Raw genomic sequence first — 57,671 nt, forward strand, 5'->3', positions numbered from 1 at the left:
GATGATATATATTTCGAGAATTTAAATGTAATAGTTCAAAATGGAAAGACTAAAAAATTTATAAAATCATCCTTAGGAAAAGACAGCGGTGGATATGACCCTACAATATTTTTAGGGGATTTTAATGGAGATAAAATGCCAGATATATTTGTAAAAATGCCAACTGGTGGAAGTGGTGGATTTATCGACTATTCCATTATAAATTTTAAAGGAAATAGTCCAAGTGTGCTTTGGGATAGCAAAAAAAATGGCAGTGAAATAGATTTAACAGGTAAGTTTGAAGATAACTTTATGGCAAGTCTAAGTAGTAAAAGATTAAATAAAACCATTCAAATTGATTTATCTCCTAATAAAGAGCAGTATATAGAATTAAATATATATGATAAAGATGGGAAATTGAAAGAAAATATTGAACCATGGATGAATGGATTGGGTGAACTAACCCCAGTAGACACGGATAAAGATGGGATATATGAACTAATTGGTTCTCAACGCATTGTGGGAACATGTAATGCAGATACACTTGGGTATTTACAATCAGAGTGGAAATGGGATGGCAAAAATATAAAATTAGAGGCTGATAAAGTAAAGTTCCAACGTATTTTCACTCAAACGGAGGGCGATGTTAATGGTGATGGAATAAAAGAGTTTATTAGCTTAACAGGCATTTCAGATCTTAATTTACCAGGTTTTTATGTAGATAATATATGTCTTGAGGTTTATGATTCTAAAACTAACAAAACTATGCAAATTCCTGTTAGCAAAAACAATTCTGGATATACTCCAACAATAGTTGTAGCTGATTTAAATAATGATAAAGCCGAAGAATTACTTATTACTATTCCAAGTGGCGGAAGTGGTGGTATGAAATCATTTAGTTTAATATCACTAAAAGATAATAAGGTTACTAATTTACTTGATCAAGAGAAGTTTAACTATGGTTTAGAGTATGACGTTGAATTTAAAGATGGGTTCAAAGTTGATGTTAATGTTAAAGAAAGTAATAAAACCTATTCATTAGATATAAGTAGTATGAAAGATGTCTATATAGATTTAAATGTATACAATAAAAATGGAAAGCTTATGCAGAACACTTCTGGTATGAGAAATCCAATAAGTAATGTTGAGGTTAAAGCTACCCCTGGTAAATGTCAATTAATAAGCTCTCAAAGGGTAATTGGAACAAGTAATGCTGAAACACTTGGATATGTTAAGGGAACATGGGATATACAAGAGGATGGAGTTAAACTTGTTAATGTTGAAGTTGTAAATCCTTAAGCATACAATATCTTAAAAAGGTTATTTAAAAAATTGAATGTTTAAGAACATTCTAGAAGAAAATACTCTCATCTTTATAAGTGGGAGTATTTTTTTCTAAAGTCGTTAATGTTATAGCATGGAAGATGATGATTTAATAAATGCTATGTAAAGTGGCTAGGAAATACACACTAAATAGTGTATCGCAAAGGAGAGACCTACCAATGAAAAAGAAATACTTAATAGCAACAGTTATTTTCATAGCAATATCTTTATTTAGTTATAATAAGGTTAATGTAGTTAATGCACAATAAGCAACAACAGCAATTACATTACAAGAGGGAAAGCTAGAGGATTCACTTAACACAGCTACTACTGCAAAATATACAGGAAAGGGCGTTAAAATAGCCATACTAGATACAGGCATAGATATAAATCATGCTGATCTAAAAGGCAAAATAATAGGCGGTTATGATTTTGTAGAAAATAAACCTATATATATGGATGGTGATGATAGAAGAGGACATGGTACTCATGTAGCTGGAATTGCAGCAGCAAATGGAGAGATGAAGGGCATAGCATCAGAAGCTTCATTACTAATTTATCGTGTAGTTACAAAAGATAAAGAGCAACACTACAAAAATATAGTAGAAGCTATTAAAAAAGCAGTACATGATGGAGCACAAGTAATAAACATTTCATCTAGGGTAGATAACTATACTCCTGGTGATGCTTTAGATATTGAAATTAAAAAAGCAAAGGAAAAAGGTATTATTGTTGTAAAATCTAATGGAAATACTGGGCCTGAACTTTGGACAACATCTGATTTAGCATGCTCACCAGATGTTATATCTGTAGGAAATGCTACGCTGCCATCTAAACAACCTATATTTAAAGATGGCAATCAAGAAGTTTTATTAAAGATTGGAAATGATACTTTAATTTTTTCGGAAAAGGGTAAAAGTGGTTACGTGGAGAAATTTCCAGAGCAAGGTAAGGTTACTTATTTAGGAAAAATATCTAAAGAAAATATAGAGAAAACTGACTTAAAAAAGAAGATAGTGATAATGAATACCACTGAACAATATTTAAATGAAAAAGATATAGAAATGATGGAACTAGTAACAAAACTTAAAGCTTCTGGAGCTTCAGGTTTAATTATAACTGGGATAGATAGTGATGATAATGTTTGGTCTTTTTTATACGAAGGATTACCTATAGCCTTTGTAAAATCAAAAGATGTAGAAAGTTTTAATAACATAATACATTCAAAAAATCCTGAATTAGCTAATAAATTATATCAGGAAATATTTGTTGAAAGTTCAAGAGGACCTAGTAAAAATAATATGATACTTAAGCCAGATATTTCAGCACCAGGTACAAGAATATTAAGTACTACGCCTTATTTAATACATGATATTGGTTATATATACAATACAGGTACAAGCATGGCAGCACCATATATAACAGGCGCCATAGCACTTATAAAGCAAGCACACAGTAATTGGGGATTTGATGAGATAAAAGCAGCTATAACAAATAATGCAAATATATTAAAAGATGAACAGGATAAGTATATTTCACTTTTAAGTCAAGGAGCAGGAGTTGTAAATATAGAAAAAGCAATAAACTCAGATACCTTTATAATTTCTGATAATTTAAGTTTTCCTCTATTAACTAAAGGTGTAAAAGAAAAAGCTTATGAGATAAAATTAAAAAACTTATCAAATGAAACTAAGGAATATAATATATCTGTAGAAAAGTTTAGCGAATTCAAAGGAATAGATATAAATATACCTTCAACTATTAATGCTACATCAGGTTCTTTGGAAAAGGGTTTAATGAATGTGAAAATAGATGAAGAAACTCCAGAGGGAATTTATGAAGGTATATTATGGTTTAAAAATAATGATGATGAAAAGCATGTACCTTTTATAATATTAGTAAACCAAAAGTAGATTCAAGTTGCATTACGGAAGATAGACAAATTCAATTAGGGTGGAATGAAATCGCACTAAACTCAGGGGGAGAAGGCTTCCTTTCAGCCTTCGTAATATTATCAAGTCTTTTATCCTACATGAGACGCGACGAAACAGATATATTTGCAAGCAATGAATATGGAAAAGTTCTCATAATGGATAATCCCTTTGCTCAGACTAATGCAGAGCACTTACTAAAACCTCTTATGGATATAGCTAAGAAAAGTAACACACAGCTTATTTGTTTGTCTGGACTCGGAGGAGAATCTGTATTAAATAGATTTGACAATATATATGTGCTGGATTTAGTACCATCAAAGCTTAAAAGTGGGTTGAAATATTTAAAATCAGAGCATATAAAAGGGGAAGAATATATAGAAACTATTGTTGCTTCAAGATTTAAATTAGAAGAAGAAGTAGCCATTGATCAAATGGAACTTTTTTAAAGAAGCTGATTGAAATTAATCATTGACAATAATAATAGCAACCAATATAATGTAACAAATGGAAAATTTATAAATACTATGAAAAGAAGAGTAAGTTTTGGAAGAAGTTATAGCGAGCCAATGATGGTGTGAGATTGGTATGGAAACCTTAACCGAAAAACATCTCGGAGTATCCAACTGAAAGCAATGATCTAAAAAGCAAGTAGGTGGGGACGGTATCACACCGTTATAAGTGAGCAGTATCGAATAATGTTCCGTACTGCAGCGTGAGTGATTATTTTGATAATAATTTAGGTGGTACCACGGAAGTTAAACCTTTCGTCCTATAGTAGGATGAAAGGTTTTTTTGTTTTTTGAAATATAAGAGGAGGAGTTATAATGAAATTAAAAAAAGGAGATTTAATTGGTATTTTTTCACCATCATCACCTATAACATACACTTGTCCTAAAAGATTTGAAAGATCAAAGAAGTATTTAGAAAATAAGGGATTTAAAATAGTTGAAGGAAGTTTAACGGGAAAATGTGATTTTTATCGATCAGGAAGTATTAAAGAAAGGTCGGATGAATTAAACAGTCTAATTAGAAATCCTGATATAAAATGCATTATGGCTACTATCGGAGGTATGAATTCAAATTCGATTCTTCCATATATAGATTATGAAGCATTTAAAAGAAATCCTAAAATAATAATAGGATATTCAGATGTTACTGCAATTTTACTTGGCGTATATGCAAAAACAGGAATAAACACTTATTACGGGCCTGCACTAGTAGCATCCTTTGGAGAATTATCTCCTTTTGTTGATTGGACTTATAATTATTTTAAAGAAATCACTGCAGATGAAATAAAATTTCCTTATGATTTAGAGATTCCAGAATATTGGACAGATGAATGTATTAATTGGGAAACACAAGATAGAAGCAAAGAAAAAAGAGAAAACCAATGGATTACGGTTTATGAGGGTACTGTTAGGGGGAGAGTAATTGGCGGTAATTTAAATACAATACAAGGTATATGGGGCAGTGAATATATGCCAAAAATAGAAGATGGGGATATACTTTTTATAGAGGATTCATTAAAAGACGCAGCAACAATAGAAAGAAGTTTTTCCTTTTTAGAAGTAAACGGTATTTTTGATAAGATATCTGGAATAATCCTTGGTAAGCATGAATTATTCGATGATTTGAAAACGGGTAGAAAACCATATGAAATTCTTTTAGAAGTATTAGGTGATAGAAAAATGCCATTTATTGCGGATTTTGATTGTTGCCATACACACCCTATGATAACTTTGCCTATAGGATGTGAAATAGAGCTTGATGCCACAAATAAAAAAGTAACTATTATTGGCGAATGGTAAAAACAATATTTAAAGACTTAGAAAAATATAAGAGGGGGGTTTTAGAATGAGTGAGATAGTAAAAGGATATTATGATGAAAATGCACAATGTGAATGGGAGAGATTAGATCATCCATATAGAAAAGTAGAGTTTCTAAGTACACTTTATCTTATAGATAAGTACTTTCCTAAAGTTGGGAAGCTTTGTGATATAGGCCGTGGACCAGGAAGATATTCTATTGAAATGCTTAAAAAGGGATACGATGTAACTTTATTTGAGTTATCAAGTGAAGAACTTAAAATTGCTGAGGAAAAGATCAAAGTAGAAGGATTAAAAGCTGAGGAGTTTATTTGTGACACAGCGTTAAATATTCATAGATTAGAAGATAAGAAATATAATGGAATGCTTATAATGGGACCAATGTATCATCTTTATAAGAAAGAAGATAGATTAAAGGTGTTAAAGGAAGCTAGAAAGAAATTAACTGATGATGGAGTAGCACTTATTTCTTACATTAACTCAATAGGAACTTTGAAAGCAGGACTTACTGAATTCTATGAGACCTTTGAGAAAATTGACAATGTATATAACTATTTAGGCGAACAAGTATTTGATGAAACAGAAAGCTTTACAGAGGTATATTTTACAACTCCAGAAGCTGCGTTAAGAGAAATAGAGGAAGCTGGTTTTCAAATTGTAAGCTATGGTGGGGCAGAAAGCTTCTTAAGTGGGTTACATCTTCCACTTAAAAAGGTTTATGAAGAAAACAGATTGGTTTATGATAATTTCGTTAAGGTTGCTGTAGAGAAATGTGAGCTTCCGCAATATAGAGGTGCAACTGAGCATTTAAATATAATAGTTAGGACTAAAAAATAAAAATAGTAAAAAAAATTAATGTTTATAGATTATAATAAATATAGTGAACTTTTTACTGGATATTTACGTTAAAGGATTACTAGAGGTGATTATTATTGGATGAACTAGAGCTTATTAATAAAGCTAAGAGTGGAAATAAAAGCGCATTAAATACCCTTTTGAAAGATAATCTTAATATTTTAAAAGGGTACGTCGTTAAAATGGTAGGAGACCCGCACTTAGCACAGGATATTATTCAGGATGCATTGCTTAAAGCGGTGCTAAATATAAATAGATTCGAGCCTAGAGCAAAATTTTCTACTTGGTTAATAAAAATAGCTACGAATGTTTATCGGGATCATTTAAGAAAGAATAAATCCTATGAGTTAATAGAGGTAGGTTTAGCTGATAAGGGCAAGCGAGTAGTGGATATTGTAATATCAAATTATGAATATCAAGAAATAGTGAAAATAATTTTAGAACTACCTTATGAGAAAAGAGCTGTATTTATTTTAAAGCACTACTATGGCTATAAATATGAAGAAATATCAGAAATTATGGGATGTCGCCTTGGGACAGTTCGGTCTAGGCTTCATAATGCAGTAAAATATATAATAAAAGAAATTGAGAGAAAGGAGATTTTATAAATGGTGGATTCTGATAAAATTAAAAACTCTTTGATTGATGAATTTTATAATGAAGAACAGAGAAAATTTGATGAAAACGCAAAGTATAGTGATGAATATATAGATTTTAAAAATAAGCTAAATTCTGCCGCTGAGAAAATGGATGTGCTAAACGACGATGTATTCGATTTTGATATAGATATATTAAGCATAATAGAGCAAGGGGAGTGTATAAGAGAAAATAGTAAGAATAAAAAAGAATTCTTTTTGTTTATATTATTATCAACTATAATCCTTTCTTTAGGTGCCATAGCCATTATCAAAATAGGTCCTAAGATACTTATTATTTCACAGATTATTATAGTTACCATTGCTCCTTGGATAATAATACCTGTACTAGTAATCAAAAGAAAGAGAAGTGAAGCTTAATGGTGCCTTCAAATAATTTGTTAATTATACTATTAGCAATAGCTATTCCTATCTTATTAATACAGGGAGCTTGGGTGTTTCGTGATGCAAGAAAACGAAAAGAAAAATATTATTGGCTTTGGGGAATTTTTGCACTGATGAATACACCAGGTAATCTTCTTATTTATCTATTAGTAACACGAGTAATATTAAACAATAAAAAGAAAAGTTAGTTGCTAATTTCTTAGCGACTAACTTTTCTTTTATCTATATACAAATTCCGTTTTTTTCTTATTTTTTGCCACAAGTATATAAGAAATTTTCCAATCCTTAATTGTTCGCCTACATAGTTTGCCACCCACATGAAAATTTTAACAATTAATATATATATGAATAAAAAAATCAAGAAGTATAATGCATTAACAATATAATCCATAAATCCTCCTTATCAGTAATCAACGGTTATTGCTGTACATAATTTTACAATGTCAACTAATTATATACATTTAATTATACCATAATTACCATGGTTTGATAACTTATGAAATACATTGAAATTTATAATTTTTAGTTAAATTCAGCTAAACCGTTCATCAGTTTAATTTGCATACTCATATGTATCACTCCAAATAGGGAATCCCTTTTCATCATGCTTAAAATATATATTTTTCGAAAATAAAATGAACTTTTTGATGGTAATTACGTTAAAGCTATGAAAATACAAAAAGGAGGTACAGTATATGTTTGAAGGAATGGCTTTAATAGAGATAATAAAATTATTTGCACCTATAATTATACTAGAGATAGTTCTTGTAGGTTTCTGCTTGTATAGATTAACACGAGATAGAGTGAATTTTTTACCAAAGTGGGCATGGGCTTTAATTATAATTTTTATTCAAATAATAGGTGGAATAGCTTTTTTATTAATAGGAAGAGAGCGTGAATAAGATGCTTAAAGTGGTAAATATCAACAAAAAATACGGAAAATTTGAAGTTTTAAAGGACATATCCTTTGAAATAAAAAAAGGAACCATATACGGATTTCTAGGTCCTAATGGAGCAGGAAAATCTACTATTATGAATATACTTTCAGGGTTAATTGATTTCAATGGTGGAGAGATATATTTGGATGGAGAAGATTTTAAAAAGAATAAAAGAAGATTATTAAAAAAGGTGGGATACCTTCCACAAAATCCTGTGTTTTATAATTACATGAATGCTAATGAATATCTGCACTTTATTGGTGAAATATCTGATATGACAGAGAAAAATATAAGGATTAGAACTATAGAGATTTTAGACATTGTAAAGCTTAGTTCGGCAGCAAAGAAAAAAATAGGACAGTATTCAGGTGGAATGAAACAGCGGCTAGGTATTGCAGTGGCACTATTTAATAAGCCAGAAATAGTTTTTTTAGATGAACCAACAGCTGCATTAGATCCTGAGGGAAGAATGGAAATACTAGAGTTTATTAAAGCCTTGAAGTCAGAAGGAACTACCGTTTTTATGTCCACTCATATTTTGAGTGATATAGAAAGAATTTGTGACCAGGTAAGTATTTTGGATAAGGGGCAAATACTCATATCTGATAATTTAGAGAATTTAAAGAGTAAGTATATTCAACCTATATTTGATATTGAGTTTGAAAAACGCTGTGTAAATTTGGACAAAATCCTTTTAGACCTCAAGTGGGTAAAAAGTGTTTCAATAGAGGAAAATAAGGCTTCTATATATGTTAATAATTTATATATTGCTAAATCTGAACTTTTAAAAGCTCTTGTTCAGGGAGAAAATACTATTTTATCTTATAAACTCAGAAAAAGTAATCTTGAAGATATTTTTATAAGGCTGGTGAATGAAAATGACAACATTTAAGGCTTATTTTAAGAAAGAAATAATGGAATCTAAAAGACAATACAAATATATAATACTTGCTGTAGGAATTATTGCATTTGCTATAATAAACCCATTTATGTTAAAGCTACTTCCTAAAATATTGGAACAACAATTAAAAGGAGATTTAAGTTCGCTTATCGTTGCTTCTCCTAAGGCTGCAATTAATGATTACATTAATAGTCTTTTTCAAATTGGAACCTTATTCATTATATTTACCTTGGGAAGTAATTTAAATGAGGAAATAAATGAAGAAAAATTTGTTTTTCCATATTCTAAGGGAAGTGTGCCAGCTGGCATAGTGCTGGCTAAAATAATTCATTATACTATTGTGATAACCCTACTCACCTTCATAGGATTTTTAACTTGTGCTTATTATGGAAGCATTTTGTTTAAGGGAGAAAATGTGGAACTTTCAGGTATTATGAGTTCAGCTCTTTTAATGTCAGTATATTATTTTTTCAATATTGCATTAGTAACACTTTTAAGTAGCTTAGTGAGAAAAGGTGTAACAGCAGGTTTTATAACTGTTATGATAACTTTCACAAGCACTGCTTTTGTAAATTTAAATTCAATTGGAAAGTTTATGCCATACAAGTTAGTAGAGGGGGCAAATTCATTTTCATTAGAAAATTATTCTTATACTATAGCATTTTCAATTATCTGCAGCATACTCTTTATAATAGCTACTATTTTTAACATGAACAAAGTTGAGGTAATATAATTAAAGGTTGTGAAAAAATAGATTTAACAAGTTTTACTCTTCTTAGTTTTTATTAAATATTGACATTAATGTAAAAATTAATTATAATATTTATAGAGCACCTAGTTAATTAAAAGTAGAGCAAAGAGAATACCTATTAATAATTGTTATGTTACCTAAAACAAAAAGGATATCAAAACAAGGGGGTATATATTATGCCAGATAAGGGTAAAAGTAAAAGTGCTTCAACTAAGAATAATGGCAAGAAAAGTGACAAAAAAGACCAGAAAAACAAAGGACCTAAAAAATAAAAAAAATCCTGAGCTCAATAGAGTTCAGGATTTTTTGTTTCTTAATAGTGAATATGGTTGGAATTATATAAGGCATCCTTAATAAAATACTAAAATTATCATTAAATTTACAAAATATAAAATAAAAATGGTTGTAATAAATCAAATTTAAAATCATAATTAGAAAGAGGCTTAGTAAAAAATATAATAAACACTAATTTATGGTTACTTACATAAAAATAGAATAAATCAGAGGAAATTGTAAACTACTGTAGAATATAGCTGAGTGATATGTTTTAGTAAAACATATAAAGGAGTTGAATCTTATTAGCATGGATATTAAGTATAAAGAAATTAATGATTTAAAAGAGGAGATAGAGATAATTCTTTCTATTAAAGATGAACTATCAAATGAAGAAATAAAAAACTTTGTAGATTCCTTTCCTTCATTAACAGAAAAAGAAATAAGAGGAAAAATTGCTGAAATAACTAATAATAATGAATATTTAATAGGGGAAGTAAATATAGAAGAGCAGTTTGAAGAAAATCAAATCAATATACGAAATAAGGAATTTGAAAAATGTGAGACAACTGAGTTTGAAGCAATAAAAAATCACGGTGAAATAAAAGAAGCAGAAGCTCAGCAAATTATAATAAATACAATCCAAGAGAGTGAACAGGAAAATGAAAGATTAATAGAAACGGTAGAGGAATTAAATTCTACGTTAATGGACATAGCAGCCATAGTGGGTGAGGTTAAGCATAATCAATTGTGCTTGCAATGGCAATGGCCAGAAAAAGCAAATAAGATTAAGGTAGTTTATAGAGGAGATAGCTTTGCTAAAAGTGCGGAGGATTCATCAGCAGTTGCTAGTGTAATAAAAAGAGAAAAAGGTGAAAGTACAGGAACATTTGTTATTGACAGGATACCAGAAGGGAACTATTATTTTACTATTTATGTTATGGCAGAAATGCATGATAAGATTTTTTATTCAGAAGGCAAGAGGCGACTTATGGTCAGTAAAAAACCTATTGAAATATATTATAATTTGAAGATAAAAAGAAGTTTACTAGGCAAACTTAAATCAGCAGAAATTATGTTTAGTATGGAAGGGAATGAGGAAATTAAAATACCGGCTATTACGGTAATAGGTAAAAAAGGCAATATGCCAATTCAAAAATCAGATGGTGATGATATATGTACTTTTAATGAGGTGGTAATAACTAAAAATAAACCCTGCGTTTTTGAATTTCCTTTAGAGTCTATAAAAAACAATATGTACATAAAGCTGTTTGTGATGAATGATAAAGAAAGTACAAGGTATAGGATAATATCACCAGCTAGAGAAAAACTTTATTTTAAATAATTGTTATCTACTAGATGGAACTACTAGGAGGCATGAAATATGAGCTTATTAAAAAAATCTACCTATATATGTCCATTTTGTTTTACAGAACATAAATTAAGCGAAGTGAATTTTATATGTAAAAATGAACCGAATAAATGTGAGAATGCGAAAAAAGAAATTGTAATGGTTCCAGCCCCTAATGAGGGGAAAAATATTATGCCAAAGGACATGGTGTGCGATTCATGTGGAGAGAACACAAATGTTAAGGTTTGCCCTACATGCAATGCAGAACTTCCCTACACTATAGGTGAATATAAAGATTTGATTTTTGCAGTAATTGGTGCTAAGGAGGCAGGGAAGAGCCATTATATTGCAGTGCTTATAGATAAAATAATGAACGAAATTGGTGCCGCATTTAATTGTAGTTTGCAAGCCATTAATGATGCTACTATAACGAGATATCGTAATGATTTTTATTATCCAGTATTTAGAAGTAAAGAAATAATCAAGGTTACACATTCAGCTAAGACAGATACTTCAGTTAGTCAGCCACTTATATATACTTTAGCCTTTAGAGAGACAAGCATCTTTGGTGGTCTTTTAAAAAGCAAGAGAATTAGTAATGTGGTGACAATAGCTTTTTTTGATACCGCAGGAGAGGATTTGGATGAAGAAGACACTATGAAGTCGGTAAATAAGTATATATATAATTCCTCTGGTATTATTTTTTTACTAGATCCACTTCAACTTACTAATGTGAGAGATTCTCTTCCAAAGGGAACCCATTTGCCAGAACAGAATACTGAAATTGAGGATTTGCTTTCAAGAACAGCCAATCTTATAAGACGTGCAAAGAATAAGAAAATGACTCAACTTATAGATATACCAGTGGCAGTGGCATTTTCAAAAATGGATGCAGTAGAGTCCTTACTAGATTCATCTAGTTGTATTAACTATCCCAGTAAACATATAGGTGCAGGTAAATTCCATATTGCAGATTTTGAGGATGTAAATGGTTCAATGGAATCACTTGTAAGAAGTTGGGGTGGAGAAAATTTTGCTAATCAGCTTAGTTCAAATTTTAAGGATTTTGCTTATTTTGGAATAACTGCCTTAGGATGTAGCCCAGACAGTAATAGTATTAAAAATTTAAGACCTAATAGAGTTGAAGACCCATTTTTATGGTTACTTTGGAAACATAAGCTTATAAAATCAGAAAAGAGAAAGTGAGGTTAAGTACATGAAAGTGCAGCAATTGTATTATACCTCATGTAGAAAAGGACTTTCCTCAGGAATGGGATTTCAAACCTACTCCGTATCTGAGGGCGTTACAGAGGCTGAAAAAAAGGAAATAGAGAGTTACTGTATGTATGTTCCACCTAGTAATCTTCCTAGCCAACCGACTAAAGATGAAATAGATAAGTTATTTCCAATAGCTTTCTCATATTTTATTCTAGAAAATGGTAAAAAAGCGGTCTGCCAAGCTAAATATACAGGAAAAGACTATAGTGGACGCTTTGGAAATTATTTTTGTCATGTTTTATTGTTTGAAAAGGGAGAGATGACTTTTCACCCTATACAGTTATATGGCTCAGAGGTTTTTAAAAAGCAGTTAACGGACAGAGAAGAAAATGCCCAGGAAATAGAGTCTTTGAAAGTATTACAGCAGCTACCTTTATTTGATTTTATAACGTTAGAGAGTGTATCAGAATTTCTAAAAGGAGTTTCCGTTATAAAAAGGAGCAAGAGCTTTAAAAATATGATGGATGCAGTTATTGCGTATCACAAAGAACATAAGAAAATCATTTTTTGCGATACTAATGAGAATAATGCTTACTGGATAGCTGCAGCTCAAATGTGTCTTCCTTTAAAGCTTTCTCAATTGTTAACTTTTACTACTTATAGTAATGATTGTGAAAATACAAATTACGTTATTTGCGGTTCTTCAGCAGAAGGAACTAAAACAAATTTTAAGGATTGTAATAATATTTATAAGTATAATGCATTTGATTTTATAAATGGACATAGTAGCGATTTGAATCATGACTTCAAATTTTCCAAATTAGCACAGGTAGGGCTTTCAATATCAAAAGATAGTCTGTTACCATTTATAGATTTTATAGATAAATTTGATTATGACGTGTTAGATGAAGAAATAGATGCTTGTTTATATCTTTACAATATGGCGAAAAAAGGTATTGAAAAAATGGATACAGATAGCATAATAAAAGGAATAGACTTTGTTAATAACTATGGTTCCATAGAGACATATAAGCAACTTTTTATACAGATAGAACCTATGCTTAAAAAAATAAGTGGAGAAGTAGATATGCATAGTGCTGAGGTTATTTCAAAATTTTTATTTAATATAGCAATAAGAACAAAAAATGAAATTTATATAAAGAATGCCTTTGAGTTCTTTTTTGATGCTCTTTATTTTATGGTGGTAGATAGAGAAAATATTAAATTAGAAGAAATTATAGAATTACACGACAAAATTAGAGCTATAAATAGTAATAAGATAGATGAGTTTATAACGTATTCCTTTGATTCTTATAGAATAGATGAATTGTACATTTATATGGAAGGTGCAAAGGCAAGACATGCTCAGTTTTATTTATATACACTGTTTGGAAATTTCATTTTTTACAGTTATAGGGTAGGTAATCTTATAAGTTGGGAAAGCGTAATTAAAAATACTGCACTAGTGAAATTTATTGATAGATGTATTGAAATTTTAAGTTTTAATAAAGATGAAATGAAATATATAACTAAGTCTATTTACAAGAATGAGGAGTACTTTTCAAATTTTATGATTATGTGTTATAAAAATGCTGTAATAAGTGGGAGTAATGAAAAAGAAAGAATAGTGCTGCAACTTTTAAAGGAAGCGAAACAAGATAATGAGGAAGCTTGGTTTTTGAAAATTAGAAATAGTTTAAATGAACTAGATGGTGGTGAAGAGCTACTATTTAGAGATTTTGTGTATGAACTTAATTATGCACAGGATAAGAGTAAATATTTTTGGGATTATTGCGAATCGTTTTTTAATAGAACACCTATACATAAAGGGCAATATTTTTCCAAAGCTGCTATGGAATTCTTGAACAATTTAGAAAATAGTGTGGAAATTTCAAATGAATCCTTTGAAATTCTTAAATTTATATTAAATAACTGCTTAAAAACTACTATAGATGAATCTTTATTATATAATTTAATTAACAACTTTGAAAAGCAATTAGGATCAACTTATCCAGAAGAAGAGACTGCAATAATAATTCCAGCTATAATGGATCTTAAAAAATCAAGAGATATTGTAACCCAGCCAGATGTTACAGGGCTTATTTCTTTTGGAATGAACCTTGAGAAGGGCACAAATGTAATAAAAACAGTGTGCGGAAAAGTTAAATTGAACTTTGAATATATAGACAGGCATACATACAAAAAATATTTATGTTGGTATCTATCTAATATATACATGAATGGCGTAAATGAAGATTTAAAAGTGGATTATAAAAGAATAACTGATGCTATTTGCCTAGGAATGTATGAAGAAATATATTATGAATCTTTATTAAAAACCTTAGAGGAGATATTAAATGAGGGCAAAATTTATAAACTTTTCTTAAAGGAAAACAAATTAGAAGGATATAAAGTGTTTTTTCATTTTATAATTTATGTTTTCAGAAATGTAGATGATTTTCCAAAGTATATAATTGACTATATTACTAATAAAACAATTAATATTTTAAGTAATAGATCCCTGCGAGAAATGAAAAAATATGAAAATTATATGAGTGATGTGATCAGTAGAATGAGAAACAAATCAATGATAAGCAGACCATGGAATAGTATACGCAAAAAAGTTAATGAGGATAGAGGAGATTCTATATTTCAAAGAGGAATAAACAAGTTTATTGGTAAATAAGAAAACATAGCTAAAATAGGGGGGACTGGGATTGGAGTTTTTTAATGGTATAGTGAGATTTATTTACAAAGGAATAGTCTATCCTCCTAAGTTTATTTTATTCAAAATTATATATTTTATAGAAAAAAAATTAATTAGTAAAAATTTGTCGGATATATGTGAAAAGTGTTATGAAAAGGTGACATTGCCCTATTATGTCTGTCCAAGTTGCAATAATAGATATGCGGCGCTTATGCCTGCTTTTAAGCATATTTTCTATTTTAAATGTATTTGCGGTAATAAGTTGCCACTAACTGTACTAAGTGGAAAAAATAAATTAAAAACCCTTTGTAGAAAGTGCAAAAATGAAGCTAAAATGAATAAGGTTAAAAAAATATGTATACCCATTATTGGAACAAACTCATCAATAAAAGAAAATTTTATATACAATATGCTTGATACTATAGAGTGGAAATTTCAGAAGCCGCCTTTTAAAGCCTATGTATCAACACCAAAAACTCAAAAGTTCTTTTTGGGAAAAAACAAAAAAAAACCTTCAAGACAAATTTATATCTTTGATACTAATGCGAGTGATTTAGTCTTAAGTGATAATTTGAAAAAGTATGGATACTTTAATTATTATGATGGAATAGTATTTATAATTAACGGTGAAGAGTTTATAAGTTTAGATATAGAGGTCGAAAACAACTTAACTTCCAATGACATACTAGATATATTTATTTTAAATCTTCACAAAAATTTTGGGATTAAGCCTGGAGAAATAATTAATAAGCCAATAGCGTTTATAATTAATAAGTCTATTAGCATAAGCCGCCCTGGGTATATTGAAGAAAAATTTAAGTTTAAAATTGAAAATAATTTTAGTGATTATAGAATTTTTTTAATAGATGATTCTAATTTAACAAGGAGAAGTGAAAATAAAGCGAGCTTTGATGAAGCAGAAGTATTTCAATGGATTTTAGGTGAGGTGGATAATAAAATACATAACAATATTTGTAAATATAATTGTTAATAAATGTATTTATTGGTAAATAGGCTTTTATTAAGAAGGAGTTGAACAAAATGAATCATAATAAAAAAACTAATAGATTAATAGCGTTTATAGTAGTGTTACTACTTCAAATATCCTGTTCCCTAAGTGTCTTGGCTAAATCTAGTGGTGTTTCAAATTTAGATGTGATTTTTGTTTTAGATGCTAGTGGGTCAATGAAAGCCAGTGATCCGCATGAAATCAGAACAGAAGCTATTAAAATGTTCCTTGATATGTGTGAAGTAGATGGAAACAAAGTCGGTCTTGTGGCTTATTCCGATAATATTGTTAGAGAGCACAATTTGGGTGACATGAACTCAGCAGCGGATAAAGACAGTATAAAGAGCATGACTAATGCTATACCTTTTGGACAAAAAACAGATACAGGAATGGGTTTAAAAGAAGCTGTAAACCTTATGGAAAGTGGACATGAACCCACTCATAAGCCAATTATTATTCTTTTATCAGATGGTAAAAATGATCCGGCAAGAAGTATGGAGAAATCTTTAAAGGATTTAAATGATGCTACAAGTAGTGCGAAAGCTAAGGGGTATCCTATATACACTATAGGATTAAACTATGATGGCACTGTAGATAAATCACAATTACAAAGTATTTCAGATAAAACCAAGGGTAAAACTTATATAACTAATAAAGCAGAGGATCTTACACAGATATTAACAGATATTTATGCGGATAATTCAAAAATTAAGGTTCAAAATGGTGGAAGCATTATTGCCAGTGGTGGATTTCAAGACGTAAAGTTAAACATCCCCAATGCTAATGTACTAGAAGCTAATGTATCTATGCTATCGGACACGCCAATTGAAGTAAAACTAGTAAATCCAAAGGGCACAGAGGTACCTATTCCTTCAAATGATATAATTTTTACTTCTTCTAATAAGTATTCTATGTTAAAAATAGTAAAGCCCATACAAGGAGATTGGATGCTCAAAGTTAAGGGAATTAGTGGAGATAAAATAAATATCAGCTACATTTTTAATTATGATATTGAGCTAAAGGCTAAATTTAATCCAGTAGCACCTAAAACAGGAGAGGATATGAATATAGAAGCTTATTTTCTAGGTAATGGACAAGTTATTGATGACAATGAGCTTTATAAAGATATGAAAGCTAAACTAGTAGTTAAAAATTTAAAAAGCGGAGCTATTAAAGAATTTCCACTTCAAAACAATAATCATTTATTTAGTGGGAAATATACCTTGTCAGATAATGACAAATATGAAGTTAAGGTAAGGGTTGATGGAAAGAGTGTTTATAGAGAAACTTCTCCCACAACAATTGGAGGAGGAACTACAGTAAAACCTTCTAATAATACTCAGGCGCAAAAACCAGTGGGAAGTGATAATAAAAAAAACACAGTGGGTATTATTTTTGCAGTAGTAGGTATCATTGCCTTAATTATAATAGCAATAGTAATAGTACTGCAAAAGAAAAATAAGGCAGCTGGCTTTGGTAGGGTGATGTTTCAAATTAGAGATGAAAACACTGGTGAAGTATCAGCTCCTCAACATAGAAGTTTGCACACCTATAATGGAAAATTTAGTCTTTATGATGTATTAGGGCTTAAAGAGGAGTTCTCAGAGGTGCAGAACTTAAAATTTCACTTTAAGAAGGATGACAGCATTGAGGTATCAAATAATTCACAGTGCAGTATTCAAAAATCTGGTAGAGTTTTATCAAAGGATATTAAGACAAAGTTATATAATGGCGAAAGAATTGTAGTACTTTTAAATAAATCATCTAAAAGTATAATTATAGAGTTCTATAGCAACTGATTTTCGGAAAATTGAGAACTTAAAATTGAAAGCGAGGAAATTAATATGAATGCAAATATAAGAGAGCATATACAAGAACTAAATGTAATGACTGGTGGGGGAATCATTAGTGATAAAATACGTGTAGATACCATTGAAAATCCTATGCTTATCATAGGACTTGGTGGTACGGGTATAGATGCAATGCTAAGATTAAAATATCAAATAAATAGAAGGTTTAAATTACCTGAAGATTCCTTAACAAAGGTAAGAAAAGAGAAGCCTGACAAAATAGAATTTTTAGGTTTTGAAACAAATATGCAGGAAAAAAACAAGAAGTATAAGGGTATTGGATTAGACCCTCAAAGTGAATTGGTAATGTTATCTAATTCAGAAATTGGAGCTATTTTAAGTGATAGAAAAGTTATGGACCCATGTATTTCACAGTGGTTATCTCCAGAACTTAATATATCTGATGGAATGAAAGGTGCTTGTGGGGTTAGGCAAGCTGGAAGACTATTACTTTTCACAAAGATAAATGAAGTTGTTGAAAGTATAGAGAAAAAAATAAATACTATTATGAAGGATAGTAAAGAAAAACTATATGTATTTATGCTTACAGGTATTTCCGGGGGAACAGGAAGTGGATGTTTCCTTGACATTGCATACATAGTCCGCGGAATAATGGAAAGAAAATTTGGTGGCTATGGCATAGATAGAGTAAATACTTTAAGCTATTTGTTTACCCCGGATGTTAATATATCTAAGGGCCTTGGAATGCACGAGAGAAATTATATTATGAAAAATGGATATGCTGCATTAAAAGAATTAGATTATTTAATGAATATTTCAGAGCGAGGAGATAGGTTTAAGCAGAAGTATAAAAGTGCTTTAGAAGTTGATTCAGGGGTTCCACCTTTTGATCTATGCCACTTGATTTCCGCTACGAATAAAGAGGGTAAACTATTAAGCAATGCTTATGATTACTGCATGAATGTTACTGCAGAAAATATAACAAATTTTATGGCTAGTGAGGAAAGGCAAGCTGGGCAGGAGTTTGCTATTCATGATTATATAAGTAACATAGAACAAAACATTAAGAATATGGAAAAGCCTTATTCAGCAAATTATAAATATAACATTATAGGAGCATCTTCAGCAGTTTTGCCTATTGAAGAAATAACTACTTATCTTGCATATAAAGTTTTTGAAAAAATGGATGTAATGTTTGAAAAATCACCAACAGAGCAGGATGTGGATCAGTTCATTAGAATAGTGAAGCTAGATAAAGATTCCGTAGAGGCCAGGTTTGAACGTGAAAATTTAGGTAGACAACCAATTTCAGGTTATAAAAACAGAGATAAGTATGATTTTGCAAATGTTATTAAAAAAGAAGCAGTAAATATGGATGAAGAGCTTAGTGAATACTTAAGGGATATTTGTGATGAATATTTGAAGGTGAAAAGACAGTACCCTGGTGAAATCTCTGTAGTATTAAAGCTGCAGATAGATAGAATTTTTGAAGATGCAGCTAAAGGACCTTTTTATGCTTCAAGGATGTTATTTTCAAATGAAGGCTTTAGTATGGTAAAAACTCTAGAGGTTATAAAAGAATCATTAGTAGAAAAGCATAGAAGATTACCGGATAACATTAAAAACCTTAGAGAGGATGCGGGGGACAAATTTGATGCAGCAAAAAAGACTATTTTATTTACAAAAGAATCAAAGAAAAATGATTATATTGAGGCTAAAATAGAGGAGTACTATGCAAGGTCAGAAGAAGAGAGAACTTTGAAGATGATAGAATTCTATCAGTATGCTATTGAAATTATAAGCAATTCAAATAATAAAATATATAAAGTGTATACTGAAATTTTAAATGAATTAAACAAAGTACTTAGGGATGATGGTAATATTCTTATTAAAGGTGAGGAAGTGGAAATCAATAGAGGGAAGACCTATTATTGGAATCTTATTAATGTGCCAGATGTGGTGAAAACTATAGATAAAATGGTTTCTGATGAGGATACAAATGATTTAATAAGAAGGTTTACAAATAAGCTTTTAACAGAATCTCAAAAATGGATTGATGAGCAGCATATGGATATAGTAGGTTCTATATCAAACTTTGTATCAGAGGAGTTCGGCGATATAATAACAAAATCTATGGAAGATTTTTTAGTTATGAAGTATGGAGAAGAAAAATCTATTGAAAGATTAATTCAAACGGAAATTGCACCAAGACTAGATGAGGATGCAATACCAGTATTTCAGCTTCAGGATGCAGGTGGCTCACTAATTTTCCCATCTTGGAATATGGTCTCAGTGCCAGCTAAAACTCCAAGAATATATAAAGGAATTAAGGAATATAAGGAAAGTAGTACATTAGGGCATTCTGTAAACATTAAGAGGAGCAAGGTATCAAATAAAATATTTTGGTTAAATACAGAAAATGGAGTGCCATTATATGCTTATACCTCAATAAGACAATATGAAAAAATTTATGAGGAATCTATTTTTACTAAAGAGGGAATAGGCAGACATCTTATTCAAACAAGGGATATTAATTGGACATATTTGCCTTCGCCTATCCCTGAAAAATCTTGGGGAACTAGTTATCATAATGAAAGAATTAAAAAATATAATGGTGAAATAAGACTGGTTTTTGATAAAGCTAGGGAGTATGGCTGTATAGAGCGTGTATCTGAGATAACAAATTCACAGTATAAGGTCATTGTCACCAAAGAATTTAATATAGAAAAATTCTTATTAAATTACGATTTAGCTATTGAAGAAGACAAAACTCCCAATATGGCTGAAATAAGAAAATGCATTGTAGAACTTAGAAAATTAATGGAGAACAAATTAGAAAACATTGAGGACTATGATTTACAAATGTATTACATTTTTGATAGTAGGGATGAAGAGGTTGCAAAGGAAAACTTAATAAGAAGCCCAAGATTAATAGAGCTTTTAAAAGCTGAAATAGAAAAATATGCAGCTATAGAGGAGCAGATAAATAAGCTTGGAAACTTTATTTATGATAACGATAAAAAAACCAAATTAATAGATAACTTTATCCAAGCTATGTATACAGAAACTATTTGTAAAAAGGGTATTGTGTATATGTATGATAAAGATGCAGATGAAAGGACAGAAATAGAGCCCTTTGTTAACCTAATGAAGCAAAAGCAATACCCTGAATACTCAATTTATAATAAGTATTGTGAAATCGATGAAAAGCATAGAATGGTTATTGAAGCTAAGTCTGATAAAAGATTAGCGGATTTATCTATGGAAGAGGGAACTACTACATTGTACAGTAGAATAAAATGCATGATTGAGACTTATAGCAAGGCTATTGAAGAGTTAGATTACAGAAGGTATGAAATAGAGAATGGCCAGGATATGTATAGTTTCTATGTTAATACTTATGATAAACTTAAAGAGATTAGGGTTAACTTAGAATAATTGTCCTCTGTCAACTGTCAATTAAATTGTGAAGCAATTTATACTAGTTATACAAAGGTGGTGAGTTTAGGAAATGGAAAATATCTTGAAAGAATATGCAGATGGATATTGTTTAAGTACAGATAATACAGTGTACAGAGAAGATGAACAGAAAATTGCCAGCAGTCCAGTAGTTTTTGTTTTTATTGGAGATAAGAGTAATGAAGGGTTAAAGTCTGTATATGAGGATGTAAATAAAAAATGGGATAACAGTAAAGGCATAATGTTTTTCAATGTATATAATGAAGAAAAATTTCAAGCTGAAAATGTTTTTAATTTTAAGGTTCAAGTTGATAGTTTAGATATAGAAGATAAAAAAGCCCTTAGATACGATATAAGTGATAATTTTTATAACAGTGAGAAGGGACTTACAGCCTTAAATGAAGAAATAATGAAGATGAAAAATAATCTTTTAGATTGTGGTAAGCTTTTTAGTTCCTTTGAGAGGGTAAATATTTCTGTGGTAAGTAGAGCGGATGATGCTATGAATATTTTGGTGGCGGAAATAAGTTTATTAATAAAAAGTAAGCTTTCACAGCATTTTAGAATTGTTTTAGCAGATTTCTATGGTTTACTCGTAGAAAAAACCCAGGAGGACTCATTTTTTGATGCTGCCTTAGCCTTTAGCTTTTTCAAGGAGCTTTCATATATGCAAAAAAGTGATTTCATTTTTAAAGAAGATATAGAGGTTTTTGGAGGTGACAGGAAACTTCCTGTTATTAGTGAAAACAAACCTATATTTGATTTAGTATATTTGCTTAGCGATACTAATGAAAAAGGTATAATTTCTAGTGGAAGTCTGCAAGATAATTACGAAATTATTTCCTATATAAATCTTATAAAAAATAGAAATGTGAATATAGATACTTATTATGATATGGAAAATCAATACTATGATAATGCTAGGTTCAAAAAAAATATTTCAAGGGAGAATGGGAGTTTTACTTTAGTTACTGCAGGACTCGCAAAGGTCAAAAGGCCTAATAATACAGTTGCTCTTATGGCTGTAAACCAATTTTATGATGAGCTAATAAATAAAATAAAGCAGTATTCAAATAAAAACAAAGAGAATCTGCTGGCAGTTTTTATGTTAGATGAAGAAAGTTTAGATTTAAAAGCTAGTAGTATGTTACCAGAAGGCAGCGGGGTAGAGGATATGAGGGGACTTATGACTGTAAGTTCCAAAATTTCAGTTTCAAAACTTGCGAAACTTACATTAAGGGAAGCTGAGGAAATGCTTTATGGGAATAGTTGTGAGCATTTTTTTAATGAGAATTTTGAAAAAGTTATTTATGAAAAATTTAAAAATATAAGTCTTAACAAGGAAATAAGGGGCATTGTTAAGCTTTTATTGGAAGATAAAAGATCTGGGTTATATGGCACATATAGTTTGACAGAGCCTTTAGAAGCTCTGCAGGACATAAGGCTTAAGTGTGTGGATATAGATAAAAGTATTGAAGCTATAAATCAGGAAATCTATGAAATATATAGTAAAAGAGTTCAGGTACCTTCGCTTTTCAAAAGTTTATTTTCTTCAAATGCTGTTCTAGATGATATTAAAAAAGATTTATTTAAAGGAGTGTATGGAAATAAGCTATGCATACTAAAACTTAAGATAGCTCAAAGTATCCTTAGAAAAAGCGAAGAAATTATTATTAGTGTTCATGAAGAGCTTGCGGAAAAAATTAATTATATTGAAAGTATCAAGAACTGTATTGAGGATTATACAAATAATGATATTAAACAGCAGAATGAGTATATAGCACAAAATATAAAAGAATATTATAGGATTATAATTAAGAAAATAGTAAATAAATTATCAGAGAGTTATGGAGATGAGTTTTATTTTCAAGAAAAATTTTTAGGTGATATAAATCAGTCTAGGAATGATAAAGTGCAGTTTATTAAAAAACTATGTGAGGTTTGTAATAAATACATTTTATGCGAAGCTGAATTTTCAAAATCCTTTGAGGATGAGTTAAATGAAAGAGCTAATGTATCTATAGAGTTCATAGATAACAGTGTATTATCCAAGGATGAATTGTACAAAAGGCTCTACGGTATATTGGAGGAAAACTCCACTGTAAAAGCTTATATTATGAATTATAATGTAAACAAATATGAAGAAAAATATTTCTTTGGTGACTACAGTAGCGATTTTATTAAATATGCCTTTAATGTAGATAGGGAGGGTAGAAGCTACAATATAGGTTATGTTCATGAAAAAAGAGCTAGTGGGATAGAGAAGCTTAATTTAATGGGTGGATTTACTTTAGGAGATGTAATGTATATTAAAAACTCTGCAAGATATTATGATTCTTGCATAGATAATGGGTATAAGCTTCATAGAATAGATGCATTATTACTTCCGGATATTTAGGTTTAAAAGGGGGATTTTTTGTGAAGGATAAGAGAATTAACGGACTGATGATTTTAATGAGTGGGGCAGGGGGGATTTTAGGATTTATATTTAGCGAGCTATTATTAAATACTTATAAATATAGCTTCCCTCAAAGTATACTCATGGGATTATATTTTGGAATTATAGCTTTCTTTGCAGGGCTTATGTGTATTATTGCAGAGGCTATCCATCCAAGACTTAATGGTTATAATTGGAAAAATAATTATTTAAAAACTTCTTTAAAGTTTTTAGTACCTTGCACCTTTGTACTTTTATTTATAGTTGGTGTATTATTTCAATTTATTTATAGCTTTAATATTAACAATAAAAAGGTTAATGATATATTACTTTTAATCGACACTTCAGAAAGTATGAAAAGTACAGATTCCAATAATGATAGATTTGAGGCAACAAAAAATCTTATTAAAAATATGAATGAGGAAAAAAGATTTTCCATTTACACCTTTGATGATAAAGTTTTAGAAATATTTCCAATGACTAAAGCTACAGATAAAACTAAAGAAGTAGCTTTGGAAAAGCTAGAATCTCTAAAAACTCCTAAGGGGCAGACAAATATGAAGGCCGCGTTAGATACTGCTTTAAAGGAAATACAAAGAACGACGCAAGTTGATAGGAATGCCATTGTATTATTGTTATCTGATGGAGAGGATAGCTTTGATTTAAATAAAAACTTTGAAGAAGCTATAAAACCTTTTCAGGATAATAAAATTTCTGTTTATACTGTAGGCATGGCTAAGGATAATAATTTGAAAATGCTAAAGAAAATATCTAATGAAACTAACGGAAATTATTACAGTGTTTCTGAAAGTAAATATTTAAAGGATATTTTCAGCAAAATTTATAAGTATAGAGATCAAAGGTTACTGGTAGATAAAAGAAACGGCTTATTTGATAGTATTAAATTTTATGTAGTAATGAGAATAATATTTATAACCCTTATAGGAGCTGTTATTTCAACAGCAATAAGTTTTATGTTTGATAATAAATATCTTTTAAAAGGCTTTATTATAGGTGGACTAGTAGGTGGGCTCACCGCAGGAATTGTTTTAGAAGTGGGTTTTAGGTTTATACCCTGGGCTGGAACTATTCATAGGCTAATTGCAGCTGTAATGCTAACAACTATATTCACTTTATTTTCAGTATCTGTAGATGTAAAAGACAAAAAAACTGGGTTTTTTAAAGGTGTGAATTCAAGAATTGATTATGATTCATATTCACAGAATGAAAAAGGCAGTAATACGTTTGGGGTGTAGTTGACAGAGGACAATTGACAATGGGCAGTTAAGGGGATTTTTTCAGTGGGAAAAATTAAATTATGCCTGAAGGTATTAAAAATGAAATAAACGCATTTTTAAAATCAGGTATATAGGTAGGAGTTTTGCTATGAGAATGAGAAATTTAGATGGATTAGAACAAGGTATAAAAGTTGTAAAATGTGAAATAGAGAAAGGGAAATTTGTTATAAAATGGGAGTGGGCTAAGGGTTGCGATATAGTATATATTTTCAAGTCTAAAGCGTTAGATGAGGTAGGTATAGAAGCTATAACTAAGGAAAATGTAAAGATATTTACTAGAGAAGAGTATAGAGAGTTCAATGGTTATGTTGAGAGTATAAGGGAAATTAATCAATATAAATTTATGGTTTTTAAAGCGGAGCAAATTAATGATGAACTTACCCTTGTAAAACAGCAGGATGGAGAAAATGAAGTAATTGTTTGTACAGGAAAGCCAGATGTTTTTTATGAGATTATAGAACGCACGTCCTTATTTAGTAAAAATAAAAAGGTGAAAATGAGAATAATTTGTGATGCACATTTTAAAAAAGATGTGCTGTGTTATGTAAAAAAACAGGGAAACTATCCTATAAATAAGGATGATGGAATAAAATTTGATTTTATAGGGGACTTTCATCCAGGGGTAAATGAAATGCCCAGTATAGAAGTTAGCAGGAATGAATTTGTTAAGATTTTCATAAAGGATGTTAATAGGTATGGAAGCGCATATAATTTGAGGGAAAAGTAAAAGAAAGTTCATTGGTGGCTATAAAAGGGAGGTGAGCACCTGATTTTTATAGGTCAGGTACTATATGGGTATTTTTGATATTTTAGGACTAGGAAATAAAGATAGAGAAACAAAAAAAAATAATTCGAAAAAGTCTAAAGAAAAACATAATACATTTGATATAAAATGTCCATTTTGTTTTAAAACTTTTAATAATGAGGATGTTCATTTTAGGGTAAGTCATGATCAGGATGGAGATCCAGAGTATGAAAAACAGATTGATGAGATTTTAAATGAATATAATAGAAGGATTGGTAAAGCCACCTTAGGAGAAATAAATGCTATTATTAGAGCATCAGATTTGCCAGAAAAAAACAAGACCAAGGTTGATAATGCTATTATTGAAGTAAGAGATAACTATGATAAGGTTACAGCGGAGAGACTATGCCCATATTGTCATAATCTTCTCCCTATAACTTCAGGCAGAGGGGATACAAAAATCATTTCAGTGATAGGAGCGTCACAAGCAGGAAAGTCCGTTTATATGACTTGCCTTTTATACCATCTTGAACGTCACATTGCGGAAAAGTTTAAAGCCGCGGTTATACCTGGAAGCTCAGAGTATAATGAAGATATAAAAAAAAACCAGAGGATAATATTTGAATTTAATAAGATGTTAGAGCCTACACCAAAACAACATATGGATCCATTGATTGAAACTTTTAAGTTTAAAGATGATACTAAAAAGCCAATAACTTTTGTGTTTTATGATGTGCCGGGCGAAGGTATGACGGATAAAGATTATATGGACAAGCACGGAGAACACATTCAAAATTCTGATGGCATTATATTTCTTATAGACCCATTGCAAATGAGAGCGTTAAGGAAAAAAATTAATTTAGCAAATGGAGCAAAAGGTGATTTCACAGATAAATATCAAGAGCCTAAAGAAATTCTTGTGTATTTATTTGAAAATTTTATATCTAAGCAGGAAAAAACAATAACAGATATACCCACAGCTGTAGTGGTTACTAAAAGTGATATGCTAGTTAGTTTAAATGATGAAGAGTATATAAGTGCCAGTAGTAACATATTTAGAAATTATAATCATGAGGGCATCTTTAATCTAAATGAATTTGAAAATATTGATGGTGAAATCAGAAGGTTTTTAACTAAAGTAGACACACCTTTTAAAGGTGCCATGGATGCGTGTTTTAAAAATACAGGTTTTTTTGCAGTGTCTTCTTTAGGTCGTAATCCAGAAAAGAGTAAAATTAATAGCAACTTTACTATATCACCTTTAAGAATAGAGGAGCCTTTTCTATGGCTTTTATATCAAATGGGTTATATTAATGAAGGAAGGGATTAGTATGATTCAGCAACATTATTATACAAGAGACAAAAAAGGATTATACAGTGATACTCCAGGATATGATACTATTGCAAAAAGTAAGGGATTAGAAGATAAGTTAATAAAGGGGGTGCTTCATGACTATTGTTTTTATGAAGCACCTTTTGAACTTATACAGGAAGAAAATTTAAATAGGTATCCTAAAGCACTTATGTGTATTAATATACCATCTAGAGAAATGGTAATTGGATGTTCAAGTTTCGTCGGCAAAGACTATACGGGTGAAAGAAACCGATATTTCACCCATAATTATGTAGTAAGTGAAGTTCAGAAGGAATTTTATATAAGAAATCCTGAAAGAATTTTTCAGGCAGCATTTAAAATGCCAGTTTTTATTTGTGATTTACTACTTACTGATGAGCATGGACTGAGTAAAACTTTTTTAGATGAGATAATTGATATACCCATATACAAACAAAGCCATGAATTTTTCGCAAAGGATCAGTTTTTTAAGGAATTAAATATACAAAAGGGTACTTATAAGAAGATTTTAAGTGCTTGCTTTGACTCAGTTTTAAATAACAGGAAAATATATATATTGCTTAAAGTACCTGCACAGCAATTATCAAAATATTCAAAACAGCTAATGGAGTATATATATATAGGGCTTCCATATGTGGTTAGAAGAAAATTTGGGTTTATAACTTATGTGAAAGATTCAAAAAGTAAGGAATACATAAATCTTCAGTTTGTGGGCAAGGATGGAATAAGAAAAGCTGATGTAGAGAAATCTTTCGCATATGTTTTTGATTTTCAAGAGGGAAGACATTTAAATGTAATGAAATTAGAAAATGAAAATGCATATTTAGATTTTGTTTGGGATAATCTAGAAAACTTGCAAGTATTGAATGGATTTTTTAGTAAAAGTGATAAATATATTAAAGAAAATCAGCTAGGTCAAGTGGTTAGCTTGAAAGAATATAATCAAATATTCACAGCTAATTTTGAAAATATATTGGAATATGAGTTAAATAAATCTGAAGAAAACAATATAGTGCAAATTGAAAATAACATACCACAAAAATTTGAAGTATGGAACCTAGGGGCTAAAGAAAAAGAAATTGATAGGAATATCTTAAAAGATATAGATCTTGCTGAGATATCTAAGAGGCAAATAAAGAGTTTCATTATGGAAGAAAAATATAAAAATAATGATACATACATGATGGTATATTATCTTCAGAGAATATTAGCAAGTAGTGTAGATAGGGAAACTAGTCTTAGTGAAAGAAAGATTTGTGAGATTTCCCTTAAAATAATAACGGAAGGTTATGAAGTGCCTCCTATACTTTTGAAAGTAAAAGAGAGAATACAATATTTTTATGAAAAGGAAATTACGAGAGAAACCTTTAGAAAAATTATGGTTGGTTTCATAGAGTGTAATTTTCATAATACATTGGACTACATTCCTGAAAAAAAAGATGCTTTCTCTGAAGATTTTTATATAAATTACAACTTTCAGCAACTCTTTGATTATTTATTCAACCATGGTGGGATAGAGAAGGTCAGAGATTATATAGTATGGGTAGTTAATGATTTTTCAAAGTTACAGGAAAAAGAAGTGTGCTTTAGTTTTTTTGAAGCTTTGAAAAGCTACATAAATAAGTATGATAATAATTTCTTTAAGGATAAAAATTTTAGAAGGCAATTATTGCAATGTGATAGTGAGGTTATAATTGATAGGATTCGGGGTTTAGAGTTAGATATGTGTGGAGGGCTAAAGAAGATTATATTAGGACTTAAAAAATAAGAAGAGCTAATATAAAAAAATCTTAGAGAAAAAACGATGCAAAATTATTTTTTAAATGGTATAATTTACAAATAAAACAATCTATATTAATGAATACTTTGGGGGGATATTTATGACAACCAGCATGCTGAAGATTATTGCATGTGTTTTAATGTTAATTGACCATATGGGGGCGGCACTTTTCCCAGAGGCCATAATTATGAGAATGATAGGAAGATTATCTTTTCCTATATTTGCTTATTTAATTGCTATAGGATATTCTAAAACTAATTCATTTTCTAAATATGTATACAGACTGTTGATATTTGCAGCTGTATCTCAGATACCATTTTCATTGGCCTTTGGTGAAGGGCTTAGTATACATAGTTTTTCTGATTTTTTAAGATTTTTTGTAGGAAGTCCATCGCCTCATTTAAATATTTTCTTCACTTTAGTAATTGGATTAATAGCAATACGTGTTTTGGATAAAGGAGAATCTACAATTGGTAAAATAATAGCTATATCAGCATTAGGTATAACAGCGCAAGCGTTTAGTACAGATTATGGGATATATGGAGTTGCTATGATCGTTGTATTTTATATTTTTAGAGAAAGTAAAATTAAAACGGTTATTTCTCAAACCACTGTATTTATATTATTTTATGCATCACAAATTTTATTTGCGATCTCGAGGTATCCTGGTATATCAATTAAGCTTATTTGGTTTAATCAAGCATTATCGATACTAGCATTAGTTTTTATATTTAGCTATAACGGTGAGAAGGGTAAAAATTTAAAATACTTGTTTTATGCTTTTTACCCAGTACATTTATTAGTAATAGGATTAATAAAAAATTTTATGTAGTGAATATTGTTTTTTTATTAAAAGCAAGTAATACGTAAAATGAATTTAAAGAAACCGATATTTTTTTAGTGGAGATAAACAAAGTATTTAAGATGTCAGGAGGTACAAGGAGCATGAACTGGAAAATAAAAAAGTTTAATGAGTTAACCGGTGAAGAAATGTATGATATTTTGAAAATTAGAAATGAAGTTTTTGTTGTAGAGCAAAAATGTATTTATCAAGATTGTGATGGTAAAGATAAAGAATCTTACCATTTATATGCAACAGAAAACGGAGAAATTATTGTATATTTAAGGATTTTAGAAAAAGGTGTCGCTTATAGTGAGATATCTATAGGAAGAGTGTTAACGAATGTGAATTATCGTAGGAGCGGCTTAGCAAAACAAATGATGCAAAAGGCAATAGAATTTATCGAAAACCATCTGAATGAAAATACAATAAAAATTTCTGCACAAGAATATTTATTGGATTTTTATTCGAGTTTGGGATTTGTACAAGTTAGTAATGTGTATTTAGAAGATGATATTCCACATGTAGAAATGATATATAAAAATAAATAAATGGAGGGCGTTATTATTTATGGAGGAATTAGTGAAAGAAAAACTAGATAGACTAATAGATTTATTTCAACAAGTATCATCAGAATATAAATGGGAAGAATCTTTAACCAATCATTTTACAGCATTGACTCATACATTAAATAACAGAAATTTTGATAAAGAGAAGATTGAAGATGTGAGGGCGCATATTAAAAAAACAACTGGGGTGTTTTCTAATTATAGAGGTACTTCTAAGATAATTTTATCAGCATTACTTGCATGTCAATATGATAATCCAAAATATGAATTTGATAAAATGCTAAATTATGATAAAAAAATGAGAGAGGAAGGATTTAAGAATAATATGTATTTACCCATAGCTAATTATGCTCTTTTAGCTACTTGTAGTGAAGAAATGGTAGAAACAAGAATAAATAAAGCCAAAGAGATATATAGTGAAATGAAAAACAATCATCCATGGTTAACTGGTGGAGACGATTACCCGCTTTCTATACTTTTAGCCAATTCAGATGCCTCAGTTAGTAGTATCATAGAGAATATAGAAGAGTGCTATAAATTATTGAATGAAAATGGGTTTGGAAAAAATAATGGGCTTCAATTTTTATCTCATATACTTAGTTTCCAAAAAGAGGAGAATAAAGTTAAGGTTTTAAGATGTAAAGAAATATTTGATAAGTTAAAAGAAAATAAAATGAAGGTTTATTCTACTGGGTATGCAGTAATAGGATTCTTAGCTATACTTGGCGAAAGAGGGTATGAGGCAGTAGATCAAGTTATTGACGTTGTAAAAGTTCTTAAGTCTACTAAAAAGTATAAATGGTTAACCAAAGAAACACATTTATATACTGCTGCTGCTTTGGTTAGTGATGTATATATTCAGAATATAAAAGGCCAAAAGGATCTTATTCAAACAGCTATTGGAATTTCTATTGAAGCACTAATCGCAGCACAAACTGTAGCTCTCATAGCAGCGGCTAGTAGCACTGCAGCTATTGCAGGAGCATCCACTTCATCTTGATAATCAACAATTAGAAAAGTATATATTATTACAAGTGCATTTATCGATCCTAAGTAATTATAAACAAATGCAATTTACATAATATATACTTTTTTTTTTGTTTATTAATGTTTAGTAGGTAATTCATCTAGTGTTTTTAGCTCATATCCTTGGCTTTTCCACTGCGTAATTACATCATCTAATATTTCAGCATTGGTTTTTGATACTGCATGTAGTAACATAATTCCACCATTGTGGGTTCGTTGCATAATACGTTTTTTGGCACTTTCATGTGACGGTTGTTTATTAGTAAGCCAATCCATATAAGCGAAACTCCAAAATATAGTTTTATAACCATAGTCTTGAGTATATTTCAAGGATAGCTCACTATATTTCCCCATTGGAGGTCTAAAATATTTGGACATTTTTTTCCCCGTTATATTTTCATATTCCACTTCTACATCAGATAATTCTCTATTGAATTTTTCCACGTCTACTATTGATGCCATTGAAGGATGATGAGAACTATGGTTGCATACTAAGTGTCCTTCATCAACCATCCTTTTAATTAATTCTGGGTTAGAAGTAATATAGGGTTTTACAACGAAAAAAGCCGCTTTCACATTATGTTTTTTTAAAACATCTAAAATTGGAGCAGTATATCCTGCTTCATATCCTTCATCAAAAGTTAAATATAGTATCTTATTTGACGTATCTCCTAGATAAAAAGACTCATAGTCTGATATGATTTTAGTGGTTTCTTTAGGCCCCTCGGGTGGAGTATTGTCATTACGAGGCTGGAAATACCAATTATATTCTTTAGTACTTAAACCATTGAAAGGTTCATTATTACTAAAGACGTTTTTGAAAAAATTTATTAAAGTAGGTGTTTTTGAATTATCTTTGTTATGATATTGAATATATTGATTTTTAGAATCTATAATTGAACTACATCTTAATTCTTTGCTGTAAACAGTAGTTGATAAACAGCTAACTGTAAGCATTGAAGAAAGAATAATACTCAATAGTTTTGATTTCACACTAATCACCCCTAATTAATCCTATTTACAAAAGTTTTTAAATTGTTCTTCAACTTAGTATGCTCACTAGGTGTGTGTAGATATTCAAAAATTATATCAGGTATTATAGGGAGTTTTTAAAAATATTTCCAATAAAACATTTACAATACATTTTAAATAGTAAAATTTAAGGTATAATATAGTATGTCTACAACAGTGGAGGTGACGAGATGGAATTAACTTTAGAGCAAAAGAGAATGATTCATAGCAAACCATCAAGATATAGTACAATTAGAGGGATCCAAGGTTCAGGTAAAACAACTGCGTCCATTTATAGAAGTCTTTATCTAAAAAACAACTATTGTTTATATGAAGAGGATAAAATATTAATGTTAACGTCTAAGGATGAAGACATAAATTATATTGAAGACATATATAGAAGGGTAGAAAAAGAAACTAGGTTAGATTATTTAACTCTATTTTCTAATAGTGAGAAAAAATTTAGGGTGGTTACATTAGAGAGTATTTTACATGAATATTTTTTAGAATATAAAAGCAAATATAAATTAAAAAATGAACAAATAATAAGTAATGATAAGAAAAATAACATTATGAAAAAATGTATATTGGAGATTAAAGGTATTTATCCAACTCTAAGGATATTACATACTAATTATGTTGAATTTTTCATTGGAGAAGTAAAGTGGATGAAAAGTTGCAATTATTTAACAAGTGATTCCTATTTACAATCCAATAGAACAGGAAAAAAATGTGAAAAAGGAAAAGGTCCACAAACAATTCTTAAAAATTCCACTGCTAGAAAAGCAATATTTCAGCTTATGATTACCTATAATGAAAAGCTTAGATTAGAGGATTTAGTGGATGATGAAGATATTAATATATACGCGTTGCAAATGGCACAAACCATTACAAAAGACAAGTATTGTCATATTATAGTTGACAAAAGTAACAACTTGACTAAGGTACAAGTAGATTTTATTAATGCATTATTTAAAAAGAAATCATATTCTAACATGATGTTCCTTGTTGATATAGATGCGCCTCACAATACTAATTCTTGGATAGTAAAGGGAAAAAGAATTAATGCTAAACCTCTAGGAGAAAAAACGATAACTCATTTATTTAAAAATAAATATAAAACGCAACAAATTCTTCAAAGAAAACATGTGGAAATAAAGAGCACAAATTTAGACATTCAATCACTGGAAAATTTTCAATTTTGTGATTTAAGGCATAGTAGATCCTATGAATTTATGAGGGACTATAGTAGAATATCAGATATTCTAGTAAATGATGAAAAAGGTGATTACGAGTATATAAATGAGGAATTATTGGAACTAACTGTATATAGTGATATAGCAGCAGGAGAGCCAATACTTATCAATTCTGAAATGGAAGGAAAGTTTTACCTTCCAAGGTACTGGTTAAAGGGAGTGAAAAATGCCTTCATTTTAAAAGTTAAAGGAGACAGTATGATTGGTGCTAATATTAACAATGGAGATTATGTAATAATAAGGCAGGAACATGCTGCAAATAATAAGGATATTGTAGCAGTTGATATAGGTGGGAATGCTACTTTAAAGAGGCTTTCTATAGAAAAAGATAGAATATTACTTATGCCAGAAAATGAAAAATACAAGCCTATTGTAATAGATAGCGAAGATACATACATTATAGGTACAGCTATAGGAATTATTAAGCATAAAAATTAATTTTTCTGGAAGGAGTTAAGTAGAAATGAAAATATTTTTTATTTCAGACATACATGGTTCACTTTTCTTTTTAAAAAAGGCGTTAGAACTTTATAAAGAAGAAGGAGCTAGCTATATAATAATGCTAGGAGACGCATTATATCATGGACCAAGAAACCCATTGCCAGAGGAGTACAAACCTCAGGAAGTAGCAAACCTCTTAAATGAATATAAAGACAAGATAATAGCCGTTAGAGGAAACTGTGATAGTGAAGTGGATCAAATGCTCATAGAATATCCTATGATGGCTGATTATTCTATAATATTGTACAATAACAGAAGATTATTTTTGACACATGGGCACATATATAATGAGGATAATCTGCCGAATTTAAATGAAAATGATGTTTTGGTACATGGTCACACGCATCTGCCTGTAGCTAAAAAACATAATAAAATATATGTATTAAATCCAGGATCCCTATCATTACCTAAGGAAAACAGCCCTAATTCTTATGCAATACTTCAAGATGATTTATTCCAAATAAAGGATTTAGAGGGAAATGTTATAAAAGAAATAAATTTTTAAAAAATAACGTCTCAGGGAGACCTGGGGCATTAATACTTTTGAACCAGAAAAGGTGAAAGCTATACTTCTTTCCTCTTTTCATTTAAATATAATAAGTACATACAAGCGGAAGCTAAGATCCCAAAGAAAAATACAAGGAGCCATGCGGAGTTTACTTGTCTATTTCTAATAAAGAAACCCATCATAAAGGGTCCAATGGCAAAACCTGTGCCAGTAATTAAGGGTATAACTGCATTAAATCTACCTCTATGGGACATAGGTGTATGATTTGCAATATATACTCCAGAATTAGTGGCAGATAGTATTTCACCAATTGTCCATATAATTGTAGAAATAACAAAGAGCGTAAATGTTTTTGCGAAAAATAACATTCCAAAGCCTATAGAGAAAAATAAACCAGCTAAGGTAACATTAAATATAGGTCTAAATTTTTTTGTTACAGTTGCTATAATTGTGGTCATAGTTACTACTACTAGTCCATTAATAGCCATTATAGAGCCATAAAGCTTTGGACCATCGATACTGAAAAGTTTCCTCATTTGCATTGGTGTAATGAAACCAAATTGAGAATACATAAATGAATAAATCATTGAAACTGTGGCAAAGGCTATAAGATAAGGCCTTCTTAAGAGCACACTTAGTAAGCTTCCTTCTTGAGCTTTTTCATTTTCATTATATAAGGCAGTATTGACTGTATTTCTAGACTTTGATTTAGTGGGAAGTGTCTCCTCTACAAATACAGAAACTAGTATTAGGGATAATATGGTTGTAGCAGCATCACCTATAAATAGAATTTTTAAATGATTATTGTATAAAAAGCCTGCGATTAGTGGTCCGAGAGAAAAGCCTATATTAATTCCTAAATATAAAAGAGAGTATGCAGCTTTTCTATTTTGTGTATTTGTTAAATCTGCCATCATAGCACTATTTGCTGGTTGAGCAGCTCCACCAAAAAAGGATGATAGAATTAGCAGATATGGTATTGTTAAAGATTTACCGAGAAAGGCACAAGGAATAAGGCAGAGGGCTGCCAAACCTTGAAAAATAATAATAATTTTTTTTCTGCCAATATGATCTGATAACTTTCCGCCGATTAATGAACCGGGGATAGAAGAAAAAGCCGCCATCATTAAAAATAAACCTACAGTTTCAGTTCCGAGACCTAAGTTGATGGTAAGAAATAGTGTTAGAAAAGGATGAACAAAACTACCCATACTGTTAATAATTCTAGCAAAAAATACAACATAAATACTTCTAGGAAGACCGGAATAAGTTTTTAAAATATTTGAATTTCTCATTAGTTCCCCCTTGCTTTTTCAATTTTATAAGTTATAGTATTTTTTGAAATACAATCACATACATTTTACTAAAATTTTATAAAAATTTCCAGTAATAATAACAAATTTTTATAAAAATAAAAGGATAACCCTTAGGCTATCCATAGTTTCTTTAATATAGAAATTAATACTTTTCATTTTTAATTTATTTTCTAAGAAAAAAGCTGAATTTATCTTTTTCGTCAACTGAAATAGATATATTTCGTTTATGGAGTATATTACCATATTCTTGAATTTGACCATCACCTATATTGGCATAATCAGTCTTGCCCTCTTCTACCCAACCCATAAACACGTAAGCGTGGGAAGGGACACCAGGCTTTTTAGCCACATCTGTGGTGAAACATATATCTCCTTTTTCTAATTTAGTAAAGTCAGTATTTTTTTTGAAGCCCAATGAAGTTAAATCCGCCATCAACTGTTTAACAGTGGATGTTTCTTTCGGGATAGCAATTTCATTTGATCTTAAAATTTCTGATAAGAGATATACAGTTACTCCTGTTTTGCTCCCTTTGTTTAATAGGATTGCTTTTTCTAGGGTAGATGTTCTATTTGCTTCTACACCTAAATAGTCAAAAATTTTCTCTTGGGATGTAATAGGTTTAACGGTGCCAACAGTACTTTTTGTAACGTTTTTTTTGGCAACTATGTCTGTTTTAGGCTTCATGAAAGAGGTGTTCATTAATATAGAAAACACAATTATAGCGGCTATAACTATAAAAAGTCCTAAAACAATTAAATTGTTCTTTAATTCATTTTTGTCTGCGAGTTCATGCATTTCTTTTATGTACTTTTGACTTTCACCATGAGCTTTTAACTGAGTGGATTCACTAGATTTAGTTTTATGCGTTTCTAAATTGTCGGTTGAATATAAATTATTTATACTCTCACTAGTGTCTTTTTCCGGTCGTTTATCATTATCCATAATTTCCTGCTTTCAAATATAGGTAGATATATTATGATTTAACCTATATTGTTGCAGCACCTCCCTTTGATTATATATTGGTTATATTAAAGCTTAAATTTTAATAGTTATTTAAGAAGAAACAGTTCATAATTATTTGCATCTCCTGCTTTTTTCCTCTTTTATTATAACATATGACAAGGTATTTTAGTGCTGTTTGTAAGAGTTTAAAATAATTTAATATTTTGTGAAATATATTACAGTTATTGTGGTTATAAATTTATTATAATTGTTGATTTATCTTATTAATATCTTCTAGGGTATTGTTTAGCACAAGACTGTAGTATAATATATTTAACAATGAATAAGTGGGGGATGAACAATGACTGTAAAAATAGTAACTGATAGTACATCGTATATAAGTCAGGAGTTAACAATAAAATATGATATTTCTGTAGCTTCATTAAGTGTTATTTTTGAAAATGAGGAATTTAAAGAAATCCATATTAAAAATGAAACTTTTTACGAAAAACTTGATAAAAGCACAAGTATTCCCACTTCATCACAACCATCATTAGATGAAATGTACAACATCCTAGAAAAGCTCGTAAAAGATAATATTGAAGTTGTTGGAGTTTTCCTATCGTCAGAGATGAGTGGAACATATTCAAATGCATGCCTTGCAAAAAATATGATTCTAGAAAATTATCCAAATGCATTAATAGAGATTATAGATTCTAGATCTAATTGTATGCAACTTGGATTTGCAGCATTAATAGGGGCTATTGCAGCACAAGAGGGAAAATCAATAGATGAAGTGGTTTGTATAGTAAAAGACAATATAAAAAGAAGCAGATTTCTGTTTATACCTGATACTTTAGAGTATCTAAAAAAAGGTGGTAGAATAGGTGGTGCAAGTGCACTGCTGGGTACTATCTTTCAAATTAAACCTATTCTCACTGTAGTTGATGGGAAAACAGAATTGTTTAATAAGGTGCGGACTAAAAAACGTGCAATACAAACTATGATTGATAAGTTTAATGAAGATATAAGTTCACATGGTCTTGGCGAAGTAATGATCCATCACATAAATGATGTGGAGGGTGCACAGGCTTTTGCAAAAACAGTTGAAGAATGTATAGGTAAGAAAATAGACATAGCTCCAATTGGGCCTGTAATAGGAACTCATGTTGGACCTGGTGCGTTAGGTATTGTATATTATACAAAGACAGATTTATAATTCGTTAAGGAAAGCCGTACTGTGAATTCGCAGTACGGCTTTCCTTATTAGATAGCTCAATACTTTTCTGAGTATATTTCTCTTAAAGTCGTTAATGTTTCAAGTAAATGTTGAACATGGAAGTTAAATACTATATTTATATCGTTATTTATGTAAGATTTACTAAGTATACTTTTATGGAGCAGTTCGTTTATGTTAAAGAGATTACTTTCATTAAAATAGCAATTACAAGTCGAATTGGTGAATATCATAGAGTTTAGTATAACTAGGTGATTATAAGCAGTTTTTGAAGTATCTATAACACTATTAATTTTGTAAACATGTTGTTTTTCAGCGTTTTCACTCTGTATTTCACTTAAATATGAGTCTAGTGATTTTTCCAATTTGGATATTTGAAGATTTAAATTAGAAAGATTAATATCCCCATTGAAATCAAATATATCTTTAGAATATGTGAAAATATTAAGGATTAAAATTTTTCCGTCTTTATGTAAGTTATCTAAAAATTTAGGATGGAATATAAGATAGTTTACTAAAACTGATACAAATATACCTAGAAAAGTTTCTATAACTCTATTGAAACTATAAACTAGGGGGGTGCCTTCTTTAAGATTCGTCATTATTGCTAAAAAAACTACACAGGCAATGATAATAGAATTTTTTCTATTAAGAAGGTTCAATGAATAAATTACAAATACTATCCCAATGCTACTAAGGAATACATTGTTAGGACTTATAAGTGCGAAGGTTAATCCCCAAATTGCTCCTATAATAGTACCAATCATCCTATTTTTACCTGTAGTAAAAGAATTGTGAACAGTACTTTGCATTGTTATTACCGCAGCAATACATGCATAAAAGGGAAATGTACTATGAAAAGCCCTCAATATTATTATACATATAAAAACTGAAATTGCTGTTTTTATATTTCTCATTCCGATTCTTTGCATTCTGTTGCCTCCTGGTTATTCTTTGGGGTAGATATGTTATTGTTAATTATAAATAATGTTAGTGTCAACTACTATGTTATCAAATATGAATAAATTTGCAACTAAAAATTATATTTATGCATTGACAAATTACAAAATTTAAATTAAACTAAGAAGAAATTATAAACGATATAAAAAAAGAAGTACACTTTTAAGTTAGTCCTGTGAGGCTAGGAAGGAGTATAGATGATTATGCCATATTTTTTTTGCTTTGCCAATTTTGAATTTCATACTGTTAAATATAACACAGTTATTAGTATTCGCAATAAAACTGTAAATATGTTTTCTATTCCGTTAATAAATATTATCAATATATTAATAAGGATAACAAAAAGATTATTTGAATAATCTTTTTGTTATCCTTTATTTTTGTATAAGTATGTTTTGATATTTTAAAAAAATGATTTTGATGTAGGAGGTTTTAAGATGAAAGGCAAATTGATTTTAGAGAATGGAATAATATTTGAGGGTAATATATTTGGGTATTTAAAAGAAAGCGTAGGGGAAGTGGTTTTTAATACAGGTATGACTGGATATGAAGAGATTTTAACAGATCCATCCTATTATGGCCAAATAGTAACTATGACCTATCCGCTCATTGGCAATTACGGAATTAATTTAGAAGATGTAGAGTCGAAGGCGCCAAAGGTCAGGGGCTTTATTGTTAGGGAAAAATGCGATTACCCCAATAATTTTAGATGCGAAATGGATTTAGAAGGGTATTTTAAACAAAATAAAATAATAGGGCTAGAAGGCATTGATACAAGAGCATTGACAAAAATACTTAGAAATAAGGGAACTATGAAAGGTATTATTACTACGAAGGAATTATCACAAAGTGAAATAAAGCAAAAGCTCGCGGCGTCTAATAATAACGATGCTGTAATGAAGGTTACTACAAAAAAATGTTACACGATTGAAGGCGCGGGGCGACATGTAGCTATCATAGATTTTGGAATAAAAGAAAATATTCTACGCTGCTTTATGCAAAGAAATTGCAAATTAACAATATTTCCTGCGGTTACACCTGCAAACGAAATATTAAAGGTTAATCCAGATTTAATATTTTTATCAAATGGACCTGGAGACCCGGAAGATTTAAAAGGAGTAATTAAAGAGTTAAAAGAAATTATCGGTAAAAAACCTATAGTTGGGATATGCCTAGGTCATCAACTTTTAGCATTAGCCCTTGGAGGAAAAACTGAAAAACTTAAATTTGGTCATAGAGGGTGTAATCACCCTGTAAAAGATATAGAAGAAAATAAGGTTTATATTACATCACAAAACCATGGATATTATGTAAGCAAACTGCCGAAGAATATGGAAATTACTCATGTTAGTGTAAATGATGGCACTATAGAAGGTATGAAGCATAAGACTATGCCGATATTTTCTGTACAGTTCCATCCGGAAGCTAGTCCGGGACCTAAGGATATAGAAGCTATTTTTGACAAATTTCTTTCGACGATATAGCTTGGTAATGAAATTAGAAAGCATAAGCTATGGGGAGAAGTAGATGAAATTTGGGATGCACAAATAGATTAAATAAAAGATTACTTAGAGGAGGATTTATATGCCGTTAGATAAAAGCATTAAAAAAGTATTAGTGGTTGGATCGGGGCCAATAATAATTGGACAGGCTGCCGAATTTGATTATTCCGGAACACAAGCTTGCCAAGCATTAAAAGAGGAAGGTGTAGAAGTTGTACTTGTAAATAGTAATCCAGCAACAATAATGACAGATAAAGAAGTTGCAGACATTGTTTATATAGAACCGTTAACCATAGAATTTTTAGAAAAAATTATTGATAAGGAAAGACCAGATAGTTTACTTGCGGGTATGGGAGGGCAAACTGGCTTGAATTTAGCTGTGGAATTAGCTGATAATGGTATTTTAGATAAATATAATGTGAGAGTAATAGGAACCTCTATAGAAGCCATAAAAAAAGGTGAGGATAGAGAAATCTTTAGAAATCTTATGCAAGAGATTAATCAGCCAGTCGTGGAAAGTGCAATTGTTACAGACATGGAAGAAGGATTAATATTCGCGGGCCAAATAGGATATCCTGTAATTGTAAGACCTGCCTATACACTAGGTGGGAGTGGTGGAGGAATTGCTGAAAGCGAAGAGGAACTAACTGAGATATTAGAACTAGGATTGCAATTAAGCTCTATCGGACAGGTTCTTATAGAAAAGAGCATTAAGGGATGGAAAGAGATAGAATATGAGGTTATGAGGGATGGCAGAGGTAATTGTATTTGTGTATGTAGCATGGAAAATATAGATCCTGTAGGAATTCATACTGGAGATAGTATTGTTGTAGCGCCAAGCCAAACTCTTTCGGATAAAGAATACCAAATGCTTAGAAGCGCATCCATTGATATTATAAACAATGTAGGTATAGAAGGTGGATGCAATGTCCAACTTGCTCTCCATCCCAAAAGCTTTGAGTATGCAGTTATAGAAATAAACCCCAGGGTAAGTAGATCCTCTGCACTAGCCTCAAAGGCAACTGGCTATCCAATTGCAAAAGTAGCAGCGAAGATAGCGCTAGGATATGCACTAGACGAGATAAAAAATGCAGTCACACAAAAAACATATGCGTGTTTTGAACCTTCGCTAGATTATGTGGTAGTTAAAATTCCTAAGTGGCCTTTTGATAAGTTTCAGGGAGCGAATAGAGTTTTAGGTACAAAGATGATGGCTACAGGGGAGATAATGGCAATTGGAAGTAATTTTGAAGCAGCTCTATTGAAAGGAATCCGCTCTTTGGAGATTGGAAAGTATTCATTACAATATGAATCCCTATCACTAAAAAGTCTGCAAGAATTAAAGGAAAGAGTCATGGCGCCTGACGATGAGAGGATATTTTATTTAGCTGAAATGCTGAGACGTGATTATATGGTGGATAAGGTTTCAGAAATTACAGGCATGGATAAATTCTTTGTAAATAAAATTAAGTGGATAGTAAAAGAAGAGGAAAAAATAAAAAATTCCACCTTAGGAGATATGAACAAAGATTGGTTACAGTTATTAAAGAAAAAAGGATACTCTGATAAAGGGATCGCAGATTTATTAGGGGTTAAACCAAATGTAGTTTATGAACTGAGAACTATATGGAACATTAAACCTGTCTATAAAATGGTGGATACCTGTGGAGGCGAATTTGAAGCTTTGTCGCCTTATTATTACTCAACCTATGATGAATATGATGAGGTTGAGGTAAGTGATAGAAGGAAGGTTATGGTAATAGGTTCAGGGCCTATAAGAATAGGGCAGGGGATTGAGTTTGATTACGCATCTGTTCATAGTGTAATTGCACTTAGAAAGCTAGGAATTGAGACCATAATAGTAAATAATAACCCAGAAACAGTAAGTACTGATTTTAATATTTCAGATAAATTATATTTTGAACCATTAACAGAAGAAGAAGTGCTAAACATTGTTGAAAAAGAAAAACCGGATGGGGTTATACTTCAATTCGGAGGTCAAACTGCTATTAATCTTGCTGAATTTCTAAGAGAAAAAAATATACCTATTTATGGAACTAAGCCTGAGCAAATAGATGCAGCGGAGGATAGAGAAAAGTTCGATGCATTACTCGAAAGATTAGATATTAATAGACCAATGGGAAAAGCAGTTTGGAATTTAAAAGAAGGATTAAAAGAGGCTAAAATCATAGGTTATCCAGTTTTGGTTAGACCCTCCTATGTATTAGGCGGTCAGGGAATGGAAATAGCTTATGCAGAAGAGGAAATGGAACATTATTTAGTGAATGCCTTTGAAAAAGATAAGAAAAATCCTGTTTTAATAGATAGATACTTATTAGGTAGAGAGATAGAAGTTGATGCTATTTGTGACGGGAAGGAAATATTAATACCAGGTATTATGGAACATCTAGAGAGAGCAGGAGTTCACTCTGGAGATAGTATTACTATATATCCAAGTCAAAATATATCAGCGCATATAAAAGAAAAAATATTACAATACACTAAGAAAATAGCAATAGGACTAGAAGTAATAGGTATGATTAATATTCAATTTATAGAATTTAAAGATAAATTATATATAATAGAGGTTAATCCAAGAGCTAGCCGTACTGTTCCCTACATTAGCAAGGTTAGCAAAGTGCCGATAGTAGAGCTGGCAACAAGGGTTATGCTAGGAGAAAAACTAGCGGATTTGGGGTATGGTATTGGAGTTTATAAGGAGGCGAAATTAGTATCAGTTAAAGTTCCGGTATTCTCTACTCAAAAACTTCCAGAGGTTGAGGTGTGTCTCGGACCTGAAATGAGATCCACCGGAGAAGTGTTAGGAATAGGAAGAAATTTTGAAGAGGCATTATATAAAGGATTTATTTCGTCGGGAATGAAAATTAAAAAAGTTAAAGGCACTATATTGGCTACTATAAATCCCCAGGATTATGAAGAGTTTTTGTCTATAGCTAAGGCTTTTAATGAACTTAAGTATAAATTTATAGCAACAGAGGGAACAGCTAAGCTATTAAAAGACAATGGCATCCACGCCATAGAGGTTAAGAAAATCACTGAAGGAATCCCGAATATTGTAGATGTAATAAAGAGTAGAAAGGTTGATTTAGTAATAAATACCCCTACTAAGGGAAATGATTCTAAAACGGATGGCTTTAGGATTAGAAGAACCGCTATTGAGAATAACGTTTCAGTTATTACTTCATTAGATACTGCAAAGGCAATAGTAGAACTTATGAAGAAAAACATTATTAGTGAAAATTTAGAAGTGTTTAATATTGTAAATTAGTATAAAAAGTAATTATAAATAGAACACGTAATAGGTATTCTAACACCTGCTACGTGTTCTTTTTCTTAAGGCAATACCATAAAAGTAGATAATTTAGCGACTTGCTGTTCAAATTTTTATATTACCTTTAACTTTTTATAATAACTAAAAGTCAGTAAAATCAATTATCTTAGTGAGTTTTTATTGTTTTTATTGCATAATTATTATATAAATATGAATATATATTAAGAAAAAGTATTGCATTATTATATGAATCGGTATATAATAAATAAAAACAAGCGAGTTAAATCAATGGTAAAAGTAAAAAAATAAGTAAAAGAGAGAAAATGTGTAATATATTCATTATACATATACATGCATAAATATTCACATATTAATTATATTATTAATGGGGGAGTGGTACAAATGAAAAAATTCATGTCAATTGTATTAACAGTTACTATGGCAGGTTCATTACTTGTAGGATGCGGTCAAAAACAGGAAAAACTTAATTCACTACAAGCAGTTCAAAAGGCAGGTATCCTAACTATAGGAACAGATGATTCGTATCCGCCAATGGAATTTAGAGATTCCAAAAACAACTTAGTAGGGTTTGATGTAGATTTGGCAAATGAAATAGGGAAAAAATTAGGAGTAAAAATAGAGTATACTACTACAGATTTTAATGGAATACTTTTAGCTCTTAACTCATCAAGGTTTAATATTATACTTGCAGCTCTCAGTATTACGGATAAGAGAAAAGAAAGTATAGATTTCTCAGACAGTTATTTAATGGGGGGTCAAGTTATTGCTATAAAACAAGGGAATACATCAATAAAAAATTTGGAAGACTTAAAGGGTAAAATAGTAGCTTGTCAGCTAGGGTCTACAGGAGATGCTGCAGCTACCGCAATAAAGGGATTAAAAGAAATTAAAAAGTATGACAAAATTACAGAAGCCTTTCAAGAGTTATCATCTAAAAGAGTAGATGCAGTAGTTATGGATGCTCAAGTTGGTGGATATTATGTATCAAAAAAACCAGGCGAATTTGTGGTTTTAAAGGACAGAATCAGCGAAGAGCCTATAGGAATTGGATTTAATAAGGAAGATAAGGAATTAAAAGTAGCTGTGCAAAAGGCCCTTAATGAACTTAAATCAGATGGAACGCTATCGAAGCTTTCACAAAAATGGTTTGGATTTGACGCATATAAGAAATAACTAGGAGGACAACAATGGATATAAATATTTTAAAGGATATGTTTCCCGTGCTATTAAAAGGAAGTTTAATAACATTGGAACTCACTCTTATATCAGTAGTATTTGGAAGTCTAATAGGCATGGTTACAGCCATGTTAAAGCTTTCTAAAAATAAGTTAATGGGTACTTTAGCAGGGTTTTATACCTGGCTCTTTAGAGGAACGCCTATGCTGCTTCAATTATGGTTTTTCTATTTTGGATTGCCCTTTGTAGGTATTAAGTTTACAGCCTTTCAAGCAGCAATAATAGGACTTAGTTTAAATTCAGGGGCTTACATGGCAGAAATAATAAGAGGTGGAATACTTTCAGTAGATAAAGGGCAGTTTGAGGCTTGCAAGTCTCTCGGGTTCACTTACTTTGATACTATGAAAAGAGTAGTATTACCTCAAACCTTTAAAATAATAATTCCATCTGTAGGTAATGAGTTTATAACAATGCTTAAGGATACCTCACTAGTGGCTACAATAACTATGGTGGAGGTTATGAGGTCAGCGCAACTTTTATATGCCTCAAGCTTTAGACCACTAGAAGCTTTCTTTATAGCAGGATGTTTATATCTTTTTATGACAACAATTTTTACTACAGCATTTTCATACTATGAAAAAAGACTGTCAGTATATTAATAGAGGTGATATGGATTGTATATGATAGAGACTAAAAATTTAACTAAAAAATTCGGAAATTTAACAGTGTTTGAAGGTTTAAATGTGCAGGTTAAAAAAGGAGAAGTACTAGTTATAATAGGACCTTCTGGTTCGGGGAAAAGTACGTTTTTAAGATGTTTAAATCATCTTGAAGAGCCTGATGGGGGAGAGGTTTTTATTGAAGGCGAAAAGTTGGATGTAAAAAATAAAAAACATATGAGAAATACTATTGAAAAAGTAGGGATGGTATTCCAAAACTTTAATCTGTTTCATCATATGACCGTACTCCAAAACGTAATTGAGGCTCCAATTACTGTTAAGCGTGAAGCTCGCGAAGAAGTACTAAAAAGAGCCACTGGAATTATTGAAAAGGTGGGTCTTAGTGAAAAATTAGAGAATTATCCATCAAAATTATCAGGAGGACAAAAGCAAAGAGTAGCTATAGCAAGAGCCTTAGCTATGAACCCTGACATAATGCTATTTGATGAACCTACTTCATCCCTAGACCCAGAGCTCGTTGGAGAGGTTTTAGGAGTAATGAAGGATCTTGCGAAAGAGGGAATGACTATGGTGGTTGTAACCCATGAAATGGGATTTGCAAAGGAAGTAGCAGACAGAGTCATTTTCATGGATGGAGGAAAAATAGTAGAAGAGGGAACACCAGAACAATTTTTTACTGCTCCTAAAAAGCAGCGAACAAAAGAGTTCTTAAATAAAATACTTTAGATAAAATTAATACATAATCGAAAGGGGAAATAAAAATGGAAAAAATAATTAAAGAAAAAGTGGTTTTAGCGTATTCAGGAGGACTGGATACATCTATAATAATAGCTTGGCTTAAAGAAAACTACGATATGGATGTTATTGCAGCTTGCATTAATGTTGGTCAAGAAGATGATATGAAGGCAATTGAGAAAAAGGCTTTAAGCTCAGGAGCAGAAAAAATTTATATTGAGAATGTAACAGCGCAGTTCATAAAAGATTACGTATTTAAAGGAGTTAAAGCAAATGCTACATATGAAGGAAAGTATTTATTAGGTACAGCTTTTGCAAGACCATTGATAGCTAAAAAACTTGTAGAAATCGCTCATAAAGAAGGCGCAAAATATATATGCCACGGATGTACCGGTAAGGGAAATGATCAAGTTAGATTTGAAGTGGGCATAGCAGCTATAGATCCTTCAATAAAGATTATTGCTCCTTGGAGAATTTGGGATATAAAATCAAGAGAAGATGCTATAGATTATGCGAATGCTCGAGGTATAGAAACAGCGGTAACTAAAGAGAAAATATATTCGGTGGATCAGAATTTATGGCATGCAAGTCATGAAGGTGGAGATATTGAAGATTTTAAAAATGATCATAAAAGAGATATGTATCTTATGGTTACACCTCCAGAACAAGCTCCAGATGAGGCTACATTTGTAGAAGTATATTTTGAAAAGGGAATTGCGAAAAAAATAGATGGTATTGAATTAGAGCCAATAGATATAGTAACAGTATTAAATAAAATTGGTGGAGAAAATGGAATAGGTATCGTAGATTTAGTAGAAAATAGACTTGTGGGAATGAAATCAAGAGGAATATATGAAACTCCTGGTGGAACTGTTCTTTATGCAGCTCATAAAGAATTAGAAGAAATAACCATAGATAAAGATACACTACACTTTAAATATATAGTAGCACAGAAATATGGAGAGCTCGTTTATGATGGACTTTGGTTTACCACTATGAGAGAAGCACTTGATGCATTTATAGATAAGACTCAAGAAACTGTAACAGGTAGTGTTAAATTAAAACTTTACAAAGGAAATATCATGGTAGCAAGTAAAGAATCACCAAATGCCCTTTATGATGAAAGTATATCTTCCTTTGGTTCAAGCACACTATATGATCATAAAGATGCAGAAGGCTTTATAAACTTATTTTCATTGCCAAGCAAAATCAAAGCGTATAAACATTTAAATAATTATTAAGGAAAATTACAAAATTTATAGAAGGTTAGCAGGTGATATATATGAAACTTTGGGGTGGAAGATTTATTGAAAAAGAAAGCAGGCTTATGGAGGACTTTAATAGTTCTCTAAGCTTTGATAAAGAATTGTATTATGAAGATATAATGGGTAGTATTGCTCATGTTAAAATGCTTGCTGAATGTAGTATTTTAACACATGAAGAAAGCATAACTATAGTTGAGGGTCTAAACTCAATTCTCTCAGATATTGAAGCAGGTAAATTAAAAATTGAAGGTGATTATGAAGATATTCACAGTTTTATGGAAATACAACTTACAAAATTAATAGGGGACGTAGGTAAAAAGCTTCATACAGCAAGAAGTAGAAATGACCAGGTTGCAGTAGATATGAGATTATATTCAAAATATAAGGCAAAAGAGGTTATTGAAAATTTAAATAGCATTTTGTCTACTATAGAAAAAATAGGAAATGAAAATCCTGTTATAATGCCAGGATATACACATCTACAAAGAGCCCAACCGGTGACATTTAAACAACATATTATGGCATACTATAATATGCTGAGTCGTGACGTGAAAAGGCTTATAAACGCCATTGATATTATGGATGAAAATCCTCTTGGATGCTGCGCTCTAGCAGGCACCACTTATGATACGGATAGAGCTTATACAACGAGTGAACTTGGTTTTAAAAAACCTGTAGATAATTTTATGGATGGAGTAAGTGATAGAGATTATTTATTAGAACTTTTATCCAACTTTTCTATAATAATGATGCATCTTAGTAGACTAAGCGAAGAATTAATTTTGTGGAGTAGTAAAGAATTTAATTTTATTGAAATTAGCGATGAATTTTCTACAGGTAGTAGTATTATGCCACAGAAAAGAAATCCAGATGCAGCAGAGCTAATAAGAGGAAAAACTGGAAGAGTGTATGGAGATTTAATGAGCTTACTTACTACTATGAAAGGCATCCCACTGGCTTACAATAAAGATATGCAAGAAGATAAGGAGCCCTTCTTTGATGGAGCTGACACAGTTTTAAAATGCATAAAGATTATGAACGGAATGCTAAGTAGCCTTACAATTAAAAAGGATAATATGTATAATGCAGTTAAAACAGGTTTTTTAAATGCTACGGAGGCTGCAGATTACCTTGTAAATAAGGGAGTAGCTTTTAGAGACGCCCATGGAATTATTGGTGCTATAGTTCTACATTGTGAAAAAGAACATAAGACTATAGAAAACTTAACACTAGAAGAGTTGAAGGACTTTAGCGATTTATTTGCGCAAGATGTATATGAATTTATAGATTATGAGAATACCTTGAGTCGTGGCATAAAAAAAGAGATGTAGTAACAGCCTTAAGGTTTGCAAATAGATACCTTTAACTAAAAAACACGTAACAGGTGTCCCCCACCAGTTACGTGTTTTTTTTAGTAGTTAAAATCACTAAGACAATTTTTAATTCCACCTACAGTTTCAGGTAAATGAATACCATACTTTTTTAAGTTATTATTACTTATTCGAAGGTCTCTTGGATGGTCCTTATACCTATCAGTATCTTTTTCTAAATAGTTATCTACTTTATGATTTAAGTCAAGTCCTTTTAATATGAACAAAGCTATATCATAAGTGCTTAAATCATTTTCACTTCCAGTGTGATAAGTTCCATAGGGAATATCAAAAATTTTATGAAAGTTTTCTATTAAATCATAAACATAAGTCATTCCTCTAAATTCATTTACGGGCAATTTCATTCTCTTATCTTTTAAAACAGAGGATACAACATTCCATAAAATATTAGAGCTTACCCTGCAATTTTTTTCTGGAAATCCAAACATCCAAGTGAGTCTTAATATCCATAGTTCATCTATAATTCCTTTTAATTCATCTTCAGCTTGGAGTTTATGTTTTCCGTAAACTGTATTGGGAGTTGGAATGTGATTTTCATTATAGGGACCTGATTCGATGTTTCCATTAAAAATCTGTTCAGAACTTAAATATACTAATTTAGATTTTGTTAAACTACAGGCTTTAGCAATGTTAATTGAACCTTTAACATTTATTTTATAAGATAGATCTGGATTTTTTTCGCATAAACCTGTATCAGCAATTGCAGCAGTATGAAGTACATAATCAGGTTTAAAGTTTTGAATTATTTCTAAGCACTTACGCTCATCTGTTATATCTAAGTTGCTATGGGTTAATGGAAGTATCTCGTATTTATTTTTATAATAGGTATAGAACCTTGATGCAAAAAAACCATTAGCACCAGTTAATAATATTTTTTTCATTTATAGCACCTCATTTTTTCATTATAATATATAATATCATAAAATTTAAGGTGTTGTTAATAATTATCCTTATTTGTAAGAATTACTTCTAAGGAGCGAATGTTTTCTAAAATTGTTCTCCCAATCTTTAAGAAATTCTTTTGCGCAAAATTCACCAGAATCATATAAATCCATGATTTTTTTATTAGAAATATTAAAATCTGTGGTTTTAATATCGAGAGTATTAATTTTTACAGTTCGTAGATAATCCATCTCCCTTATATGAATATCATCCTGTGCTTCTAGCATAGTCTCAATAATTGAACTGGTGAAATTTAAGATATTTGTTATTTTATGTTCTCGTAAATCTTTGTTTCCGCCTAGTTTAAAACCGATGGTTGGCCAGCGAGGAATTCCATTTACATCAAAAATCCAAACAGGGTAATTGCTTAGAACCCCGCCATCAACAATTAGAAACTTTTTATTAGAATTTACATCATGTAAGTTTATAGGTTGAAAAAAATAGGGAATAGATATGCTCATTCTTACTGCCAAGCTCACTTGGAGTTCATCAGGGTTTATACCATAGTCAGCAATATCCTCTGGTAATATCAACATTTTTCCATTGCTGATATCTGTTGCTATTATATGGAGTTTGTATTTTCTTTTATACTTGTTATTATTTAAAAGGATGCCTTTTTCTTCTGGGATAATCAAATCACCGAAGGTTACTTTTTTTCCATTTTCGTGGTTGATTTTTTTTGAAAGAATTTCATCAAGCCAGTTTTTCAAATAATCGCCCTTATAAATCCCTTTTTTAAAAAGTAGATTGAATGTATTAGACAATATTGGGATATTAAAATTATTTTTATCAGCTATTTTTTTATAGTCTAGTTGTAGCATTAATTTTTTTATATCTTCAGTGCAGTAACCCACTGCAAGTAGCGAAGCTACAATAGATCCAGCAGAGGTTCCTGAAATATTTTTCCATTCATATCCATTATTTTCAAATGTTTTCAAGGCACCTACAAGACCAATTCCTTTTACTCCACCACCTTCAAATACCGCATCTGCATATTTTTTATTTTTATTAATATCCATATATAACACCCCTTTATGAGTAATATATGAGTACGTATATTTTCATGACCTATGTTTTTAAAAATATAAATCAATCACATCATTTTCTAAGAAAGAATATTATGTATTATAATGATTTTGGAAAAGAGGCAATACATGAAAAAGTTAGAAGATTACACACCTAATGAATTAGCTACTTTAGCAACAATAATAGGGATTATTATTGCATCTAAATATAATATTAACCAACAAAATGTAGTAGGAAATTTTTTAGATGGTGTGGGACAGACCCTATTTATAATTGCAGCTCAGGCCCAAAATATACAACCGCAGGCGGAAAATGGAAATAGTAATTCAAATAGCAGTAACGATGATTTGCAAAAACAAATAGATGAACTTAAAGAATATATCAAAAAATTTGAAGATAATATAAATGTTAAATAAAAATGCCTAGCTTAAAATTAATTAAGTTGGGTGTTTAATTTTTATGTGTCTAAGATGGTATTATAAATTAATAGTTGTGAGAAAATATAATATTAGGACTAAACATTGGAGGAAATAAAATGAAAAAGGAAGTATTAGAACGAAATTTTAAAAAAGTAAAAAATCAGTTTGCACAGATTCAAGAAATAGCAAAGCATACTAAGCCAAATTCATTATGGGAACATGAAGCTGCAGTAAGAAAGAAATTAAAGGAATTAAAGGAGTTTAAAAAAGAGAATTTCAAAGACTATAAGAGAGTTTATGATAATTACTCAGAATTATTGAAATATATATCAATAAAGCTTGTTGAGGACTACAATAAGAAAAATAATTCAAATTTTAATTTTGAGACTGTATTAAAGAATAATGGCGCAAGTTTCCTTAAATCAGGAATTATAAGTGTATTAATAACTGAGCATATTCCTGAAATCATATCTAGTGAGTTTGACCGCGTGTTTCCTTCTAACCCTAAGAATGAATATGAAGAATCAAGAAAATTTAAGAGGAAGTTTTATCTTCATTTAGGGGAAACTAATACTGGAAAAACCTATAATGCAATGATGAGGCTTAAAGAGTCAACAAAAGGAATTTATCTTTCCCCACTAAGAATATTAGCACTTGAGAATTTTGAAAAATTAAATAAAGAGGGCGTAAAATGTAATCTTGCAACTGGAGAAGAAGAAATAAACATTGAAGATGCGGCTCATATTTGCTGTACTATAGAAAAATTAGATATAAGTCAGGAGTATGAAGTTGCTATTATAGACGAAATTCAAATGATAGATAACGACCAAAGGGGAGCCGCATGGACAAGAGCTATTTTAGCATTAAAAAGCAAAGAAATACATATTTGCGGCGCATCCAATGCAAAAAAATTGCTTATAGAAATAATTGAGGATTGCGGAGAAGAGTACGAGATTATTGAGTACAAAAGAGATATCCCTCTTGTGATGGAAGATGGTGCTTTTGTATATAAGAGTATTCAAGAAGGCGACGCACTAGTTACATTCTCAAAGAAGAAAGTGTTAGAACTAGCTTATCATTATTCGAACTTAGGTATAAAAGTAAGTTTAATCTATGGAGATTTACCACCAGAGGTGAGAAAAAAACAGTACAATCAGTTTATTAATAAGGAAAGCACAATTTTAGTATCCACTGATGCCATAGGCATGGGGGTAAATCTCCCAATAAAAAGAATAATATTTATGGAAATTAAAAAATTTGATGGTAATGAGATAAGATATTTAACATCTCAAGAAGTGAAACAAATAGCGGGAAGAGCAGGTAGAAAAGGAATTTATGAGGTTGGATATGTAGCGTCATATGGAAATACTCAAGATTTTATAAGTGAATGCTTAGATACAAGTGATAAAACTATTGAAGAAGCAGTAATAGGCCCCAGTGAATCTATCTTAAAAATTAGTTCACTTTCCCTTAGAGAAAAATTAGCACTATGGATTACAAAAGAAGAAAAAATATCTTTTTATAGAAAAATGGATATAAGTGAGTATTTGGTGGTTTTAGATAATTTAAGGAGTTATAAATTGGAGGAAAGAATTCAATGGAAACTGCTAAAAATTCCTTTTGATGTATCTAATGATAAGATGATGAATGCATTTTTAAGATATGTAGACGAATTATTTATAGCTAATAGAGAGATTATCTTAAAACCACAGTGTCAATTAGATGATCTTTATGAACTAGAGCTTTACTATCAAAAAATAAATCTTTATTATTCCTTTTCAAAAGTATTCAAATTGAGTTTTGATGAACAATGGGTATATGAGAATAGGGTAAAAGTTAGTGAGGATATTAACAATATTTTGAAAAGTATATAACAATACTTTTTATACCATAAATACCATAAAAATAATGTTATAAAATGTACTAAAAATGTACATTCTATTAGTACAACAAAAAAACACTTAAAGGAGGTCACATAGTATGGCATACAGAAGTTTAGTACCAGAAGCAAAAGCAGGATTAAATAAATTTAAAATGGAAACTGCAAATCAGTTAGGAGTAAGCTTTACTGACTATAATGGTGACTTAACGTCAAGACAATGTGGTTCAGTTGGTGGAGAAATGGTTAAAAAAATGGTAGAACAATACGAAAGAAATTTATAATTATAATTAGGTAGGCTGTGCAGCAAAGTTGCATATCCTATTTTTTTTATGTGTCTAAATAAGATTTGAATTTGTAATAAATAATTAATCATCTATTTAGTTTGCCTATTTGACTTATGATACATAAAAGGATATAATATATCTCGTAGTGTTAATTATGGCTCCTTGGTCAAGAGGTTAAGACGCCACCCTCTCACGGTGGATTCAGGGGTTCAATTCCCCTAGGAGTCACCATTTATTTCTTTTTTCATTGGGGTGTAGCCAAGCGGTAAGGCACTAGACTCTGACTCTGGCATTCGCAGGTTCGAATCCTTCCACCCCAGCCAAGTATTTCCAACTATAATTTAAATGTTAATATTTCAATATAGATAATCCCAGCAAAATTTTGCTGGGATTATCTTTTTATATATCAATTTTTCATTTTAATATGGTTTTTAAAAACACATATAAGCCTAGCACAATAATTAGGCAAGGAATCAGCAATCCGTATTTAAGCCAAGGATAAATGTTCCCTAGAAAGTTTACTGCAAAAGAAAATACAGATATAAAAGCTAACAAAGATATAAAGAGTAGTAAGGTATTATTTTTCTTGGAAAATAAATAATATTGAAATAAACCAATAGCGAGTCCCAGAGTATAAATGGGCCAGGTTTCAGTTGAGTATTTCCAGTTCGTTGAAGTTTCAAAAATAAATAGTAAACCTGTAGTGGTTAGAATTCCAGCAAGAACTAATATAGCAGGTTCTTTTTTTAAAGAGAAAAAACTTATTTCTAACAAAACACCTGGAATTAGAATAAACAGTGGCCAAAAATTAGAAAAACTAACAAAGTCAATGTCATATATTTGATCAGCCAAAAGTATTGAACCTAGAAAAATTAAGAGAATACCAAGCAAGGCGTTATTTTTTTTCATTTACGTACCTTCTTTAAAATACTATTCATAATTATATTGTTTATAAATAGAATTTATGCATATTTAAAAGTATTAGTTAGAGCTTTATAGCTAATACTATATTTAAACTTTTAATCCTTTAAACTTCAGAGAATGACAAGGAGGAAATTATATGCAAACTGGTATAGTAAAGTGGTATGATGTTGAAAGAGGATATGGATTCATATCTGCTCAAGAGGGCGAGGATGTATTCGTTCACCATTTAGCAATAAAAGAACAAGGACCAAGAAAGGATTTACACGAGGGCGAACAAGTACAATTTGATGTAGTAGATGCTCCTAAAGGACCTCAAGCTATTAATGTTCAAAAGTATTAAAAACATGACTTTATCTCTTTACATTATATAACAATATTTAGGCACACCCATTTGATTTTTTTGGGTGTGTTTTTTAGTTGTGTATATTGAGCTTATTAATTTGAAAAAATATTGTAATTGTAGAAAATAATAATGTGTATAGTATATAATGGTAACGCGTGTAAATAATTATAAGATAGAAGAAAATAAAAAAAATCAGGTGGTGAAACTTTTGAATGAAATTAATGAAGAGATTATACAAAAAAATAGTGATTTAGGGTCTTATAAAAGGGGAAGAGAGTATTATAAAAATAATAAGGTTAAGTATATAGATATAGATATAAATGAAGAAGGAGACTACACAGAAACTAAAATAAATTCAGAGGTAGAATCTTCAAAGTTCACCCACTATAAAGTGAACACAAGTTTTAATAATATTGCTCCTTTTATAATTTACCATTGTGAATGTAATGCAAATTATAGTTATTATGGTCAGACAAGCATGTGTAAACATGTAGTGGCAACATTACTAAAATATTTTTATGAAAAAGAACAAATCATCAAAGTGAAAAAAATGGATAAAACAAATAACTTAATTAAACAAATAACTAAAAATTTAAGCAGTGCTCCAAGGGGAAAATTAAATTTAAAACTAGATATAAAATATGTTCATGATTCTAATAGCAATAACAGAAAATCTTCTGTGGAGATAAAGATTGGTGAGGATAAGCTTTACGTAATTAAGAATATAAGAGAATTTTTAACTTGTTCTACTAAAACTTTTGAAACATTGGAGTTTGGGAAGAAATTCTCTTATAATCCGAATTTGCAGTACTTTAGCTCAGAAGATTTAAATATTATAGAGATTTTTAAAGAAGCAAGTGAATTAGAAACGCTAATTGCAAACGTAGATATATATAGAAGTAGTAAAGTAAAGTAAAGTATCTTTCTGGTAAAAAAGCTTATTTTACAGATAGCATGGTTAAAAGGTTGTTTAAATGCTTACACAATAAGTCTATAACTGTGGTAATAAATGGCGATTTGTTTCTTTAAAAATAGCTGTCCTAGAACTATATAAAAGTTCTATGACAGCTATTTATTTTAATCTTATATTTTTACAGTTTGACCGATTTCAATAATTTTTATGCTTCCATCATTTATTCTTTCTAGTGTATCACAGGTGACCTCATCATCGTCTTGAGCTAAAATATAGGTTTTATAATGAATTGGAATCATGAATTTAGATTTTGTCATTTTGAACATTTTAAAGCTTTGCTCAGGAGAACAGTGCATTTCTTGAAACTCGTCAGGTTTATAGCAGCCTACAGGCATAATTGCAACATCCGCCATTAGATTTCTATATATATCAGTATAGGCTGTATCGCCAGCAAAAAAAATCTTTTTTGTACTACTTTCAATCATATAAGAATTGCTATCAGCTGCAGTGCCCCAAGGATATCTTCTACCATCATGATTTGCTCTTAAAGCCTTTATTTTTATGTCATTCACGCTATAGGTTTCATTTGGGTTTAGAAGTATTCTATTTTTAAATCCTAAAATCTTTAGTGGAAGATTTAAATTTTTAGGAGCAATAATTATTGCACTTTTATTTAGTTTCATTAGAGTTGTATAATTCATATGGTCCATATGACCATGGGATAGCAGTATATAATCAATTTTAATTGAAGATAAGTTTAAGGAGGGTTTTATCAATCGTCTCATTTGACCAAGATTTATTGAAGTCACAGGGTCAGTTACTATAACCAATCCATTTAAATTAATAACTACAGTAGCATGACCTACCCAATGGACAGAATTTGTTACTACAGGCTCATAGGATGGAATAAGCATAGGCTTAAAGTAGGACTTAAAGTTTCTACGGTGTAGTTCATACATATATCCAGTGATTTTACGGAGTCTAGTAAATTTCATTTTATACCTCTTAATTTTCAATATATTTGTGTATATTATATGATTATATTCTTTTATATAGAGTTTAAACGAATTACACAAGTGAATTTCTATAAGCGAATTATACCATAAGTGAGTTGAATTTAATTTATAATTTGTACTCTGAGATTTAAGAAGAAAAAGAATAAGCTACATATCTCTACATAAAACTACAAAACAATTGACAAGCTGAAACTTTTCTGTTATTTTTTTATAGGAATTATTATTTTAAAGAAAACAAAAGGAGGCTATATTATGATTACAAACGAAACACAAAATGTAAGAATAACAAATGCGGACCCATCTGCATTAGGATTATTCGGACTTGCCATGGTCACACTAGTGGCATCTTCACAGAAACTTGGACTAACGGAAGGCACATCTTTCATACTACCCTGGGCCATATTCTTAGGGGGATTTGCTCAACTATTTGCATGTATAAATGACTCAAAACGTAACAATGTTTTTGGAACTACAGCTTTTGGAGCATTTGCATTCTTTTGGATGGGTGTTGGAGCTTCTTGGCTAATTAAAGCTGGTGTATTTGGTAAAGTGCTAGCATCGACTGCGGATCCAAAACAATTAGGATTTGCTTATGTAGGCTATTTGATATTTTCATTGTTTATGACTATAGGAGCTGCAGAAACACACAAGGTGCTATTTACGATTTTTGTTTTAATTGATTTTCTATTTATAGGGTTATCA

At 30.4% G+C, this 57,671-nt stretch carries 48 protein-coding genes, 2 tRNA genes and 1 other annotated feature (2 of these 51 cut by a window edge); of the genes, 42 read left to right on the top strand and 8 right to left on the bottom strand.

The genetic code is table 11. The features are described 5' to 3' along the window. From KPL50_RS12150 to KPL50_RS12265, 24 genes are all read left to right on the top strand, one after another. Positions 1–1,278 carry the 3' portion of a hypothetical protein gene (locus KPL50_RS12150; protein ID WP_216298737.1) on the top strand. 243 nt of this gene lie to the left of the window's left edge, so 1,278 of the gene's 1,521 nt are visible here — the last part of the coding sequence; its start codon lies off the left edge, out of view; its stop codon occupies positions 1,276–1,278. 305 nt (positions 1,279–1,583) lie between these two features. After that, positions 1,584–3,215, top strand: a complete 1,632-nt coding sequence (locus KPL50_RS12155; protein ID WP_216298808.1) for a S8 family serine peptidase — start codon at positions 1,584–1,586, stop codon at positions 3,213–3,215. A gap of 119 nt (positions 3,216–3,334) precedes the next feature. Continuing rightward, complete coding sequence (locus KPL50_RS12160; protein ID WP_375372922.1) at positions 3,335–3,682, top strand: hypothetical protein; 348 nt, start codon at positions 3,335–3,337, stop codon at positions 3,680–3,682. A 69-nt stretch (positions 3,683–3,751) separates the two neighbouring features. After that, positions 3,752–4,011, top strand: a binding site (T-box leader). Between the two features lie 49 nt (positions 4,012–4,060). Continuing rightward, positions 4,061–5,044 (top strand): S66 peptidase family protein, encoded by a 984-nt coding sequence (locus KPL50_RS12165; protein ID WP_216298738.1) that lies wholly within the window; start codon positions 4,061–4,063, stop codon positions 5,042–5,044. Positions 5,045–5,090: 46 nt separating this feature from the next. Then, complete coding sequence (locus KPL50_RS12170; protein WP_216298739.1) at positions 5,091–5,900, top strand: bifunctional 2-polyprenyl-6-hydroxyphenol methylase/3-demethylubiquinol 3-O-methyltransferase UbiG; 810 nt, start codon at positions 5,091–5,093, stop codon at positions 5,898–5,900. A 95-nt stretch (positions 5,901–5,995) separates the two neighbouring features. Continuing rightward, a complete protein-coding gene (gene sigY, locus KPL50_RS12175; protein ID WP_216298740.1) occupies positions 5,996–6,526 on the top strand; it encodes an RNA polymerase sigma factor SigY in 531 nt (176 codons plus the stop codon). Next, complete coding sequence (locus tag KPL50_RS12180; protein ID WP_216298741.1) at positions 6,527–6,934, top strand: hypothetical protein; 408 nt, start codon at positions 6,527–6,529, stop codon at positions 6,932–6,934. It abuts the gene before it with no gap. A gap of 719 nt (positions 6,935–7,653) precedes the next feature. Then, positions 7,654–7,860, top strand: coding sequence for a PLDc N-terminal domain-containing protein (locus KPL50_RS12185; RefSeq protein ID WP_216298742.1), 207 nt, complete (start codon positions 7,654–7,656; stop codon positions 7,858–7,860). A 1-nt stretch (position 7,861) separates the two neighbouring features. Beyond that, a complete protein-coding gene (locus tag KPL50_RS12190; protein WP_216298809.1) occupies positions 7,862–8,788 on the top strand; it encodes an ABC transporter ATP-binding protein in 927 nt (308 codons plus the stop codon). Then, on the top strand, positions 8,775–9,530 hold the full coding sequence (locus KPL50_RS12195; protein ID WP_216298743.1) for a hypothetical protein: 756 nt from the start codon (positions 8,775–8,777) through the stop codon (positions 9,528–9,530). The genes KPL50_RS12190 and KPL50_RS12195 overlap by 14 nt, the downstream gene beginning before the upstream one ends. Before the next feature lie 601 nt (positions 9,531–10,131). Then, positions 10,132–11,166: a hypothetical protein gene (locus KPL50_RS12200; protein ID WP_216298744.1), complete on the top strand. Its 1,035-nt coding sequence runs from the start codon at positions 10,132–10,134 to the stop codon at positions 11,164–11,166. Between the two features lie 39 nt (positions 11,167–11,205). Further along, positions 11,206–12,378, top strand: a complete 1,173-nt coding sequence (locus KPL50_RS12205) for a hypothetical protein (RefSeq protein WP_216298745.1) — start codon at positions 11,206–11,208, stop codon at positions 12,376–12,378. A 10-nt stretch (positions 12,379–12,388) separates the two neighbouring features. Beyond that, positions 12,389–15,076, top strand: coding sequence for a hypothetical protein (locus KPL50_RS12210; protein ID WP_216298746.1), 2,688 nt, complete (start codon positions 12,389–12,391; stop codon positions 15,074–15,076). A 31-nt stretch (positions 15,077–15,107) separates the two neighbouring features. Then, positions 15,108–16,088, top strand: a complete 981-nt coding sequence (locus KPL50_RS12215) for a hypothetical protein (protein ID WP_216298747.1) — start codon at positions 15,108–15,110, stop codon at positions 16,086–16,088. Positions 16,089–16,138: 50 nt separating this feature from the next. Then, positions 16,139–17,905: a VWA domain-containing protein gene (locus KPL50_RS12220; protein ID WP_216298748.1), complete on the top strand. Its 1,767-nt coding sequence runs from the start codon at positions 16,139–16,141 to the stop codon at positions 17,903–17,905. Between the two features lie 45 nt (positions 17,906–17,950). After that, positions 17,951–21,355: a tubulin-like doman-containing protein gene (locus KPL50_RS12225; RefSeq protein ID WP_216298749.1), complete on the top strand. Its 3,405-nt coding sequence runs from the start codon at positions 17,951–17,953 to the stop codon at positions 21,353–21,355. Positions 21,356–21,428: 73 nt separating this feature from the next. Then, positions 21,429–23,774 carry a hypothetical protein gene (locus KPL50_RS12230; protein WP_216298750.1) on the top strand — a complete coding sequence of 782 codons (2,346 nt, stop codon included), beginning with the start codon at positions 21,429–21,431 and terminating at the stop codon, positions 23,772–23,774. 20 nt (positions 23,775–23,794) lie between these two features. Further along, on the top strand, positions 23,795–25,069 hold the full coding sequence (locus tag KPL50_RS12235) for a VWA domain-containing protein (RefSeq protein WP_216298751.1): 1,275 nt from the start codon (positions 23,795–23,797) through the stop codon (positions 25,067–25,069). Positions 25,070–25,199: 130 nt separating this feature from the next. Next, positions 25,200–25,838 carry a hypothetical protein gene (locus tag KPL50_RS12240; protein ID WP_216298752.1) on the top strand — a complete coding sequence of 213 codons (639 nt, stop codon included), beginning with the start codon at positions 25,200–25,202 and terminating at the stop codon, positions 25,836–25,838. Between the two features lie 64 nt (positions 25,839–25,902). Continuing rightward, positions 25,903–27,186, top strand: a complete 1,284-nt coding sequence (locus KPL50_RS12245) for a hypothetical protein (protein WP_216298753.1) — start codon at positions 25,903–25,905, stop codon at positions 27,184–27,186. Further along, on the top strand, positions 27,170–28,978 hold the full coding sequence (locus tag KPL50_RS12250; RefSeq protein ID WP_216298754.1) for a hypothetical protein: 1,809 nt from the start codon (positions 27,170–27,172) through the stop codon (positions 28,976–28,978). Before KPL50_RS12245 ends, KPL50_RS12250 begins: the two co-directional genes overlap by 17 nt. 112 nt (positions 28,979–29,090) lie before the next feature. Then, complete coding sequence (locus KPL50_RS12255; protein WP_216298755.1) at positions 29,091–29,822, top strand: TraX family protein; 732 nt, start codon at positions 29,091–29,093, stop codon at positions 29,820–29,822. 113 nt (positions 29,823–29,935) lie between these two features. Next, positions 29,936–30,382 (top strand): GNAT family N-acetyltransferase, encoded by a 447-nt coding sequence (locus KPL50_RS12260; protein WP_216298756.1) that lies wholly within the window; start codon positions 29,936–29,938, stop codon positions 30,380–30,382. Between the two features lie 19 nt (positions 30,383–30,401). Next, entirely contained in the window at positions 30,402–31,400 is a 999-nt protein-coding gene (locus KPL50_RS12265) for a DUF4003 family protein (RefSeq protein WP_216298757.1), read from the top strand. A gap of 104 nt (positions 31,401–31,504) precedes the next feature. On the opposite strand, the gene pdaA is transcribed toward KPL50_RS12265, so the two are convergent. Then, positions 31,505–32,419: a delta-lactam-biosynthetic de-N-acetylase gene (pdaA, locus tag KPL50_RS12270; protein ID WP_309245174.1), complete on the bottom strand. Its 915-nt coding sequence runs from the start codon at positions 32,417–32,419 to the stop codon at positions 31,505–31,507. Between the two features lie 209 nt (positions 32,420–32,628). Between pdaA and KPL50_RS12275 the strand changes: the two genes are divergently transcribed. Next, positions 32,629–34,131, top strand: a complete 1,503-nt coding sequence (locus KPL50_RS12275; protein ID WP_216298758.1) for a LexA family transcriptional regulator — start codon at positions 32,629–32,631, stop codon at positions 34,129–34,131. Positions 34,132–34,156: 25 nt separating this feature from the next. After that, on the top strand, positions 34,157–34,699 hold the full coding sequence (gene yfcE, locus KPL50_RS12280; RefSeq protein WP_216298759.1) for a phosphodiesterase: 543 nt from the start codon (positions 34,157–34,159) through the stop codon (positions 34,697–34,699). A gap of 59 nt (positions 34,700–34,758) precedes the next feature. Here yfcE and KPL50_RS12285 read toward each other — a convergent pair whose 3' ends face one another. Beyond that, a complete protein-coding gene (locus KPL50_RS12285; protein WP_216298760.1) occupies positions 34,759–35,997 on the bottom strand; it encodes an MFS transporter in 1,239 nt (412 codons plus the stop codon). Between the two features lie 184 nt (positions 35,998–36,181). After that, a complete protein-coding gene (locus tag KPL50_RS12290; protein WP_216298761.1) occupies positions 36,182–36,961 on the bottom strand; it encodes a hypothetical protein in 780 nt (259 codons plus the stop codon). A gap of 361 nt (positions 36,962–37,322) precedes the next feature. Between KPL50_RS12290 and KPL50_RS12295 the strand changes: the two genes are divergently transcribed. Next, entirely contained in the window at positions 37,323–38,180 is an 858-nt protein-coding gene (locus tag KPL50_RS12295; RefSeq protein ID WP_216298762.1) for a DegV family protein, read from the top strand. A 56-nt stretch (positions 38,181–38,236) separates the two neighbouring features. On the opposite strand, the gene KPL50_RS12300 is transcribed toward KPL50_RS12295, so the two are convergent. After that, on the bottom strand, positions 38,237–39,130 hold the full coding sequence (locus tag KPL50_RS12300) for an aromatic acid exporter family protein (protein WP_216298763.1): 894 nt from the start codon (positions 39,128–39,130) through the stop codon (positions 38,237–38,239). A gap of 465 nt (positions 39,131–39,595) precedes the next feature. Between KPL50_RS12300 and carA the strand changes: the two genes are divergently transcribed. The 7 genes from carA (at position 39,596) to argH (ending at position 49,160) form a co-directional block, all read left to right on the top strand. Beyond that, positions 39,596–40,642: a glutamine-hydrolyzing carbamoyl-phosphate synthase small subunit gene (carA, locus tag KPL50_RS12305; protein ID WP_216298764.1), complete on the top strand. Its 1,047-nt coding sequence runs from the start codon at positions 39,596–39,598 to the stop codon at positions 40,640–40,642. Positions 40,643–40,742: 100 nt separating this feature from the next. Beyond that, complete coding sequence (gene carB / locus KPL50_RS12310; protein WP_216298766.1) at positions 40,743–43,949, top strand: carbamoyl-phosphate synthase large subunit; 3,207 nt, start codon at positions 40,743–40,745, stop codon at positions 43,947–43,949. Positions 43,950–44,354: 405 nt separating this feature from the next. After that, positions 44,355–45,146, top strand: a complete 792-nt coding sequence (locus KPL50_RS12315; RefSeq protein ID WP_216298768.1) for an ABC transporter substrate-binding protein — start codon at positions 44,355–44,357, stop codon at positions 45,144–45,146. A gap of 14 nt (positions 45,147–45,160) precedes the next feature. Then, on the top strand, positions 45,161–45,808 hold the full coding sequence (locus KPL50_RS12320; RefSeq protein WP_216298770.1) for an amino acid ABC transporter permease: 648 nt from the start codon (positions 45,161–45,163) through the stop codon (positions 45,806–45,808). Between the two features lie 15 nt (positions 45,809–45,823). Beyond that, a complete protein-coding gene (locus KPL50_RS12325) occupies positions 45,824–46,555 on the top strand; it encodes an amino acid ABC transporter ATP-binding protein (protein ID WP_290443233.1) in 732 nt (243 codons plus the stop codon). Positions 46,556–46,602: 47 nt separating this feature from the next. Beyond that, complete coding sequence (locus KPL50_RS12330; protein ID WP_216298811.1) at positions 46,603–47,805, top strand: argininosuccinate synthase; 1,203 nt, start codon at positions 46,603–46,605, stop codon at positions 47,803–47,805. Positions 47,806–47,846: 41 nt separating this feature from the next. Continuing rightward, positions 47,847–49,160 carry an argininosuccinate lyase gene (argH, locus tag KPL50_RS12335; protein WP_216298774.1) on the top strand — a complete coding sequence of 438 codons (1,314 nt, stop codon included), beginning with the start codon at positions 47,847–47,849 and terminating at the stop codon, positions 49,158–49,160. A gap of 80 nt (positions 49,161–49,240) precedes the next feature. Here the strand turns inward: argH and KPL50_RS12340 are convergent, their stop codons facing one another. Then, positions 49,241–50,101, bottom strand: a complete 861-nt coding sequence (locus tag KPL50_RS12340; protein ID WP_216298776.1) for a sugar nucleotide-binding protein — start codon at positions 50,099–50,101, stop codon at positions 49,241–49,243. A gap of 69 nt (positions 50,102–50,170) precedes the next feature. Continuing rightward, the gene (locus KPL50_RS12345) at positions 50,171–51,181 is read right to left on the bottom strand and encodes a patatin-like phospholipase family protein (protein ID WP_216298778.1); all 1,011 of its coding nucleotides are present in this window, start codon (positions 51,179–51,181) and stop codon (positions 50,171–50,173) included. A gap of 135 nt (positions 51,182–51,316) precedes the next feature. On the opposite strand from KPL50_RS12345, the gene KPL50_RS12350 reads away from it, so the two are divergent. The 5 genes from KPL50_RS12350 to KPL50_RS12370 all read left to right on the top strand — a co-directional run bounded on the left by KPL50_RS12350 (position 51,317) and on the right by KPL50_RS12370 (position 54,096). Then, complete coding sequence (locus KPL50_RS12350) at positions 51,317–51,604, top strand: hypothetical protein (protein WP_216298780.1); 288 nt, start codon at positions 51,317–51,319, stop codon at positions 51,602–51,604. Positions 51,605–51,723: 119 nt separating this feature from the next. Beyond that, a complete protein-coding gene (locus KPL50_RS12355; protein ID WP_216298782.1) occupies positions 51,724–53,481 on the top strand; it encodes a helicase-related protein in 1,758 nt (585 codons plus the stop codon). A gap of 106 nt (positions 53,482–53,587) precedes the next feature. Next, on the top strand, positions 53,588–53,770 hold the full coding sequence (locus KPL50_RS12360; protein ID WP_216298783.1) for an alpha/beta-type small acid-soluble spore protein: 183 nt from the start codon (positions 53,588–53,590) through the stop codon (positions 53,768–53,770). Positions 53,771–53,929: 159 nt separating this feature from the next. Beyond that, positions 53,930–54,004, top strand: a tRNA-Glu gene (locus KPL50_RS12365). Between the two features lie 17 nt (positions 54,005–54,021). Beyond that, a tRNA-Gln gene (locus KPL50_RS12370) sits at positions 54,022–54,096 on the top strand. Between the two features lie 91 nt (positions 54,097–54,187). Here the strand turns inward: KPL50_RS12370 and KPL50_RS12375 are convergent. After that, complete coding sequence (locus KPL50_RS12375; protein WP_216298785.1) at positions 54,188–54,682, bottom strand: LiaI-LiaF-like domain-containing protein; 495 nt, start codon at positions 54,680–54,682, stop codon at positions 54,188–54,190. Between the two features lie 151 nt (positions 54,683–54,833). Here KPL50_RS12375 and KPL50_RS12380 point away from each other — a divergent pair, with 151 nt between their 5' ends. Together KPL50_RS12380 and KPL50_RS12385 are read left to right on the top strand one after the other, a co-directional pair. Next, positions 54,834–55,037 (top strand): cold-shock protein, encoded by a 204-nt coding sequence (locus tag KPL50_RS12380; protein ID WP_216298787.1) that lies wholly within the window; start codon positions 54,834–54,836, stop codon positions 55,035–55,037. Positions 55,038–55,248: 211 nt separating this feature from the next. Next, positions 55,249–55,956 (top strand): SWIM zinc finger domain-containing protein, encoded by a 708-nt coding sequence (locus tag KPL50_RS12385; protein WP_216298789.1) that lies wholly within the window; start codon positions 55,249–55,251, stop codon positions 55,954–55,956. A 167-nt stretch (positions 55,957–56,123) separates the two neighbouring features. Here KPL50_RS12385 and KPL50_RS12390 read toward each other — a convergent pair whose 3' ends face one another. Then, on the bottom strand, positions 56,124–56,948 hold the full coding sequence (locus tag KPL50_RS12390) for an MBL fold metallo-hydrolase (protein WP_216298790.1): 825 nt from the start codon (positions 56,946–56,948) through the stop codon (positions 56,124–56,126). A 273-nt stretch (positions 56,949–57,221) separates the two neighbouring features. Between KPL50_RS12390 and KPL50_RS12395 the strand changes: the two genes are divergently transcribed. Next, positions 57,222–57,671, top strand: partial view of an acetate uptake transporter gene (locus tag KPL50_RS12395; RefSeq protein WP_216298791.1) — the 5' portion only. 168 nt of this gene lie beyond the right edge of the window; only the first 450 of its 618 coding nucleotides appear in the window; its start codon is at positions 57,222–57,224; its stop codon lies off the right edge, out of view.

The organism is Clostridium sp. CF012 (assembly GCF_018861755.1).
GTDB lineage: Bacteria > Bacillota > Clostridia > Clostridiales > Clostridiaceae > Clostridium_AD.

Excerpts from the sequence above, each read along its gene's own strand:
- KPL50_RS12160 (WP_375372922.1), top strand. The coding sequence starts at position 3,335 with ATGAGACGCGACGAAACAGATATATTTGCAAGCAATGAATATGGAAAA.
- KPL50_RS12165 (WP_216298738.1), top strand. The coding sequence starts at position 4,061 with ATGAAATTAAAAAAAGGAGATTTAATTGGTATTTTTTCACCATCATCA.
- KPL50_RS12170 (WP_216298739.1), top strand. The coding sequence starts at position 5,091 with ATGAGTGAGATAGTAAAAGGATATTATGATGAAAATGCACAATGTGAA.
- KPL50_RS12180 (WP_216298741.1), top strand. The coding sequence starts at position 6,527 with ATGGTGGATTCTGATAAAATTAAAAACTCTTTGATTGATGAATTTTAT.
- KPL50_RS12185 (WP_216298742.1), top strand. The coding sequence starts at position 7,654 with ATGTTTGAAGGAATGGCTTTAATAGAGATAATAAAATTATTTGCACCT.
- KPL50_RS12190 (WP_216298809.1), top strand. The coding sequence starts at position 7,862 with ATGCTTAAAGTGGTAAATATCAACAAAAAATACGGAAAATTTGAAGTT.
- KPL50_RS12195 (WP_216298743.1), top strand. The coding sequence starts at position 8,775 with ATGACAACATTTAAGGCTTATTTTAAGAAAGAAATAATGGAATCTAAA.
- KPL50_RS12200 (WP_216298744.1), top strand. The coding sequence starts at position 10,132 with ATGGATATTAAGTATAAAGAAATTAATGATTTAAAAGAGGAGATAGAG.
- KPL50_RS12205 (WP_216298745.1), top strand. The coding sequence starts at position 11,206 with ATGAGCTTATTAAAAAAATCTACCTATATATGTCCATTTTGTTTTACA.
- KPL50_RS12210 (WP_216298746.1), top strand. The coding sequence starts at position 12,389 with ATGAAAGTGCAGCAATTGTATTATACCTCATGTAGAAAAGGACTTTCC.
- KPL50_RS12220 (WP_216298748.1), top strand. The coding sequence starts at position 16,139 with ATGAATCATAATAAAAAAACTAATAGATTAATAGCGTTTATAGTAGTG.
- KPL50_RS12225 (WP_216298749.1), top strand. The coding sequence starts at position 17,951 with ATGAATGCAAATATAAGAGAGCATATACAAGAACTAAATGTAATGACT.
- KPL50_RS12230 (WP_216298750.1), top strand. The coding sequence starts at position 21,429 with ATGGAAAATATCTTGAAAGAATATGCAGATGGATATTGTTTAAGTACA.
- KPL50_RS12240 (WP_216298752.1), top strand. The coding sequence starts at position 25,200 with ATGAGAATGAGAAATTTAGATGGATTAGAACAAGGTATAAAAGTTGTA.
- KPL50_RS12245 (WP_216298753.1), top strand. The coding sequence starts at position 25,903 with ATGGGTATTTTTGATATTTTAGGACTAGGAAATAAAGATAGAGAAACA.
- KPL50_RS12250 (WP_216298754.1), top strand. The coding sequence starts at position 27,170 with ATGAAGGAAGGGATTAGTATGATTCAGCAACATTATTATACAAGAGAC.
- KPL50_RS12255 (WP_216298755.1), top strand. The coding sequence starts at position 29,091 with ATGACAACCAGCATGCTGAAGATTATTGCATGTGTTTTAATGTTAATT.
- KPL50_RS12260 (WP_216298756.1), top strand. The coding sequence starts at position 29,936 with ATGAACTGGAAAATAAAAAAGTTTAATGAGTTAACCGGTGAAGAAATG.
- KPL50_RS12265 (WP_216298757.1), top strand. The coding sequence starts at position 30,402 with ATGGAGGAATTAGTGAAAGAAAAACTAGATAGACTAATAGATTTATTT.
- KPL50_RS12275 (WP_216298758.1), top strand. The coding sequence starts at position 32,629 with ATGGAATTAACTTTAGAGCAAAAGAGAATGATTCATAGCAAACCATCA.
- yfcE (WP_216298759.1), top strand. The coding sequence starts at position 34,157 with ATGAAAATATTTTTTATTTCAGACATACATGGTTCACTTTTCTTTTTA.
- KPL50_RS12285 (WP_216298760.1), bottom strand. The coding sequence starts at position 35,997 with ATGAGAAATTCAAATATTTTAAAAACTTATTCCGGTCTTCCTAGAAGT.
- KPL50_RS12290 (WP_216298761.1), bottom strand. The coding sequence starts at position 36,961 with ATGGATAATGATAAACGACCGGAAAAAGACACTAGTGAGAGTATAAAT.
- KPL50_RS12295 (WP_216298762.1), top strand. The coding sequence starts at position 37,323 with ATGACTGTAAAAATAGTAACTGATAGTACATCGTATATAAGTCAGGAG.
- KPL50_RS12300 (WP_216298763.1), bottom strand. The coding sequence starts at position 39,130 with ATGCAAAGAATCGGAATGAGAAATATAAAAACAGCAATTTCAGTTTTT.
- carA (WP_216298764.1), top strand. The coding sequence starts at position 39,596 with ATGAAAGGCAAATTGATTTTAGAGAATGGAATAATATTTGAGGGTAAT.
- carB (WP_216298766.1), top strand. The coding sequence starts at position 40,743 with ATGCCGTTAGATAAAAGCATTAAAAAAGTATTAGTGGTTGGATCGGGG.
- KPL50_RS12315 (WP_216298768.1), top strand. The coding sequence starts at position 44,355 with ATGAAAAAATTCATGTCAATTGTATTAACAGTTACTATGGCAGGTTCA.
- KPL50_RS12320 (WP_216298770.1), top strand. The coding sequence starts at position 45,161 with ATGGATATAAATATTTTAAAGGATATGTTTCCCGTGCTATTAAAAGGA.
- argH (WP_216298774.1), top strand. The coding sequence starts at position 47,847 with ATGAAACTTTGGGGTGGAAGATTTATTGAAAAAGAAAGCAGGCTTATG.
- KPL50_RS12340 (WP_216298776.1), bottom strand. The coding sequence starts at position 50,101 with ATGAAAAAAATATTATTAACTGGTGCTAATGGTTTTTTTGCATCAAGG.
- KPL50_RS12345 (WP_216298778.1), bottom strand. The coding sequence starts at position 51,181 with ATGGATATTAATAAAAATAAAAAATATGCAGATGCGGTATTTGAAGGT.
- KPL50_RS12350 (WP_216298780.1), top strand. The coding sequence starts at position 51,317 with ATGAAAAAGTTAGAAGATTACACACCTAATGAATTAGCTACTTTAGCA.
- KPL50_RS12355 (WP_216298782.1), top strand. The coding sequence starts at position 51,724 with ATGAAAAAGGAAGTATTAGAACGAAATTTTAAAAAAGTAAAAAATCAG.
- KPL50_RS12360 (WP_216298783.1), top strand. The coding sequence starts at position 53,588 with ATGGCATACAGAAGTTTAGTACCAGAAGCAAAAGCAGGATTAAATAAA.
- KPL50_RS12375 (WP_216298785.1), bottom strand. The coding sequence starts at position 54,682 with ATGAAAAAAAATAACGCCTTGCTTGGTATTCTCTTAATTTTTCTAGGT.
- KPL50_RS12380 (WP_216298787.1), top strand. The coding sequence starts at position 54,834 with ATGCAAACTGGTATAGTAAAGTGGTATGATGTTGAAAGAGGATATGGA.
- KPL50_RS12390 (WP_216298790.1), bottom strand. The coding sequence starts at position 56,948 with ATGAAATTTACTAGACTCCGTAAAATCACTGGATATATGTATGAACTA.